The following is a 57,671-nucleotide window of genomic DNA, read 5'->3' on the forward strand; positions in this document are numbered from 1 at the left end:
CTTTGCGGGCAGCCCTTTCGGTATTCTGCTTTCATCGTGCCGACTCTCCTTCCTGTATGTACTCGAGACTTACGATTCGGCCCTTCCCGAAAAAAAAAAAACTTTCCGGTACTATGGCCTCTGCTGACTTCTCACCACAAGCTTTACTCCGTCTTTCGGTTTTTTTTCCTACTTGACGTCAGTGAGACCTCCCCGGGTAAGAGCGATAACCTTCCCCTCATCCATCTGCCACATTTACATGATGAGATTCGGGCAGTATTGGACTTTGCTTTGTTAGGCAAGCTCGTCCGTCTCACCATGCCTCTTATGTGATTTCTGTTCGTCAGACCGAGGGTTTGCCTCCGGCTTCCTTCAGATTCGGCCTCACGACCGACACCCTTGCCTTTGGCTAACAGTTCCTACTGCCAAGCCTGTAGCGGACTTTCACCGCCAAGTTATCGCCCATGCCGGGCGCACCCAAAGAAGAAGCCCTGCCACATATGCGGTAGGGCTTCTTTCTGCTTCTTACAGGCTTACAGCAGCTCGCGGCGGAGCTCTTCAGCCGATTTTGGGGAGAGGTAGCCCAGCGGAATATCATACACCGTCTTGGCCCCTTGCTGCCCTTCTCTGCTTAAACGTTGTGCAGCTCTCGCATAAGCCACGAGCACGCTGGATGTAAATTCAGGATTGCTGTCGAGCTTCAGACCAAACTCAATGATTTGGTTATTACCGGACCCGGTAACTCCGCTGCGGATAACGAAACCGCCATGAGGCATCCCGGCATGCTGAGTATCCAGCTCTTCTTGTGTAATAAAAGTCACGGTCGTGTCATAATCAGCAAAGTAATTAGGCATCGATACAATCGTTTGACGGATTTGCTCTTGATCCGCTCCTTCTTCGGCAACGATGAAGCAGTCTCTCCGATGCTTCTCACGTGTTGCCAGCTCTGGCGTTTCGCCTGAACGAATCCGGTCGATAACCTCTTCCACCGGAACGGTGTATTGAACTCCGGCTTGTACACCGGAAACACGGCGAATTGCATCTGAATGGCCCTGACTGACGCCTTTGCCCCAGAAGGTGTACGTTTGTCCTTCAGGCAGGATCGATTCGGCAAGCAAACGATTCATGGAGAACAAACCTGGATCCCAGCCTGTCGAGATGACACTGATATGGCCACCAGCTACTGCTGCCTTATTGACCTCTTCGAAAAACTCAGGGATTTTAGCATGTGTATCGAAGCTGTCTACCGTATTAAACATATTTGCAAGCTGCGGTGTTTGCTCAGGCAGATCCGTAGCTGAACCACCGCACAGAATCATAACGTCAATCTTGCCGATATACTGCTCTGCCGCGGATATATGCTCGAAGCGGGCGCCGGTATTCGCCGGCATCTGCTGCGGATCTCTGCGTGTGAAGATGGCTACCAGTTCCATGTCCGGATTTTGTCCGATCGCTTTCTGGACGCCTTTACCCAAGTTACCGTAACCTACGATTCCTACTTTAACTGATGTGTTCAATGTTATCCTCCCTTTACTAATCCATACTCTCGGCACAATATTAATGTACTGCTATAGAGTATAAGTATATCAAACTCATTCAATTGTAAACTTTTTTGATATGCACTGAAAATCCTTTTATCCGGATAGTGCAAACTTTCGATCGGATTATCCAATACACTACCAGATTACGGGAATGAAGAAATAACCAGCGAAGTGTATAATAGAGACATATCAACAAAGGAGCCTACATGTTTATGAAAAAAATAACGGCATTCACAGTAAGCTTAACCTTGTCATTCTCCCTAATATCCACGTCATTAGCCCCGGTTTCCGTCGAAGCAGCCCCCGTCAAGGAATGGATACAGATCTCCGAAAGCACGTCCTATTACGGTGAAGCAGCCAATGGTCAGCCCCATGGACGCGGTACGATCAAGTGGGGGAATGGCAAGCAATATTCCGGCGATTTCACTAACGGGAAGCGCACCGGAAACGGCAAATACATTAACGAATACCAAGTAGACGGGGAAACACATAAAGTGGTATACACCGGCCTTTGGAGCAATGACAAAATGGATGGCGAAGGCATCCTGACGCATAAGGTGACATTGCCCGACGGGTCCGTCCGATGGAATCAGATCCAGAAAGGGACATTCCAGGCAGGCATCTTCCAAAACGGGTACGATGTCATACATGCCATCGCGGATCCCGACTACAGCTTTACCTACAAAAATGGTAAGGAATCGCTCGTCATTATGGGTTCCAATCAAAACATGAAGAAAGCTTGGGCCACCGGAACGATGTTCAGCGTACATTACAAAAACGGAACCGTTAACAAGAAATATTCGATCTTCCCTGCCAACTCGGCGGCTGAACAGCGTCAAAATGACGCCGCAATCCAATATTTCAAGAGCATTCAAACTAAAGTGGCTCCTCACCTGCAGCAATTTGAGGCATTGTCCAAGCAGGTTCCATTAAAATAACCTGGCCCCCAATACAATCATCAAGGAACCCGGTAACATGCCTAAAGCAATGACCGGGTTCTTCTATTTAACGAGGGAGCCTATCAATCACATTTTGTCTATAAAGTAGGACCCTCGAGTACAAATTGTAGCGTATAGCGATCCAGCTTCCGCACTTCTACGTTGTATCCTAACAGTTCGGCCGTTTGCAGAAGTGGAATCATCGTCTTCCCTTCCAGGATATATGGAGCATGCCGCAGGGTGATTTCGGTTTCTGCGTGCTCCTTATTATGCTCCTGTTTGCCGCTCCAAATCCGCGCTTTCGCAGAATCTACAGTCAGTTCGGCTACCGCATTGTGACCGGACAACGTCATCGCTCCGGCATGATAATCTGCCGATATCCCAAGCGCTTTAACCGCTTCCTTTACGGGTACCATCAGTTCCTGTTCATCCTGCATTTTCCGAATTGTAAAGGGAACGGACTCCATGCTGCCAGCGATAACTACTTCTACACTCCGGACTTCCTTTCCCATAATCAGCACCGTATCAACCTGTTTCATCAAGCGTTCTACGAATGCAGCTGCATTACCTGCCGTCATTCTATATCGGGCATCCGCTTCGCCCACTGCTTGGGTGATCCGGGAGTTAATGTCCTGGGAATGATGCGAGAGATCCTTGAATTGGGTAAAGTCATAAGTCCATTCGGCCTCAGCTTGGAAATCGTACACTTGCGTATTGCCGTATTGGCTCAGCTGCCGAAACATCCATGTCTTCATCTCCAGCTGATTGCTGTATCGGGCCGGATTCGTATCCTGCCACAGCTTTTGCCGCAGAATGCTGTAAGGCGGGTAATATATCATGAACTCGACATCAGGATAGGCCTCCACAAGCGACAACACATACGTATTGAAATGGTGCTGAACCTGCTCGATGGGCTCTTCATTCATGCCAAAATAGTATTCCGTATTTCTGGCCCGTTCATAGGCTTTCATCACTTGATCATTTCCGTAGGTCGCCTCATAGTTCCAGTTGTACAGGTACTCTATATTTTGGGGTGAATCTCCCATGAGCATTTTCACGATCCCTTTCGCAAAATTTTCATAGGCCGAGTAATTGAACCAATATTTATAGTCATTCCACCAGATGTCGTCATATAAGTATTCCGGGAAATAAGCATCTGCACCTTCATCCGGATTCTTTAGCGAAAAGTAGTCGAGTCCCCACAACACCTTTTTGACCTTGCCTGTCTGAAGGGCCAGTGATGCAATTTTGTACTGTTCATCTGCTGTCGAACCGCGCATGGATAGTTTGAGGGCTTGTCCTCCCAGAGCCTCTCCTACCTCAGACGGCAGGAAATTCTCCGTCATGGACGTACCAAGAATGATCGTATCATACGAGTAATTGCGGGCCAGCCCCGGGTTCTGATACCGCTGCTCACTGGTAAAAACGGGTGGATACCATGTGGCTTTGCGGTAGAACTGAAGCGGATCCAGCACATAGGTCATACCACTAACCAGCAGAGCCACGATAATGGTGCAAAGCGCAAACTGTATCAGCATGCGTCTCCCTGCCCGCCTGCGAGGGCGAAAGGATACTGGAGAAACAGTTGCACTCGACTTGGGTGAGGCTGACTTGGTGGCTGTGGATGGCGTTGACATATTGTATAGCCGCCTTTCCTAGAAATTAAAATACAGAAATTCGCTGATGCGCGTAATATACATGAGAGAGATGACAAACAGGACCGCACAAGTGATGGCTTGTTTGAAATTCGGACGGAAGGACACGGACAGTTCTGAAGAATTACGGCCTAGCAGAACCATCGGTGTGATCACGACAATCAAGGCAAGCGGCTCTAATAAGGCTGAATTCAAGTAGAGATGCAAGCCTGCCAGCCCACTCATTCCTTTCAGTAATCGCATGGCCTCGGCCCAGGTTTCTGCACGGAAAAAGACCCAGGTAACCGTAATGAACACGAACGTGATCGCCCAAGCAAGAATACGCGGCATTGTGATGCCAAGCTTCCCCCATAACCGGTGAATCACTTGCCCGACGCCGTGCAGCAGGCCCCAGAACAGAAATGTCCAGCCCGCACCGTGCCATAACCCCCCGATGAGGAACGTAAGCACCAGGTTGCGCAGCATAATCGCTTCGCCGCGGCGGTTGCCCCCAAGCGGGATATAAATATAGTCACGTAAAAAACGGCTTAGCGTCATATGCCAGCGGCGCCAAAAATCCTGTATATTCAGCGCCTTATAAGGCGAATTGAAGTTTTGCGGCAGCCGGATGTTAAATAGAAGCGCTGCACCGATAGCCATGTCGGTATAGCCGCTGAAATCAAAATAGAGCTGGAACGTGTAAGTCAGGGCAGCGATCCAGGAGTCCACAAAGCCTGACGCCGTATCAAAACCTGCATTCGCATATACCGCCAGGGTATCGGCAATCACTACCTTCTTAAATAAACCGATACAGAATATATAAATGCCGTTCGCTGCATTGCCCCAGTCCCACAGCTTCCCCCGAACCCGATCAAACTGCGGCATCATCTCGCCGTGATGCAGAATCGGGCCCGCAATCAGATGCGGATAGAACGTAACGAATAATACATAATTGATGATATTGTACTCACTGGCTTTCCCCCTGTAAGCATCGACCAAATATGCAATTTGGGTGAACGTAAAAAAACTGATCCCCAGAGGCAGCACCAGGTTTAAAAGCGGTACTTCCCATCCGGTAGCTGCTCCTATGTTAACGAGAAAGAAATCGGCATATTTATAGTAAATCAAGAGCAGCACGTTGCCAGAGATGCCCAAAAACAATATGATTTTTGATACACGTCTCCTCTGAGTTGAAGAAGGATTTTGGGAGACCGTTTGCCGGGCTTGCAGCAGCCTTCCGATCGTATAGTTGAACGCAATGGATCCAAGAAGCAAAGGAAGATAGCTGATATTCCACCAGCTGTAAAAAAACAACGAAGAGAGTGCCAGCCAGCATTTGGCCGCCACTCCATATCGAAATCGGTTTAGCACAAAATAAACGATAACGGTAATCGGTAGGAATACAAATATAAAAGGATAGGAATTAAATAACATGCCCGAGAAGGCACCTCCAACATATCTGATTGTGGCAGCTGCTACGCTTTTTTTGTCGTTTCTAGGCATGTATCCCTAGACCTAGATAATATCATATATTTTACAGATGCGATATTATTTACCTTCTAATATTGCTATATCATTATATCGAATTTTGTTGTAATAAACATAAGCTTTATATAAAAAAAGAGACCGCTAGAATGCGGCCTCATGCTCTTCCTCTATGAAGTTATAGCATGGAAGATGCCGTTCATGAGTTTAGATTGCAAGGAAATCTATAATCTTGCATGACATGCAGCCTATTGCGCCGTCCAGCCGCCATCCACAAGCAATAAAGTACCTGTCACAAGATCGGATGCCGGGGAAGCTAAATAGATGACCGCTCCCGCCACATCACCAATGGTTCCGATCCGCCCCGCCGGAATCCGGGCGAGTACACCGTCCCGAAAATCCGGAGAATCCAGCCTCTCGGCAGTTCCCGGCGTATGGATAAAGGTAGGGCCGACCGCGTTAATATTCACGCCGCGACTGGACCACTCCAGCGCCAGCACCTTCGTGAGCTGGTTTACGCCGCCTTTTGAAGCGCAATATGCAGCACCTTCGGTAATGCCTACAACACTCACCTGTGAGCTGACATTAATGATTTTTCCATATCCCTGTTTCAGCATGATGCGGCCGGCAGCCTGACAGCAGAAGAATACACCCTTCAAGTTCACATCCAGCATCTCGTCCCAATACTCTTCCGTAATGTCTTCAGCCAGCATTCCTTCTCCCACGCCAGCGTTGTTGACCACAATATCAATTTGGCCAAAATCCTCAGCAACTTGATCAAATACGGAACGGATCTGCTCCACATTCCGTACATCCAGCTCATAAGCCCTAGCTTGGCCTCCTGATTGGGAAATCTCCTCCACCAACTGATCCAGCGCTGCAACACTTCGTGCCATAACGGCAACCTTGGCGCCTGCCGCCGCAAGCGCTTGGGCTAGGCCATAACCGATCCCCTTGCTTGCACCTGTCACGATCGCTATTTTATCCTGTATGCTGAAATTAGGCTGCATATGTAATACCTCCATCACCTTAGATTCTATGTAGTTTCATTAAAGCATGATGGCTCGTCAGTGGCAATCGTTTCCAATCTCCCCTCCCCAGTAAATCCATCCAATTAAGGCCTAAAGTACGTTAATTTGCAGCAGCAATAGAGGAATCTCTGCCTGTGGGCTAGAAATGATGAGAACTATAGCGATCGTTGTCTAGTATGGAGAGTATGGAGGAAATCCAAGTATGAGCGAACGATTATCTGAAGCGCAGCAACAAGCGATTCTTCATGTCGAATCAACAGCGGCGGGCCAACGAAAAGTCGCTTTGGAAATGACGGAACAAATCTTGCGGAAACATGAACAAGACTCCGTAACGATCGGCTCGCTGTTAACCCATATCGGAAAGTCTGCACGTGTTACGTTAAATTTCCATCCGGATCGGATAATGCCCACCGGACACGCTGTCATCGAATCCCTCTTGGCCGAAGGCATATATCATAACCAGTTCATCTCGAGCGTGACGAATGGAAGCCGAACCGCCTACCCGGGCGGTGACCGCGACCAATGGGAACGGCTCCTGTTTGGCGGTGCCTACCAGCAGCCTGATGTGCGTAACGACGAGCGGCCGAAATACGGAGCACTCAATCTCATGAATTATGCCGATGGCGCATCTCCCCGCTTCGGTTCCTGTTTATTGGTGCTTTCCCCTAACATATTGAACCGCTGCACCTTTACATTCGGAGACAGTCATGCAGGTCCTGAATTTGTGGGCACCATCCGTCAATGGGATTCGATTCTCGCTGCACTCTTGCATCAAGTTGAGACCACAGGCTCGGCCCTGGGTTTCCCGAATGTGGACATTCCGTCCATGCTGGAGCGCATTCTTAATCTGCCTTTATCGCATACCGGTTTCTCCGGACCTGTCGGTCGTTCCTTGGATGATTATATTGAAGCGCAGATCCATGGTGTCATCGACTTGTCCAGCGATGTGGAGGCCCTAGTGGCCGATCCATCCTATAAGGACTCCCCGATCGGGCATTTGCTCCATGCATTATGTGTACGGTATGACCTCACCTTGTCCTGGCATCCAGGCTTCTGCCTTGCTGTACAGGATGTTCCGGATGATTTCCGGGGACCCGTCATGCCACCGCTCGCCAAACGGATCGATCAACGCTTTGGAGGCTCGCTGGGCATGCTGGATGCAGCTATTATTGGCAAAGCCGCTGCTCAACTGCACCATGATCCAATCCAGTGGAGCGATTGGGGAACTTTTGATGAAACCTTCCAGCATCTCAAACAGCTGTGGCATGTGCTCGTAAAGTATGGACATTCATATCCGTATACACCAAACCGTTAAGCTGTATTTTTGCCTAAGTACGTGCATTGGCATGAGGGTCCGACTAAAGATAACCGGGCTAGCGATATCCGTGCAGCAACGGCTAGGTCTTTTGGGCGCAGCTTCTTATATATTGATCTTAGAAAGGATGATGACCGGATGGATTGGGTCCAGCGGATGAATGAGGCCATAGGCTATATAGAAGGACACATAACCCAAGAGATCGATTATGCTGAGGCTGCTCAGATCGCTTGCTGCTCCGTGTACCATTTTCAACGCATGTTTCCGTTCATTTCGGATGTTTCGCTGTCCGAATACATACGGAGACGCCGGCTGACACTGGCCGCCTACGAGCTGCAAAATAGCGAAATCAAAGTAATCGACCTTGCCCTTAAATATGGTTATGATTCCCCGGAGGCGTTCGCGCGCGCATTCCAGAACATGCATGGCACAACGCCGACGGCCGCACGCCAGGCCGGCACCAAACTGAAGGCCTATCCCCGCATCTCCTTTCAATTCTCAATGCAAGGGGCTGCCGAAATGAATTACAGAATCGAAGAGATGAAGGAGTTTTCCGTTGTCGGTTTCAAGGAGCAAGTCAACACGCAGCATGCCTATGAAGATGTTCCCCGCCTCTGGATGGAGGCTCAGGAGAAGGGCATTTTCGAGAAGCTATGGAACTATCGTGTGCAAGACCATCCAATCCGGGGAATACTGGGTGTTTGTGCAGACGGTGACTACGGGAAGAATGAGCATTTTGACTACACCATGTCCGTCGTATCCCAGGATACGCCTCAGGAACCGATGGTACAGCGGCATTTCCCCACCGCCACTTGGGCCGTATTCGAGCTGGAAGGTGATCCGAGCGGCATTGCGGAGATGTGGAAACGGCTTTATACGGAGTGGATACCGTCCCATGCTTATGATCTCGCGCCGCTCCCCGCCATCGAATGCTATCTTCCTCCGGACGAGTATAAGAACGAGTTATGGGTTCCTGTCGTTAGAAAGGCACAGTAGATTCCATCGCTGAAGACGTGCACTTTTTTGCTCACCGTTGCTAGACGTTCCTAAACATGAGCATATTATCGATGCGGTGAGCACCCCCATTATTTTTCTGCCAAAAAATCATAATAAAAGAAGCCGCAAATTCTGTGCAATACAGAGTTTGCGGCTCTTATATAGAAATTGTGCATCAAGGCTATAATCTTGACGTTACTTGTTCAGCATGCGTCGAAGCATAACCACGGCCTCTGCTCGGGTGGCCGGGGCATCCGGCTCGAACTTCCCGCCGCTGCGACCGCTAACCAGTCCTTCGGCGTATGCGGCGGCGATATAGCCTTTGGCCCAGGCTGGAAAACTCGCAAGGTCTGCAAACTTGGCATCCTGTCCTTGAAGCGGTTCTAAACCTAGCGCTTTGGCGAGCATGACGGTTAACTCCGCTCTTGTGATAACGCCTGCAGGCTGGAATCGCCCATCCTTATATCCCTGGATAATCCCTGCCTCTGCCGCAAGCCCTACCGCTTCCCTAGACCATCTTGGGATGTCTGATTCATCTTTAAACGTGTATTTGCTGTCACCCTGCAAAGCCAGTGCTCTAACCAGCATCACCGTAAATTCATCGCGTCTAATCAAGGAATCCGGCTTAAATATGCTGTTAGCGTAGCCTTTGACCAGCCCTTTGCTGGCCAGCTCGTCAATCGCTGCCTGAGCCCAGTGTCCTTTCGTGTCACGAAAAGCTTCCAGAGCCTGAGGAGGTTCAGGTTTGATCGGCGGCTCAAGATTTGGCACACTGCGAACAATGGTCAGGGTATACGTGTTCACCTTGCCACTCTCGGCGGTTACCTTAATCTCTATGACATTCTCCCCAGGTTTTAAGGAGATCCGGCCATCTTTATCCCAAGGTCCGGTGATTCTTGCCTTGCTATGAGCGGCCGTCAGATCGAATCGGATCTCTGACGCCTCGGTCTCGGCCCGATACGCGAACACGTTCGGCGAGAAGGCTGGACTCAGCTTCAAAGCATCCCCGGTTTCCCCAATTCCAATAGAGAATGTATGAAGCTGTGCACTATCCGAAGGAATCATCGGTGTAGTTGGGTTCGGATTCGCCGGTCCTGGATCAGGATCGCCTCCTGGACTTGGAGTTGGAGGCGTCGTAGAGAGCTGAAGTGTCCTCGCTGCTGCCTGGAGCGGTGCGCTTTCGTTCCCGGCATGGTCATACGCCTTTACTCGAAACGTATAGGATGTATTCGGCGTTAACCCACCAACTACGTAGGAATACGTGCTGCCAGTTACTGTTGCTACCGGAGTATCTGCGGTATCTTCGCGGTATACCCGATATCCTGTAACCTCTTCATCATCCGAGGCTTGCGGCCAGGATAACCTCATCGATGTAGTGCTAATGTCAGATATCATCAGTTGTCCGAAATCAGGCCATACCGGGGCTTCCTGATCCGGATCAGGGCCTGAATTCGGATCTTCCAGCGTCTGAACCGTCGTCTGGAGCGGAACGCTCGCATTGCCGGCCCGATCATAGGCACGGACGCTAAGCGTATACGATGTGTCGGCCGCCAAACCGTTCATCACGTAGGAATACGTGGCACCCGTCACGGTTGCTGCCGGCGTGGCATCATTCCCATTAAAAATGCGATATTCTGCAACCTCGTCATTGTCCGTGGCTTCAGGCCAAGACAGCTTGAGGGAGTCGGTGGATATGTCGGATGCAAGCAGCTCCGCAGCCGCAGGCCATAACGGCTCTTCCGTGTCTGGCTGCGGGTCATCCTCCGTTATCGTGATAACCGCCTGGATTGGGGTACCAACGACTGTACCTGGCACTGCAGCAATATTCAAATAAAACTCACGGTCACCTTCATGGATATCATCATTTAGAATTTCGATCTCAATCCATTTCTCAAGCTCTCCATCGGCAAATGCGAGCGTTCCCGAAGCTGACGTATAATGCTTGTTAGCCTTAGCGCTTCCGTCCGCAGTATGATAAGAGACAGCGACAGCACCGTGACTGCCTCCTTCACGCATCACTTTCACCCGCACCTCAGATCCGTCCTCCGAAACCGCGTAATCAGCCGCTTCCAGCCTCAGCGTTCCCGGTTCGGGCTGCACAACAATTGCCTTATAGATATACAGGGTTTGATTGGAAGATAGAATAAGGTCCGGCGTTCCGTCCTCGGCATAATCCCCGACAAGCGCCCGGTGTATTCCATTTCCCTGTGCCGCCAATTCGGTCTGCCACAGCAAATTCAACTGGGCTGACGCATACTCCTTGGAATACAATTCAACGCCTTTTCCCGTCGTAACGATTATTTCCGATTGGCCATCCCCGTTCACATCCTCAGCATAAACTTTTTGATTGCCCGGGACTAGAGAGTTCTGCTGAAGATTGTATGTATTGTCCCCATGATTCGTATAAAAGAAGACACCCAAGATATCATTCAGCGCCAGTATATCGATGTGCCCATCACCATTAATATCCGTTGAAACGAGATCCACGATATTTCCCGGTATTAGATGAAAGGTCTCGCTCCGCGTATAATCATTTCCCTTATACCGCTGCAGACCCAGCATCGGACTGGCCACAACCAAATCTACCGTGCCTATGGCTCCATTCGTAATGGTTGTCGCTCTATTGCCGCCTGGTGTCAATGTGAGGGGGATCATTGTAAAAGTTCTATCTGCGGCAACGTGAACCATGGTAACCTGATTGAAATTAATAATCATAATGTCTGTCTTACCATCCAAATCAAAGTCCGCAGCTACAATATCCTGAGAAGGCAGCAATGAAAGCAGCCTCATATCACGAAAGGAACCGTTACCTTCCCCGTACCATATGAACGTCCCCATTTGCGTTCCGATCAGCAAGTCCAAGTGACCGTCCTGATCGTAATCATCGATTTCTAGTGAATGCGGGACCCCCAGAACCTGCAGGCTTTGTGGTTGAGGACCAAATGTTCCATCCCCCTGGCCATAGAATACATGGACACTCCCATCATCCGTTATGGCCGCAAAATCCAAATGACCGTCATGGTTGAAATCACCCGACTTTAAATCTACCACCTTACCGCCAAGCTGGGCGATCTCGGATTTATTCTCATAGTCTGGCACGGCCGCAAAGGCACTCGGCTGCAGCAGCAAAAGGCTGCATAGCAGTACCATCATGAATTTATAACCTTTTCGAATATTCATACATCTCCTCCCGGTCATCATCTTCAACTTCTAACCTCCCGTTCATGAAATAGACCTGTCCTTTATTTGTGCGCTCCGAATTTATTGTAAGACAACGCGGAAAACAAAAAATCCCCCTGAGGGGGGATAGAGGAGGTGGAATATGGATACATTACATCAAGTTTGAAGTTTATTCGTTCTCTTGGGATCGCTTAGCTTCTCGGCCTGCGCAATCGCCTCACTCAGATTGGCTGCATTCAGTTTGCTATAGATCCGCTTCCGATGCGTCTTCACCGTTTCATAGGTAACATTCAGTTTCTCTGCGATTTCCCTTCCGCTCAGATGATCGAGCAGTCCTTGAAAAACATCCATCTCCCTGGACGTCAATAGAGCCTCCAGCGGTGAATCCACCGATTCGGCCATTCCATCCGCTGCGGCCAGAATCGATCTGACAAATGAAAGAGAGGCGGAATCTTTCCCACGGTGTTGTCCCCGCTGCTTCGCGCGGATCAATTCATGAAGCATTCCCATGACCGTAGCGCCCTCGTCGAGGAATATCCGGGTGAAGTCATTGGCCTCCGATACCTGGAGTGCCTCTTCAAGCTGAATCAGGGCTCTGCGCTGCTCCTCCCTGGACTGCAGCATCACTGCTGTAATACATAAGATTTCGGCCTCATCGATCGGCCTCATCTCACTCTCCGCAAGATACAGCAGCCGGTCCAGCAGCTCTTCGGCCTCCTCCCATCTACCTTGTAGAACGAGAACGCGGGCAAACAACTGATAGTCAAATAATTCAAAGACAGACACCCTGTCCCGGCTGGATAAATGGCACTGTTCCCCCCAAGCCAGTGCAGGCACCGGATCACCGTATTGCAATTGGAGACGTATGGCCTCCAGGTGTAAAATTTCCATTCCCCGGGGAATGTCCATCCACTTCATCCTCCGCTGTCCGCCTTCAAGCAGTTCCAGAGCTTCAAACATATGGCCCTCTGCCGCCTTGAGCTTCGCCTGGAGGATCCAGCTCGCTACAAGATCATGCTCCGGCCGGTTAGGATTTTGACTGATCCACGTCATCGCCCTGGAAACATAATCGGCAGCCGCCGATAGATCATTCCAATAGTAGAGTACTTCCGCATGATTAAGATATAACTTGCCTAGAAAAATCGGATTCACAGCCTGATACACCTCTGCCATCTGCATGGTGTAAGGCGCTGCAATCGACCTTGAGGCATGGCCGCGTCCAATTTTATAGGTTTTTACCGTGATTGGCTGCAGGGGCTTCTCCGGTTGGCCGAATATGATTTTGATGCCATTCGGAGCGTATCGCACGACCTGCTCATACTCCTGCTTGGCCAGCTTCAGATCTTTCCGCCCAAATACCATTAACGTGCCGCGTACATAATGTGACATCGCCAAATATTCATGGTGCTGCACCTCGCTCAATCCCTCATAGGCTTCGGCATACCAAGCGTCCGCTTGATGCAGCAGCGCTTCTCCCTCAGAGATTTCCCCAGATTCCTCGGCAATCAACGAATTGGCATAGGAGAAAAAGAGAACCGGGTGTTGAAGCAAAATATCGCTCGGAATCGCAGATAACCATTTTTGTAGATTCGACCATTCCCAATCCACGACGCGGGAAGTCATCTCGCTTAACACCAATACGGCCTGCTCGTAATATTGGCCTTGCAAGTAATACTCAACGGCTTCCTCCTCAAGGCGCTGTTCACAACACCAATCGCCGGCTGCCTTATATAACAATCTCTTATTAACCTGTTCATTCTGTTCAAGGCGTCTTAGCAAAAATTCCAAAAACAAATGATGAAACCGGAACCATTCTCCCTTATCATCCAGTGCCACGACAAACAGATGAGAACGTTCTATCGATTCGATTAGCTCGCGGCTATCCTCAAATCCGGACACAGCCATGCTTAAGGAAACATTCCAACGCTTCAGGATCGAGCATGTAAGCAAAAATTGCTTCATCCGATCGCCCTGAGCGGAGAATACCTCTTCGAACAGATACCGCTTCACTTCTCGGCTATCCCCTGCAAAATTATGGATAAACGACTCTTTATTCTCCTGCCGCCGCATCGCAATGGATGCAAGCTTAAGCCCGGTAATCCATCCCTCGGTTTTTCTGACGAGCACGGAGGAGAGCTCCGTGTTCAGCGGCAAGTCACTATGTTCAAAAAACTGCGCACCCTCCTTCTCGGTAAACCGCATGTCTTCGGCATTGAGTCTGCTGGCAAGCTGCCTGGCTTCCATGCGAGCTACAGAGAAAGCGGGTTCGATACGGCTGATGAGGCAAACATGGATGCACTTGGGTAAATAGTCCGTAAAATAAGCGAATGACGCCAGCAAAATTTCATTCTGAATCACATGAAAATCATCAAGAACCAGGATCAGCTCCTGATCCAGTTTATCCAGCATGTTCAGGCACACGATAAGCCCTTGATCATAACCTTCCGTATGCAGAAGCGGCAGCACGGGTTGGACTTCACCCCCATACGTCGGAAACGCTTTAGCAATGGCCGCCGTGATGTACCTCCAAAAGCGGGAGCCTTGATTATCGCTGACATCCAATGACACCCAAGCAGTCTGTTTCTCCTGCTGCAGCAGCCATTCACTGACAAGCGTCGTTTTTCCGTATCCCGCCGGCGCGCAGACCAGGGTCATATTTCCCGACATCGCATCCATCAGCCGGTCATCCAGACGCGGCCGGGGGATTAGAGTGGACACCGTTCTGGGAACGGTTAATTTCGACTGCAGTAGTGGCTCGCGTACACCGAGTTCAGTTCCATTTATCATCATACGCCTCCGTCTCACTTCGAATTTTAGGCTGGGACATAAGCTGACAACATAACACCCAGACGCGTTAATCCATCATTTCAGTACTATTCTACCATTCCGTGAACAGGGCAGTAAGCTCCAATTCACAATCCTTGCCCATTCGAAGACTCCTTCATATGCTCATATAAAAGAAAACCGCTCTTCATCAGAGCGGGTGGCATCTTTGTGTATTACGCTGTACACCAGGAAGAAAGTCCATCGTCATCGAATATGGTGTACCTACCTGATCCGTCTACTCGGTCTGCACGGGAATCATGATGATAAATTCGGGGTCATCCGCATAAGGATCCTGACTCATCGGATATTTTTCAAAATGGGTTAAATGATCCGGGTTATATTCCGAGTAACCTTGTTCTTTGATCCAAGCATAGATATTGTTATAGGACTGATCGATGCTCTGCTCTTTCCGATGAGCACAAGTGGCATAGGTTAAAGCAGGAACGGATATCGTAACCATCCCGTCCGGAACTTCGCCGATCCGTTCCACTTCCACGACCGCGTAATGAATAAATCCCTCACCGCCGGGAACTGCGTGATAAGATAGCCCCAGCAACGTGTCGGTATGTAAGGCATGGGGTATCTCCTCGAGCCGCTCTTGCAGCGTCCGATGCACCGCACGTATCCCGCCTGCACCCGCTTCGGCAAATGTGCCTTCCCACTTCAATCCTATCGCCTGAAAAGCTTCCTTGCTCGTAACCGCTGCTTCGTTTCGTTGATCGATAGTCATCCGTAAATGCTCCTTTATCCTATATTTGATTTCATTATATACTTGAACTATGCCAGAAACTGTCACAGTATAAAAAAATCATAGGAGCGAAATCATGCCCAAAACCGAACGGATCCTTAAGGTCATGCAGCGGGTGTATGAACGGCAAAACTTCACCGTCGGCGAGTTAGCCGAAGAATTCTCGGTTTCGTACCGTACGATGCTCCGCTATCTTCACGAGCTGTCTCGTCTAGGTGTTCCTTTATACGCTAATGAGGGGAAAAACGGCGGATATTCCATGCTGACATCGCGGCAAATGATAGAACGATCCGCGCAGACGAATGAATCCATTCAGCGGATCATCAAACCGCAGACCCTGATCGTCGGAATGGAGATGAAGCTTCCTTTCACGGCCTATTATATGTCTCAAGCCCTCAAGTCAAAGCTCTGGCAGGAACTCCAGGACCGCATGGAGGAAATTCCATATATCCGCAAGAAAACTCCAAGTCCCTTATATATTGCAGCTGTTTTGAACCGGCAGAAGATCTATCACTATGTTGCCGGAGTCGAGGTAACCACGATTCGCGATACGCCAGAGCGGATGGTGAGTTTAACCCTGCCGACACAGGAATATGCCATGTACACGCATGAAGGACATGCCGACCGGGAGGATACCGACCAGTCCTATAGCTATGTTATCCAGCAGTTGAAACAACGGTGCCTTAAGCCAAACCCGACGCTCTACAGCTTGGAGCTGAGAACTTCGATACATGCCTCTAAAGCCCAAATCTACATCCCTTTAATTGAATAAGAGACTTCCCGAATCGTCATCAATCCTTCGGTAAATCACACCTTACACAGGGGCAAAGGTCTTATTCCAGCTAAAAAAAGCGAGCCCCGGATCATGATCCGTGACTCGCTTTTACTCGTTAAATGGCTTTCGGATTATCGACCACAGGATTCACATCCGCATCGTAATCCACGCCGTCGGTTTCAAAGCCGAACAGCTGGAAGAACTCGCGGCGGTAACCGGCAAGGTCTGTCAGTTCTTCAATATTTTCGCTCGTAACCTTGCTCCACAATTCGGCCACTTCGGCTTGCACATCATCACGAAGTTCCCAATCGTCGATACGGATACGGCCCTTCTCATCCACCGGCGTCTCTTGCCCTTTATAGAGACGATCGGAGAATAGACGATAGATCTGCTCGATGCAGCCCTCGTGCAGCCCCTTCTCCTTCATGACTTTGTACAGCGCCGATACGTACAGCGGAACGACCGGGATCGCCGAGCTGGATTGGGTCACTAACGCTTTGCTAACCGTCACATAAGCGCGTCCGCCTCCGGCAGCGAGCTTCTCTTTCAATTTCAGCGCGGTGGCCTCCAGATGATCCTTGGCTTGTCCAATCGATCCATCACGGTAAATGGCTTTAGTAATCTCGGAGCCGATATAGGAGAACGCAATCGTGGTCACATTAGGAGCCAAAACGCCGCCTTCCGCCAACTCATTCATCCATAATTCCCAATCGTCGCCGCCCATCACCTCTACGGTGTTCTTCACTTCCTCTTCCGTGGCCGGCTCAATCGTTACCTCCGTCACTTCACCCGTATGGAAGTTTACCGTCTTGTTGGTATAGGCTGGTCCGATCGGCTTCAATACGGAGTTGACCGTCTCGCCCGTCTCAGGCAGCGTACGGCGCGCCGAGGCAACGCTGTATACGACAAGATCAACCTGGCCCAGCTCTTTACGGATCAGTTCAACCGTTTTGGCTTTGGTCTCTTGCGTGAAGGCATCCCCCGTCACACTAAACGATTTCAAGCCGGCTGCTTCTGCTGCCTTCTCAAAAGCAACTGAGTTATACCAGCCCGCCGAAGCTGTCCGTTTCTCCGTTGCCTGACTCGGACGATACACTCCCACCGTATTCGCACGTGCGCCAAATGCGGCAGCAATTCGGGCTGACAAGCCATATCCCGTAGAAGCACCGATGACCAGCACGTTGCGCGGCCCCTCGATACCAGGCTGCTTCAATACATAATCAATTTGTTCCCGTACTTGGGCTTCGCAGCCTACAGGATGGGAGGTGGTGCAAATAAATCCTCGTGTTCTAGGTTTAATAATCATATTTATATACCTCTCTTCTTGTGGTTCATCGCTTCATACTGTATGTATGCTTTTCCAAGTTCCCTTCTATTTTAACTGTTTTTTGTGAAGAGAGGAAATCGTTTGACGTAAAAAACAAGAAAACCTCTCTTTTCGAACGATGAGAGCTGAAGTCAGCATCAATTCAAAAGGAGAGGTTCTGTGAAAGTTACTCGTTTTTAGTAATCCTTTATATGACCGTTAAACTTATTTAAACGAAGCGTACCCTTGGTCAGCCATGACCACGCTGCCTGTAATCGCAGCGGCTTCATCCAGAGACACGAGATACACGGTATCTGCGACAACTTCAGGTTGTGTTAATTCTCCGCCCATGACTTTGGCTCTCATGGAATCCAGCATTCCGGAATCTTTATAGCCTTGGATAATCGGTGTATCAACTGCTCCAGGAGCAACGGCAACGACACGAATACCGTATGGTGCCAGTTCAAGCGCAGCGGATTTGCTCATCATGATGACGGCGCCTTTTGTAGCGTGATAAGCAAACGTTCCGGGCGAAGCCAGGAATCCGAATACGGATGCTGTATTAATGATTACGCCTTTAATGCCAAGCTCTTTCATCTTTCGGCCTGCCGCAATAATACCGTAGGCAACCCCGTGCTGATTCACGTTAATGGTGCGATGGTAGAGATCCATATTTTGCTCGAGAACCGGTCCAGCGCCGCCAATCCCCGCATTGTTATGCATGACATCGATCCGGCCGTAAAGCTCAACCGCTTTATCCACTAGTGCCTCAACGCTTTCTTGTTTGGATACATCGACTTGAACGAAAGTGGCTTCGCCGCCTTCTTTTTTGATCATGTCCACTGTCTCTTGACCAGCTGTCTCATTAAAATCGGCAACGACGACACGATCACCTTTTCTAGCAAATTTAAGGGAGACCTGACGACCAATCCCACTCGCTCCTCCGGTAATTACCGCTACACGTTGTTCTGACATTATCAATGACCTCCTTGGGCAAAATAGCTTTATTATTTGAACATTGTGTGTCCATGTCCTTGTGTTCATTGTAACGCTGCGTTATATTTAAGTAAATTTAAACCTAATTAATATTACTTAACTTTAATTTAAGTAAGGATGAGGTCATATGAATCTTGAACAACTGGAATATATTGTAGAGACGGCCAAGACAGGCTCATTAACCAAAGCCGCTCAGAATTGCAATGTCACCCTTTCCGCCGTCAGCCAAGCCGTGTCCAGCCTGGAAGCCGAGTTCGGTTTCTCCTTGTTCACCCGCTCGCGGCTTGGTGCCGTACCCACAGCGGAAGGCCAGCGAATTCTCCAGAAGGCCTATGCCATATTGGAACAATTTCAGGAGCTGAAATCAGAAGCCGAAGGATATTCCAACCTGCTGGGCGGATCTTTGCGGATTGCTACCGTTCCGGTACCCTTAACGCTGTCTATCGATGCCATTATCCAATTTAAGAAGGACTTCCCACATATCAAACTCGAAATCACGGAAAAACCGACGCTCGATATTATTGAGGATATCAAGCAAAACCATGCGGATATCGGCCTGATATTTGTTGATGATTCCATCATTCAACACCATCGCGGTCTCCATTTCGGCAAGCTGCTGGAGAGCAATTTCGTAGTGGGTGTGAGCCGTCAATCGCCACTGGCCATGCGGCAATCGATTACACCCGAAGAACTCCGTAAACATCCGTTGGTTCTCTACAAGGATGACAGTCTGTTAAAGCTGATGGATGCATTCGAAGAGCAATACGGAGAAATGGATATTCTCTTCTCAACCAACCAGACGAGGGTCATCCAGAAGATCGTTGAAGAGAATGTTGCACTTACAGTGGGGGTCGATTTGTCATTCTCCAGCTTTACTCCGGTACCATCAGGAAATATCGTCACACTGGAGCTGGAGATGCCCGCAGGCCACACTGCCTCCTCATTCGGTTGGGTCCAGCTCGGTACCCATCACCTGTCGAAGCCGGCATCAATTTTTTTGGACAGGCTGAAGCATCAGATTGGATGAACACCCTCATATTCGTAACCGAACACAAAAAACCAACCGACAGGCAGGGATGCGACTTTTCCGCTCTCCTGCTCTTTCGGTTGGCTTTTGTATAGAAACCCGTATTATCGTAAGGACTCGCTTAGCGTCAAGCTCACAGGGCAATGATCACTGCCCATAACATGACAGTCGATTTCGGCGTCCTTTAGCTTTTCGCTTAAACGGGCAGACGTCAGAAAATAATCGATGCGCCAGCCGATATTCCGCTCTCTTACCTTGGCCATATACGACCACCAGCTGTAGATGTCTCTGCGATCCGGGTAGAAATAACGGAAGGAATCGATAAAGCCAGCTGCCAGCAGGTCGGTCATTTTGCCCCGTTCTTCCAGGGTGAAACCCGAATTACCATGATTGGACTTGGCATTTTTTAGATCGATTTCCTGATGCGCCACATTCAAGTCACCACATACAATCACGGGCTTTGATTCGTCAAGCTGTAGCAAATAAGTACGGAAACGCTCCTCCCACTCCAGCCGATAATCCAGCCTGCTCAAATCACGCTTCGCATTCGGCGTATACACATTCACCAGATAGAAATCTTCAAACTCCAGCGTGATCACTCTGCCTTCAGGCTCGCTGTCTTCTTCCAAACCGTAGCGTACGGACAAAGGTGCGATTCTCGTAAATACTGCTGTACCCGAATATCCCTTCTTCTCTGCATAGTTCCAATATTGTTGATACTCCGGCCCCAATTCAAGCTCAATTTGCCCGGCTTGCAGCTTCGTCTCCTGCACGCAAAATATATCGGCATCCGCCTGTTGAAAATAATCCATAAAGCCCTTCGTTACACAGGCCCGCAATCCGTTGACGTTCCATGACACTAACTTCATTTACGCAACCTCCGTGATATCCATATCGTTTAAGCGTGTTGAATCTATGAATCTTCTAAATTCTATTATGGTATCACGTCACGGCCGGAACGAACAAGCAGCTTCGGGCGCTTTCACCATAACTTCATCAACAACTCATGACTGAAGGCGCAAATGTCCTTGCGCAAAGCATGAAGCGAAATTGTGGTTACGTGCATAATCCCGCGCCAAATCAGGAACAACATAAACGTTCGCGAAGTGCGATCATTCGTACGCCCGCAATCGATGAGAACCCCACATAAGGAGGAGTACAGCATGACAGGCAGAAACAGCAAACCAAAGAACGACGGTCCTTCCAGCAGTCCTGAACGTTTGGACCAATACGGTGACAAGCTTGCTTCCGAGAATGAGGAAGAGTTTACTTCGGCGGCCGAGGAGCACTGTCGAGATCAGGAATAGTGGATTGATAACACGATCGATGCACATTCGATAATCCACCGGAGCAGCAAAAACACCCATCCTTGCCGTGGCAATGAAATGGGTGTTTTCCTATTCGATATTTTTGACCAAGGCGGTGCCTATCGGATATAGCAATTCTGCTCCTCGCTGCGTTACTCTGTTACCCCAAAGCGGTTGCCGTCAGGATCCGTCAGGGAGAATCCTTTGAACTCATCAAAATCCTCAATCTCCCCCACATCGGCTCCCTTAGCAGCCAGTCGTTGATGGATTTCACTCACATTCGTGGTATGTAGATTGAAATATTGCCCCACGCCATACTCATTCTTGGGAAAATCCGGCTGCTTCACCTCATAGGACCTTACGAGGCAGAAAGTCACTTTCTCATCATTCATTCGCATGACAACCGCATTCGGTTCATCCATGTGAATCACTTCAAGCCCGAGCACTTCTGTATACCAGGCCGTCGAACGCTTCAGATCACTAACCGGTACGAAGATACCAACGCCGTATAGTGGGGGTCTGCTCATTCTTCATCCTCCTCTTTGAATTGCTTATATAGCTTCCAACACATAAGAAACGACATTTCGGGCTAAAACCAAACAGGGTGCAAAAAAAATTATTCCGTAAGTTTCCACACGTTTCCGTCCGGATCTTCTATATAAAATGCAAGAACTCCACGAACCCAGCCCAATTTGCTTATCCTTATCCGCTGCTTCGTCAATTGAAGGTACGAGGCGCATATGGCTTTGGGATCTCTTCTCCGAAAAGCGTCCACAAGTGCATCCATGTCCAGCCCTGCCTCCTCTGTATCTGTCCGGGTTCTCTCTTGCGGCCTAGGTTCAATGCCTGCTTGCTGTAAGCGATGCAGCTTTTTCAGCCTTATCCGCGCACGTCCGAGGGACACCTGTACAGTCCCTTCAGTCATGGAGAGAAAACCAGCCGTTTCCCTGGCCGTGAAATCAAATACATCCATGAGCAGCAAAATAACCATTGCCCGTGGAGACAACCGGTTCGCCAAGTCCTCCACAAGTTCCCTGGTGGATAAACCCTCATCTTCGGCCGCCCTATCCCCTAAAAAATCCTCGGAAACCCGCATCCCTGGCCTATCCTTCTTCATTCGGTCCTTCCATGCATTGCTTGCTATGCGATATAAATAAGCATTGGACAGCTGTCTTTCAGGATCGGTTTCAACCGCGCGCATCACTTTCATCATGACATCTTGCAGCAGATCCTCCGTTTCCCATGGATTCCCTGATATTCGCATACAGTACACGTGCAGCTTAGCTTGCAAATTTGATAAGTCCAGCATATACTCCGGCATCATGAATCACCTCGCTAACTAGTTCTGTGAGTACCCGCGTTTTCCTGCTGATTGTTTGCATGCCATTCCTGCCCATCTATGCATACAAAAAACCGCCTCCCCGATCAACATCGGGAAGACGGCTGCACGTTCAATCTGATAGCGTTTATTTCACCAAACTCTCCAGCACATCATCTATGATCTGGCTGTTGGCAATCGTGCCGGTATACAACCAGCTCGTATCTTTTCCATATTCATAGATGTTGCCGTTCTTAACCGCCGGAATATTCGCCCAGAGTGGATCCTGAAGCACTTCTGCCCCTTCGCCGTCACTATTAATAAAGAACAGATGATCCGCGTCGAGTTCCGCCAATTTCTCCAGGGAAATGGATGACCAGTTGCCCGTAGCCGATGCCGAGATTTCCTTCACCACATTCGGAACCGTGAGACCCAAGTCACCGTACATGACGGCACCGCTGGACAACGTCTCGCTAACGACGAACAATTTACCGCCGACAAGCCAAATCGCTGCAGCAGATTCACCACCGATCGATTGCTGGATTTTCTCCTTGGCATCCTTTGCCTTCTGCTCGTATTTATCGAGCGCCGCTTGCGCTTCCTCCTCCATGCCAAAGATTTCTCCCACTTTCTTCAGCTCTTCGCGCCAATCGTTATTGACCTCATTGCCGATGACGTAGGTTGGAGCAATCTTCTCGTATTGGCTGTACTTGTTGCCTTCTACCATGGAAGCCGAGTCCATGATCAATAGATCCGGCTGGAAGCTGGCTACCGCTTCAAAGGGAAGATCATGCTCAATCGTAGGCACATCCTTCAATGCGTCCTGCAGATAATCCTGGACGCTTCCGCCTTTGACCGACCACTGCGCGATCGGGGTAATGCCCAATGCCACCAGGTTATCCTCCAAGTAAGAAGCAATCACCCGTTTCGGCTCAGCCGGAATTTTCACCTCATGGCCCATGGCGTCTGTCAGTGTCCGTTCTGTCTTGGCTTCTGTACTTCCTTCGTCTGGCTTGGCTTCGTTGCCGCCATTCTGCTCGCTTGGTGCTTGCGCCTCCGTTGGCTCGTTCCCAGCTGCGTCCTTGCTATTTCCACAAGCTGCAAGCAGCGTGAAAGCTGCCAATAGTCCTGCGATTATCCATATTTTTTTCTTGAACCGACTCATTGTTATAGGTCCCCTTTATGTATATTTTTTCTGCACAGATCACTAGCAATCTTGTGGTGAAGTGCTATAATAATAACCATGATAATGAAATTCATTCTCAATTACAATACGTTATTTTAAATTTTTTATCAACATGAAGGTTAAGGTGACTATGCAAGCAAATCAACCCATGAACAAAACAACTTCAAAATCAATCTACCGCCCCAAGACAGCTGCGGTCGTCATTCTGGCAGGGCTTGGTCTCCTCGCGGCCGCTATGGCATCCTCGATTATCTATGGTGCGTCGAACTTCCAATTGTCCACCATATGGGAAGCACTTGTCCACTTCGATGCGGGCTCCACCGCTCACCAGATTATCCAGAGACTGCGTATGCCGAGGGCCTTGGCAGCTGCGTTAATCGGCAGTTCCCTGGCCGTATCGGGAGCCATCATGCAGGGCATGACCAGAAATGCGCTCGCCTCCCCTTCCATTATGGGAGTCACTGCCGGAGCTACCTTCATGATGTCGATCGGATTAGCCTTTATGGAATCTGCATCCAACACCACACTCATGCTGCTCTCATTCGCAGGTGCGGGTCTCGGTGCCGGACTGGTGCTGATGATCGGCTCGTTATCGAAGCGGGGACTGACACCTGTCAAGCTGGCGCTGGCCGGCTCTGCCGTTACCGCACTCCTGAGCTCGATTTCCTCAGCCATTGCCATCCACTTTAACGTTGCCAAAGATATCAGTTTCTGGTATGCCGGAGGCGTGTCGGGCGTGCAATGGGTGAACGTGCAGCTCCTGATCCCTGTCGTCATTATCGGATTATTGCTCGCGCTGGCGCTCAGCAGATCCATTACCGTGATGAGCCTGGGCGAAGAGGTGGCCACCGGACTTGGCCAAAAAACGGGGATTGTCAAGTTTCTGGGCACGCTCGTTGTCCTGCTGCTAACGGGTGCAGCGGTGGCTGTAGGCGGAACGATAGGATTTGTAGGCCTCGTCATCCCGCATATCGTTCGGTTCATCGTAGGCCCTGACTATCGGCTGATCATCCCCTGCTCTGCTGTCGTGGGAGCACTTCTGCTGGTGTTTGCCGATGTGGCGGCGCGAATGATCAACCCTCCGTTTGAGACGCCTGTCGGTGCCATTACGGCGATCATCGGTGTTCCCTTCTTCCTCTATCTTGCACGTCGGGAAGGGAGGGGGCTGTAATGATGAATACGACAAGAAAAGTCATGTCCGTCTCGATGATCCTATTGCTGGCTATTGCAGCCGTGTTCTTGGTTAGCTTGAATATGGGAACCATGAAAATCCCGCTCGCTGAGGTAATAAAAGCTTTCAACGGGACAGGATCCGAGCAGAACTACACCGTGCTCGTGCACTTTCGGTTACCCCGCATGGTTATCGCCATACTGATCGGTGCCGGCATCGCCGTATCAGGCGCCATTCTGCAAAGCGTTTCGCGAAACGCGCTTGCAGACCCAGGCATACTCGGCATTAACTCTGGAGCGGGACTAGCTGTCGTACTGTATATCTTTTATTTTCAAGGCAGCTCCTTCAGTTCAGGCGTGTTATCCGTCTATATGATGCCTTTCGCCGCGTTATTCGGTGCCTTTCTTGCCGCATTCCTGATTTATACGCTTGCCTGGAAGCAAGGCGTGACGCCTATCCGGCTGGTTCTCGTAGGGATCGGAATTAACGCCGCTTTTGCAGCGCTCATTATCGTATTTCAGCTCATGATGGACCCTAACAATTTTATGCAGGCTACCATTTGGCTGTCCGGAAGCATCTGGGGAGCAAGCTGGGAGTATGTCTATGCCATCCTCCCGTGGATTCTTCTGCTGATTCCTTGGGCGCTGTATAAATCCCAAAATTTAAACGTGCTCAATTTAGGGGACCACACGGCAACGGGACTTGGCGTTACGGTAGAGCGCGAGCGAAGAATACTGCTGTTCATCTCCGTTGCACTAGCAGGCGCCTGCGTAGCCGTTGGTGGAGGCATCGCGTTCCTGGGACTTGTTGCACCGCATCTGGCCCGAAAACTGGTGGGACCCCGTCATCAGGGAATGCTGCCTGTCTCTGCACTTCTCGGCTCTCTTGTACTTCTTGTGGCTGATATGATCGGCAAGAACCTGATGGCCCCTTCCGAGATCCCTGTAGGATTAGTCGTTTCATGTCTCGGAGCACCCTACTTTATTTATTTGTTGATCAAGGATTAATTGAATGAGTTTAAAAAAGACGGCGATCACCTCCCGAATCCATTCGGAGGTAATCGCCGTTGTTTTGTATAATGCGTCTGAGCTTGATTATTAAATTGCCTGTGTGACCTACTCCCAGCCAATTGCTGGTACAACCGCTATACGTGGCTATGATTCAGCTCGGACGCAACCTTTTTATTCGCGAGGCTGCTTGCATAAGGAATAAATACGGCAAGCGCCAGCGCAAGCATGATTCCCATAATAATGGCCACGAATGGAGCATTTATATGGATTGGTGGCGGGTCAATCAATCTGCAAGCATATAACAGAATAATCCCTAGCGTGACTCCTACAAACATTCCGATACATAGGTACAGCAGCACCTGCGTTAAAATGATCTGAACAAGACCCTTTTTGTCCACGGAAATGACTCGTAATACCGCAAATTCTTTACGCTTATTATAGATGTTGTTAATCAGGGAATTAAATACGCCGATGGTAACACTTAGCATAATGACAATGATAGCACTTAGGAAAAAGGACCATACCCGCGTGTACATATTGCTTGAATTCTCCAGAGCTTGGGCATAACTGCTGATATCCAACGTTGGGAACTGCCCCTTGATGCCTTCCAGCTGATTTAATGCCGCAATCTCGTTCACTGGTGTTATATAAGCTGTACCAAAAACCGTAGACTTCGTATGGAAGGCTGCATTCGACCAATCGATATACATGTCTATGAAGTGAATCGGCTCCGTAATGGCCGCTACCGTCAATGTTCCGGCATTCCTTAAGTTCTCTGAATGCTCGTCTTGATATACCGATAAACGAATCGGGTCGCCGATGCTTAGCGCATGTACCTCAGCATAACGTTTAGACACGATGACGGCATTCGTCACGTTCGAAATATCCGGGAGCAGCCGCTGCGCGGCCAGTTCATCCAAATCAGCCAAAACATAATCGACTCTTTCGCCATTCTCCTTTATGGCGGGACTTAACCGGCTGACCGTGCTTACTTCCTCGATCCCTTCCAATTGCGATATCCGCTGCTTTAATTGCTCAGGGTCAATCGATGACGATCTCTCCAGCCGGTCGACAACCCGAATATCCGCGGCATACTGCTCCTTGATATAATTCCGATCGTTATGGTATATCGTGTTCAGAAGAGATGAGCCGATGACGGCAATCATCATGGCAAGGCTGATCGTCAGAATAACGAAGGTGTTTTTCTTGACCTGCGGCACAAGATTTTTGACAGCAACATAAGAAACTCGCCCCCCTAGCAGCTTCAACACAGGCGACACCTTAGCCAACACACCGGGAAGGTAGACGGGAACCATCGTAAACACGGACCATACGAACAATAGAAATCCTATTAAAAAGCTTAACTCCGGGTTAGCTAACGGCGTACCCGAGAAGGCAATCCCAAAGAGGATGAAAAACAGGCAGGCCGCCATCAGCACTTTCCCTAATGTTTTTCGTCCCTTTCGTCCTTTAAAATCGTTATTCTGGTTCATCTCCAGCATCTTAAGCGGCAGTATCTTGGTGCTTCTGTAAGCAGGAATCAACATAAATAACTCCAGGATGATAAAGCTTGCCACCGCTACCATCGTCGCAACTCCAACATCAAAACGGATATCCGTCAGCGGAACCAGAAACAGCCCGGATACCCATGGGATAATGTAAGCATAACCTAGTAGGGATACCAGCAAACCGCTCAGAACACCGACCCCATTCGTAACCGTGCATTGGATGAACACCATCTTAAACAACTGTTCGGTTTGCGCGCCCATAGACCTGAGAACTGCGAATTGGAAGCGGTATTTATGCAGCATGCCTTCGAAATTGGACATGATCAACAGGGAGATGACCATAACAATCAGGACCGAAATGACCAGGATGTAATTGCCCAAGAGAGACAAAGAGGCTTTCAAGGTTGAACCCTGCGTAGCAATCTCGATCGTTAGCCCGGGCTCCAGCTCTTGTAATTGCTCACTCAGAACCAGCAGGTCGGTATCATCCGCTGCCTGCACCATCACATAACTTGACACCGCATCATGCTGGGCTCCTGCAGCCTTAATCTGCTGGACTTCCTCCCGGTTCATAAGCAGCAGATCCGATGTGGTGCCTGCAGCGGCAACCGGATCGCCAATGATCTCCGTGACTGTGTACGCTTTCCCTTCAACCTTCATCCGACTGCCCACCCGCAGCTGTAACTCCTCTGCAAGCGATTCGTTCACAATCAACTCCTCGCGATCCCGGATATGCTGTGAAATGATATCGGCTCATCGACAACGCATCATTCTCAATACCGGCAACGGCTACAGGCGCAGCGAGATCATTAGCGTACATCCGGGACAGCATGACCGAAGAGACCTGCTGCACCCCGCCCGTGGACTGTATCAAATCCATCAGGTACTGGTCTGATAGCTCATTGCCCAGCTCGTTATTATATCCCACCAACATATCCGCTTCTCCATACTGCAACTTCACTTCGTGATCTATGGAACGGTTGGCATTCGCCATGAATGAAAACATCGTGATCATCAGAAACACGGCCAAACTTATGCTAATCACGGAAAAGGACAGAATCGACTTGTTACGGGCCAGTATACGAAGGGCTATGCCTCGCAATGAATGAATCATGCGGATAACTCCATCATCTTCTTGAATATGTTCAATATCGGATCCATCTTTCGCTCTCCGCTGCTCTCATACTGATCCACGATTTGACCGTCATGGAAAAATAACACCCGATCGGCATAAACCGCTACATTCGGATCATGCGTTACTATAATCATACTTTGATTGAAGGCACCTCTCATCTCCACCAAAGCTTCAAGAATTTCCTTAGAGGTATTGTAATCCAGATTGCCGGTAGGCTCGTCTGCCAGCAGCAGCGGCGGATTCGTAATCAGCGCCCGGCCGATGGCTACCCGCTGCTGCTGTCCCCCTGACAGCTGAACAGGCCGTTTCTTCCTCCAGCTCGCAAGTCCAAGCAGAGTGAGCATGTCCTGGACTTTGTGCTGAATCTCCGCCTCCGATGCCCCTTGCAAGATCAAGGGAATCGCCATGTTTTCTTCTACGCTTAAATCATTCAATAAATGAAAAGATTGAAATACAAAACCGATATTTTCACGCCGGTAGTGGGTTGCATGAGGTTCCACAAAGATGTTGTCCATGACCTTTCCCTTTAACTCGATGGTACCTGAGCTTGGCGTATCCAGGGAACTGATAATGTTAAGCAGGGTGCTTTTTCCGGAGCCGCTGGTTCCCATGATGGCCACCAATTCACCTTCCGCAAGCCCAAAAGACACATCCTTTAACGCTTGAACTTTAAATCCGTCTCCATCATAGGTTTTGTGGATATTGCGAACAGACAACAAACTCTTCTGATTCATCCAATCCCTCCACTAGATTTATTTTTCTGGACCAGGCCAAAATACTCTATGAGTATATCAGATTTGGTTATATATGTAATCTCGTGGAATCCATGGAATGCACTGGGCTCATCTATCACCCTATTGGCAAAAAAACGCAAAACAAAAAGACCGCATTACGGGAGTGTTGACAAAGTGGTCGAAAGGGAATAAATCCCTCTAGACCACTTTGTTTTTTACATTTTCATTTTTAAAAGTACTTGTTGGGTGGGCAAACACGATGTGTTATATCGCTTTTATCATTCGTTTTATGTTTAAAGCCAATGCAGAAAGAAGGCAATGTTCGGTGGCGTTCCAAATGCCCTTCTTGTATGTATAAGTTAAGTTGTGACACCTCTTCATCGTTCCGAAACTGCCCTCGCACCAAACGCGTCTTGCTTTCTGAATAGCGCGATATTCGTCGGAACGTGAACGGGCAACATTTCGTTCCCTCGCTTCTTGAAATAACGGGCGTTGAACGGTCTTTCGATTTCCTGTTTTTCCGAAACAACGGGTACGTAACGCACATTGCTTACAATCCTTGCTTTCTGAAGCATACATCTTTGTGTAAGCTTGTTATCCGTATGAAAGTTAATGTGAGTAAATCGAAGGGTTTTTCCTTCCTTGCACCTATAGGTATCGTTTGTCTTGTCATAGGTAAGGCCTGTTTTTTGCAAGTGATTGTCGTCCGGATCTTTGGGTGCTATGTATCCCTCGATCTCAAGTTTTTCGAGCGCATGATGTACGGGGGAACGATCGTAGCCTTTGTCGGCTCCAACCTTTTGGATTTGTAAATGAAACCTTTCCTTTTGCTTCTTTAACCGTGCGGTAAAAATGGCTCGTGGTCATTTACGTTTGCAGGAGTAACATGGATGTCTGTGATGATTCCATGTTTCGTGTCAATCGTGGTATGCGCTAGGTAATGAAAACCTTTAGGCTTATTGGGCCTGCTTAATAGTCCTGCTTCCGGGTCAGATTTGCTTTGCGTTACTTCCTTTTCGGGCATTTTTCTTTCGGCTTTTTCCGCGTTTTTTCTTATTAGGGTCCGGATTTAGTTCGGATTCAATCCGATGAGCTTCTTGCTCTAAATCCCGGAAATATTCGGAGGGTTTCTTCTCAACTACGACTTTCTCCGAATTTCCAATCGAAGCGTTCGCCTTGATATGAGTGGAGTCCACCACTATAACTTCTCCCGTTACAATACCTTTGCTGATGCAATCTGAAACAATGTGATTGAAGATCTCCTGGAATACCTCGCTGTCCTTAAATCTTCTGCGACGGTTCTGACTTAATGTCGAGTGGTCAGGAACAGTTTCGCCTAGGTCTAAACCCAGAAACCATCGGTAAGCTAGATTTACAATGATGTCTTGTTCTACATCAGTTGATTTGGTTTGTTTCCATCTATACCCATCATAACATTTCCCTCCAATGAAAAGACCGTGTAGATACTAATTCTACACGGCCATTCAGAAAACCTATTCAATTCGATTTTGTCAACACTCCCTTACGCGGTCTCTCCTATGCTGCCTACTCAGTCGCAGCAGCAGTATTAATGAGCTTTTACCAGGATTTTCACCTGGTTCTTCTCTTTGAGGAGAGCCTCAAAGCCCCTGTCAATAACCTCATCCAGTTGAATCCGCTGGGTTACCAGCTTATCCGCCGGGAAGAACCCTTTTTCCATCAAGCTGATTACAGCCGGGAACACATCGCGGTATCCAATGATTCCGGTAATATTGCGTTCCTTCATTACGACATCATTCGGTACGATTGGAGCGGAAGTTTCGAATATGCTGACAATCATAATCTGCCCGCCGATCTTGGTGGAATTGATCGCTTGATTCAGCACAGGGGGAACGCCTGTCACTTCAAATGCCACATCTACCCCGCTGCCTGTACGACGGTGAAGTTCCTCCACGACATCAATAGCCTTCGGATCAATCACGATGGCCCCCAATTCTTCAGCCTTCTGTTTGCGTTCCGCAGACAACTCCACGGCGTAAATCTCAGAAGCACCAGCAGCCTTTAAGGCTTCAATAACGAGCAGACCGATCGGTCCGGCTCCGAATACGACTGCACGATCCCCAGCCTTCAGCTGGCTCTGACGCACAGCATATAAAGCGACTGCGGAAGGTTCTACCAGCGCTCCCTGCTCATAGGAGATACTATCCGGAATTTTATGAACCATATGCTCATCAGCAGCTACATATTCGGAGAATCCTCCACCACCACCGGCAAGCCCCAAGAAGCCCATTTCGTCGCAGAGGTTATATTTTCCTTGTCTGCATGCTTCACATTTTCCGCATGCAAAGACAGGCTCCACAACCACACGATCGCCTGCCTTGAATTTCGTAACGCCTTCGCCTACCTCGACAACCTGGCCAGAGAATTCATGGCCCATAACAACTGGAGCCTGTTCTCCAGTAAGGGTGTGAGGGGTATTCTCAGGTATAAATATAGGTCCTGCCACGTATTCATGGAGATCACTGCCACAAATTCCGCACCATTCCACCTTGATTTTCACTTTTCCGTTTGTTGCTTGCGGCTCCGCGATCGTCTCCAAACGCAAATCCTTTACTCCATGCCAGCGTAATGCTTGCATCGTCTTCATCTCCTTATATGTTAGAAAAAAATACAATGAAATAGGAAACGTTTCCGAAATCAAATATGTCACATTTCTGACAATCTGTCAAACTCTAATGAGCAGAATATTCGATATATCCTGCTTAGCTCCGAACTGGCATTTTTCAATTCTTTCTTAGTAACTATGCAATCTACCTGTTCTTTGCTAATCATATTTCGTTTTTCAACAATGTGTTCCCATGATTTAAGAATCCCCTTAATGTTATAATATAGATATTGTACGATTCCTTATCTACACCACAACAATAACAGGAAACGTTTCCGGATTAGAAAGGATTTTATATGGTGAACTCCAAAAAAGTGACGATTGAAGATGTCGCCAAGAAAGCGGGAGTTGGCATTGCAACCGTGTCTCGCGCCATCAACAATAGCAAAGGAATCAGTCAAGCAACGAAAGCACGAATCATGCAGGTGATCGAAGAAATCGGATTTAGTCCGGATACATCTGCTCAAAGTCTGAAGGTTCGTCAAACGAATCAAATCGCCTTGGCTGTTCCTGATATCCGTAATGCCATCATCCCGGAAATTGCCTGGTCAGTCGAACAGACTGCCAAACAGCACGGCTATCGGGTCGTTCAGATCAATACAGCAGGTAATGCGCGAAACGAGCTTGAGGTTGTAAGGGATATTAAGAAACTTCACGTCGATGGCTTAATTATCATGCCGCTTGCCTATCCCAAAACACTGGGCGACCTGATCAACAAATCGAGTCTCCCTGTATCTATCATCAATTACGGAAAACAATTGGGAGAAGAATATAGAGCCGATATTGTAGGGCTTGCACGCCAAGAGGGCAGGCTTGTCATGGAGCATCTGCTGAAAATAGGACGCAGCCGGATCGCATATGCCGGGGCACCAAAAGATAAAATCGAAGAGCGATACTGGGCATACGAGCAATCGCTTACGCAAGTTGATCCGTCGCTTGTTTATTTCGGAGAGGATTTCTCATTTGAAACAGGAGTCCGCGCGGCAGATTACTTCCATGGCTTGAAGCATATGCCTGACGCGATTTACGCAGTGAACGATATGGTTGCTATTGGTATCGTCAACCGTTTCAAAGAACTGAAAGTTCGGGTTCCCGACGATGTTGCGGTCGTCGGCATCGACAACAATGTATGGACCACCGTCACGACGCCTCAAATCAGCTCGGTGTCTATCATGGGGGATGAAGTAGCCCGGCTGGCCACGGAACTGCTGCTCAAGCGGCTCCGTGAGCGAATTGCGGGTCAGTATGAACGCGTGCAATTCGAACCGCGGCTGATCGTCCGGGAATCCAGCGTATCCATGATACGCAACGCAATAACCGATTAGCAGCTCACGGTTCATAATAAAAAGCGCTTGAAACACAGAGTTTCAGGCGCTTTTTGGCCGTTATTTTCGATCGAGTGTGGGCTGTATATCTTTTATGACCAAATGTCTAGAAGCAGGGATGCAAGCAATCCCACATAGAAGCAATGAACCTCACGATGGGCCCTGCTGAAATCAATACAATTTAGCAAGGCATGCTTCTTTAAAGAAACTCCCGCTTCACCAGATTGCCTACATATTCACTCACATAATTCGAATCACCCAGACGGGATTGGACCTCCTTCTCCCATGTCGCCGCATCCCGCAATGAAGCAAGAGAAACCTTGCTGCCATACCATGACTCCACCTCGTCTCGCCGGATCGTAAAGACTTGGTCTTCAAAGGTAAGGATCAGTTTCTGCAAATTATCAATCATCACAAAATTCGCAGTGGAATTATACACCAGCAGCTGCTTCAACTTCTCTTCTTGAAGATCACCCGCCCTGGCCTGGAATCGAAGCTCGGCCGTCAATTGTTCCGGATACAGCTGAAAAGTGCGCCCGATGTCACGCATGGGAAGCGAAGCGTTCAAATTTATGAGGTTTGAGGCATCTCCCATATACGTACTGGCGAATTCAAGCGATTTACGAATATCATGCGTCAGCGGATCATCCTGCTCTGCTTCGTATTGAATGGCCTGCTCCTGTGCCCGGGGCTTGATAAATCCCTCCACAGCAACGATACTTCCGATCCCTATTAGAAGCAGCACTATGATAAGCCAGTTCTTTCTGCTCATGATTCCTTCACCTCAAGTTGAGTAGTAAGCTTGGAAGCTCTATGGATAAGCTGCGGGATCATGATCGATGTCAACGGTAAGGCGTATGGAACAAAAGAAATATAAAACGAATAGGGTCCATGAATCCGCAACTCGCGGCCAAACCATACATCGCTGCCAAACTGAATAATAAACGTATATGCCCACATCACCACTATAAAAGCTCCCCACAGCCACCATGCCCATTTGCACCATTTGGCCAATTTACCTGCATTAATAATGGCTGTCTGTTTATCATATCTTTTCAAATGCCGTGACATTGACAAATATGCGGCCCCACTCAAGATGACAATGCATAAGAATAGCATGTTCGCCCATATACCATTTGCCACAAATCGGAAAGGAATCGTACATATCCAAGCTAGCAAAGAATAGATAAGCGTGCTCTGAACAAGCTCATAACGGAGTCGATAGCTGTAAACTTTTTGATTATCGTCAATAAGAGTCTCAATATTATCAATATTATGGATAGCCAGACTTATGGCCGATTGATATTCCATGCCATTCTCCAAATAATCAGAAACACGTGCTTCCAAATTACTGAGAACCTCATTCTTCAGCTCCACGACTTCCTTGGTTTTACGCTGGTTTGCAAAGAGGCGTTCGACGAAGATTTCCAAATCATTACTATTGTTATACATTGTCAAGACATCTCCTTCCCGGTCCCGATCAGAACATCGATAATTTCACGGACAGCTCTCCACTCTTCCTGATTTTGCTGTAAGCGTACATGGCCCTCTTGGCTGAGGTTATAATATTTGCGCCTTCCCCCTTGGGTTTCCTCTCCCCAATAGGAATGGATGAAGCCCTGTTTCTCTAGTCTTCTCAAACTGGCATACAGCGTTGGTTCTTTAAGTTCAAAGCGATTCCCGCTCCGCAATGAAATTTCCTTAATAATGTGATAACCGTAATTGTCTCCATCCGCCAGCACACGCAAAATAAAGGTATCGACATGTCCGCGGATCAAGTCACTGTTATATATGGGTTCAGTCAATACCTGTACCTCCTCATATAGAATGGTTAGGTATAATGTATCTTATATTACTATGCGTGTCAAAGTAATATTACAGATAGCTATATTTTCAGGCTGTATTCACTTATTAGATTGACGTGTTACAAGCTCCTACTATATAATTTTTGAAAGTTCTTCCTATTATAAATAGGATCCTTACTATATTTCGTATGACATCCGCTCGCTTCAATCAGCGTATAAGCACTTGCAGGAGGAGAAGGTTTTGCTTCATAAATATATACGACGACTGAAATACTATATTCTCCGAACCCTCCGCATGCACAATAGCGATCACCGAATTGCGCTCGGCTTTGCCGTTGGCTTTTTCCCTTGCTGGTATCCAACTTTCGGCATGGACCTGCTGCTCGCCCCGTTGTTCGCTCGCATGGTAAGGGGGAATGTCCCTTCTTCCTTTTTGGCAGCTTCAACCGGTTCTGTTCTGTGGCCAGTCCTGTTTTATTTAAACTATCGGATCGGGGTTTTTGTCCACCTGTTTACTACTTTTCCTGCATCTTTCAAAATCGAAGATGCGTTTACCGTTCCTGTCCCAGAGACGGATTATTTGGTTGAGACTAGTCATTTTGGCAGATTAGGTGATATGGGCGTTAACTTTCTCGTGGGGGCCCTCATAAACAGTGTTCTGTCTACCCTCATTCTCTATATTCTGATGCGTATCATACTCACCGTTTACCGCAGACCCTTACTTCAAAAAATTAAACAATCCATTCGAAAAAGAAAATCAAAATCGTAACAAATGAGAAAACGCCCGGAGCTTTCGCTCCGTGGCGTTTTTTTATGCAAATTCACACTGTATACTGCCGGCCTTCTTTGAAATTTATTGTTAGCTTTTGATCAATTTCTTTGAAAAACCCGGTATAACTTTCGAAGACCATGGCAACCTAACAAAGGATTAACCTCTACTACATACCCGCAAGGGAGGGAAGCCTTAATGAAACCGAAAATGCAATACGACCTCTTGGCCCTTGTTAAACAACGACTGGAAAAATGCGAGGATGTCGTCTATCAAGCGCTGCGCATCCACGGCTCAGCATGCACGATGATCTACATAGAGTCCATCGTCGACAACCGCATGCTGCAGGAAAACATCATCAGTCCGTTGATTAAAAAGTCAGCAGCAGTGGAGGAGCATTTTGACAGTTTCATTGATCGGTTGGATCGCGGAGATATGCTGTCGGTACCATTCGAGCTTTCTTCCTCTGCGGATTACGTTGCAAATATGATTGTGTCGGGGAATGCCGCCATGATTGTAGAGTCATTGTCGGAAAGTTATTTATTCGATATCGTCCAGTATCAAAAAAGGGCGGTTTCCGAATCTCAGAATGAGCAAGTCGTTAACGGCCCCCAAGAAGCCTTCATCGAAGACATCAATACAAACTTGTCCCTGCTCCGGCATAAAATTAAACACACTGATCTTAAGACCATTCGTTATCAGATCGGTGACTATTCCAAAACTACCGTATACATGGTATATATCGACGGTTTATGCAAACCCGGGATCGTTTCACAGCTGGACCAGAAATTGAGCAGCATATCAATTGACGGGGCTTTTGGAGTCAGCACCTTATCCGAACAGATGAAGGAAGCCGTCGTATCCCCTTTCCCGCAGTTCCAGTACACGGAACGACCAGATTCCGTTGCTGCATCTCTTCTGGAAGGAAGAGTTGGCATCATGCAGGATGGGACGCCTTCCACACTGCTCGTACCCGTTACCCTGTTCTCTCTGCTCCAGTCATCCGAGGATTACTATCACAGTTTCTTCTCTTCCAGCTGGATACGATTGATTCGTTTCCTTTTTGCCGTCATATCACTGCTCTTGCCTTCGCTGTATGTGGCAATAACGACATTTCAACCTTCCATCATCCCGACCGACCTGCTCATCACTATTACGGCATCACGTGAAAACATTCCATTCACGGCATTGATGGAAGCGCTGATTATGGAGCTTACCTTCGAGGGGCTTCGGGAAGCTGGAACCCGAATCCCCAAGCCCGTCGGCCAGACTATATCCATTATCGGAGCTATTGTCATTGGTCAGGCCGCAGTGGATGCCGGGATCGTATCCAACCCGATGGTGATAGTGGTGTCAATAACGGGCATTGCTTCTTACATCATTCCGCATTTCGAGCTTGGGTTAACGTTCCGCCTGCTGCGTTTTCCTATTCTTATTCTTGGAGGGACACTCGGCCTGATCGGAGTATTTGCCGCCGCCTTCCTTGTATATGGACATGTGGCTTCCCTTAAGTCATTCAATACGCCTTATTTGCAGCCGGTCGCACCTCTTGTGCTGTCCGAATGGAAAGACACCTTGATACGAGTACCTTCCATGCGTATGAAGAACCGCCCTAAATCGTATGCTTCCAACAACAATATAAGGAGAAGGGATCGATCATGAGGTCTCTATTTATTTGTCTCATGTTTATACTGACTTTTTCGCCGTTAATGGGCTGCTCCCAAAATCAAACCAAGGTTGAAATCAACCAACAGGCCTTTGTATTTGCATTATATGTGAACAAGGGAAAGCAAGAGGGCAGCACGGAAGTTACCATCAGCACTCCTCTGCCAAACAGGCTCACCTCAGGACAGCAGGCTGGCGGACACGGAAACGGAGCCCCCTATGCCATGGTTACCAGAGAAGCATCTACAGTTCAAGATGCACTGAAACTGATCCAACGAGATCTCACCCGGCGATTTGATTTCAGTCACACTCGAATTGTTGTCGTTGGCAGAAGCTACGCGGAAGCAGGTTTGGAGGATCTGATGGATTGGCTTCAGCGTGAACCGACCACGAACCTCAATACTTACCTCATGGTCGCACCGGGAGACGCGAAGAAAGTGGCAGAACTGACTCCAATCTATGAACAGATGCCTTCAGAGGTTCTTATCCGCATTGCAGAACAACACAATATGATCCCAACTAATCTGAGGGATTGCCTTTACGCCGAATCAGGTAATCAGGGTTATGCTTTAACCTATCTGACAGCCGGTTTGAAGCCAATGGTAGCCGAGCAAGAAAAGCTGGAGCCTTGGACGGGCGTTCAAGGAACGGCGTTTTTCCAGAATCATAAAATGCGGACCACCCTCCCATTGAAGGAATCGCTTACTATCAGTTGGGCTGTTAATGAAATTAAGACTCCGCTTTATACTGTTTCATGGAATGAAAATGGTAAGGCCAGCGTTTACTTAATTTCAACCAAGTCCAGCAGATCGGTACGTATGGTTTCGGGCCACCCAGTGTTCACAATTAAATTAAGCGGTTCGGGAGATGTAGTGTACAAACGAAACCATAATCAATACGATACACCAGAGGTGAAGGAGATTATCGAACGCGAGCTCAACAATCAAGTCGCTGAGGATTTGAGGAAGGCTCTGCATGCGTCACAGCGGGTAGGTGCAGACGTCGTGCAATTAGGTATGCTGGTGGATTGGAACTACCCGGATCACTGGGAAAAGGTTCGTGCTAACTGGCCTGAATATTATAAGAACGAAGTTGAGATCGAAGTGGTTACGGATATCAGAATCCGCAACTTTGGAACCATTTTGAGAACGAAGCCGGAATAAAGGAGAATGTCATGATCGCTCTTCTGTTTCTCGTATATTCTTTGGTGGAATGGTATATGGCGAAGAAAAAGACACGAGCACCACGCGAAAAATGGACGATGCTCATCCTGATCATTTTACTGTCAGCATGGAACTTCGTTGCAGTAGTGAACGATAGATGGATCACCCCCAACCAATTGATTCTCTTGTTGTTCGGTTGGATGGATCAATTCTAAACGGAAAGGATGTACGAACCGATCATGCGCAACACGCCCTGGCAGTTATTCCGTTTCGGATTTATTTACCTGAACGCCATACCTACCGGTTTTCTGGTAAGCCCTCTCCTGCACAACTCGGCTTATTTAGGTTGGCTTGCAATTCTGGGCGGTTATGCGATGAGTTTATTCTTTCTATGGTTTACAGTAAGATTGGGACTCTGGGATCCTCAGCGGCCTTGGGTCGATTTTGGCGATAAGCTCGTCACCAAGTGGATTCATTTCCCAATTGTCGCTCTGATTCTATTCTGGTCCATCAATTATGCAGCCATGGATATTGAAAGCTTCACTTTATTCTTTAGTACCAATTACATGCGAGAATCGCCGCAGTGGATGGTCATACTTGTTGTCGGCTTTGTAATTATCATTACAGCAAGATGGGGATTGGAAACAATGATCTATATTTCGGACGGGCTGTTTATCGTCATCGTCGTTACGATTGTAGCAATAAATGTATTTTTCTTCCAGGATGCTCATTCTGAAATGATGATCGCCTTCATCAGGCATCGTAATTACGACTCGGTAATCAAGGATAGCCTATTCTGTCTTACCTTCTTCGCTGAATGGATCGTCTTTCTCTTTCTCGCACCCTATCTCAAATTCGATCGGAGATCGTTTCGTAACCTCGCTGCAGCGGGCATACTGGTAGTATTAGCCTCATTATTCCAATGGGCGACGGCTATACTGAATTTCGGCCCCTATTTAGGACGGGAAATGCAATATCCACTTATTGAATTAATGCGCTCGGCCAGTGGAATTCTCGGCAATTCTGATCCGCTTGTCATCGGGCTATGGAGCAGTTCACTGTTTCTGCACAGCGCCTTCCTGATCCAAGTAGGAGTAAGATGCTTGGCGACACTTTTAAAGCTTAAAGACATGGATGGACCGTTGATTGTGATATTGGGTGGAACGGCTATCGTTCTTGCCTACCAATATGCACAAGACCCCATTCAATTCCTTGAAAGCTTCAATTCCTTCGGCATGGCCATGTTCTTCCTCCTGATGGAGTTTATCCCTATCTTCTATTGGATAGCCGCTATGTTCCGTAAACGCAAGCGCAGAAGAAAACCTCAACCCAATTCAAGTTAGAAGCCCGCGTGAATCCGGATCATCCTGACGCCTGGAACTTCCCCTCCCAATCGAAGACAGGAGAGCGGCGTCACCGCTCTCCCAGTTTGTTAATCAATATAACTAAGAATCTTAACAAATAATCAACATTTTATGTAAGCGCTTCCCAAAAAAGGTTCTTTTATTGTAAGCAATTGGCATATTATATAGTACAGTAGACCAGCTAGCAAGGGTGGCAGCAGGAGGTGATAGGCATGGGCGTAAATGAAGCTTTGGCTTTAATGATATCGTTCGCCACTCTGGTCGTTTCGATCCTTGCCTTCCATAATAAGAAATAGACCCGTCCCTCATACAGATGAATCTATTTCTTACGTCTGGTTGCAAGCAAATATCCGCCTTGCAGGCGATCATCTGCTGTGCGGGGAGTCGGCGGCAACCGACTCCTTTTTGTCATACACAAACATATCCTATTCCAGATTCGATTGTTTTATGACTCGGACATGCGCTTACGTAGTAAGGATCGTTTTGACTGTTGCCAAAATTTTCTCAATCTGTTTGGAGCTCTGCTCGTACATTTCTTTCGCCTTCTTGCTCTTCGTACTAAGGCTGAACAATTCCAAATCCGCCTGACATTTCTTTAAATTTGCATATAGCAGCTTCCGTTCCTCATTTTGAGGTGTCTGAATTTGATCATCATACAAATCGATGGTCAATTGTCCGTAGGTATCTACCTGCGCAAGATATACATCAGAGAGCTTGGCCCCCTGCTTGTCCAGTTCTTCCATCAGCCATCCTTGATTGAACCCCATCACGCGTAGTGGTTCATCCATCACCTGGCCATCCATGACGACGACTTGGGCTACTTTCTCAGATGCAACCTGAATGCCAAGATCCTTAGGAGTCAGAGGTAAACTCTCTCGGGTCTGCAAAATGTTGATCTCACCGCTGGACTCCATGATGGCAAATTCTACGTCAGCAACCTGAAACACATTCTTTTTCCTCAACTGCTCCATTAACTCATCGGAAGACAAGCGCTCTTTCTTCAAATTATCTTCCAATATCTTTCCATCCTTAATGAGCACAGTCGCCTTAAAATCAATAAAGTCTCTGGCTTTCTTGTTCTTGAGCTGTATATACTCGATAAGCAAAGAACAGGCTACCCATACCCCCAGCGCAATTAATCCTAAATACCAATTCGCTTCAAGATCCAGGGATATATAAGCAACCAAGCTACCGATCGTAATCCCTGTCAAGTATTCGAAAAAGGATAGCTGCGACACCTGGCGTTTTCCAAGCAATTTAGTCATGAAGAACAAAACAACGACCGCACACAAGGTTCTAAGAACAATTTCTAACCATTGCGGCACACACACTCCCCCTTAACTTATATTCATCTCAATACTCACACTATAGATTATGATCCAATATCCCTTTACAAATTACTCCATTATTACCCAGCATCTACTCCATGCATGGTTCCTAGGCATATTGCGTACATTATTACGCATGAAAGGAGTGATCAAACACAATGACCGTAGCTTCCGATGTCAAAACATGTCTTTCTTCCCTGAAAAGCGCTCAGGCGAGCCTTGAACAATTCGCATTGTCTACGCAAGACCAAAATGCCAAAGATCTATTCACTGCTGCTGCACAACAAACACAGCAAGTCGTAGACCAAGTAGCCCAGCGGGTGCAGCAGCTCGAACAAGAAGAGCCTCAGTATAAAGGATTCTAACTACTGTTAGGCGTGATCGAAAATATGCGTCTTCCTACCTCCTATCCTTCCCGATAGGAGGCTATTTATTTTATATGATTAATGATTGTGTTATCCTGCCTCTCAAGGTAAAGTGTTAGTAGTGGAAAATGGAATATAGGGGGTAGCTCACAATGATGATTGATACGCGTCCCATCGACGTCATTACGTTCGGGGAGTCCATGGGTTTATTATATCCCGAAGGAGCGAAGGGTATCGGCCAGGGCGGAAGCATGGCACAATCCTTCGGAGGTGCTGAAAGCAACCTCGCTATTGGCCTGGCCAGACTCGGCTGCAGCAGTGGATGGTTTGGTCAACTCGGCAATGATCCGATCGGAACCGGTATTTTGAAAGCGCTTCGAGGCGAGGGGGTTGACATTTCCCGCGCCAGACAAACGGATACAGGACCCACTGGCCTCATGCTAAGACAAAAGGTCCGCGGGCAATCCTCAGTTTATTACTACCGCAAAGACTCCGCCGCGAGTCAGTTTAAGCCGGAACATATCGATCCTGAATACATAGCCAGCGCACATATCCTTCACTTCACGGGGATCACTGCAGCCTTGAACAGCAGCTGTCTGGAAACGATTCGTCATGTCATTTCATTATGTAAAGCCAATAATGTACGGATCAGTTTTGATCCTAATGTCAGGCTTAAATTATGGAACATCGAGGAAGCACGTCCTGTGCTGCTGGAGCTTGCAGAATCCTGCGATTATTTTTTACCCGGTTATGATGAGTGCAAGCTGCTGTTCGAAACAGAAGATGAGCAGATCATCATTGATCGCCTCCGGCGGCTGCCCGCCATATCTGTTATCAAGAGCCTCAATGGCAGCAATGTCATTGTTCATCAGGACCATATTTACTCCCTGCCCTTTGAACAGGTTGAGCACGTTGTGGATACCGTGGGAGCAGGTGACGGCTTCTGTGCCGGGTTCCTGGCAGGCATTGCCAAAGGGTGGACGCCGGAAGAGGCTCTGGCCCTTGGCGGCTTAACCGGGGCTTTAGTTATTCAAGCACCTGGTGATTGGGAGGCGCTTCCTACATGGGAAGAGGTTGAGCAGCTTCGTGGTAATTCGATTCATATCGAGCGCTGACGATACTTTGTATACGGGGCATTTTATCTACTACATAGAGACGGAGTGTGTCGCATGAAAAAATTGAGACTGATCGAACAGATTCACCATGCAGGCGTTGTAGCCGTACTTCGTGGAGATTCTCCCGAACAAGTGGTCGAGATTGCGAAGCATGCGATTGAAGGCGGAATCAAAGTAATCGAAGTCACCATGACCGTACCGTTTGCGACCGAAGCCATGACAACCCTATCAAAAATGTACACATCTGAAGATCCGCTAGCGGACAACTATGCCATCATCGGCGCCGGTACGGTACTCGATGCCGAAACTGCCAGAATTGCCATTTTGGCCGGTGCCGAGTTTGTCGTCTCGCCCAGTTTCGATCGTGATACCATTATGCTCTGCAACCGCTACCGCATTCCCGTTATGCCAGGTGCTGTAACCGTGCATGATATTATAGCTTCCCTGGAACTTGGTGTCGATGTCATCAAGCTCTTCCCAGGTAATCTGTACGCTCCATCGGTCATCCCATCGCTTAAGGGTCCGCTTCCGCAGGCCAACATCATGCCTACAGGAGGCGTCAATTTGGACAACCTGCATGAATGGATAGAGGCTGGCGCATTTGCCGTGGGTATCGGATCCGATTTGACCAAAGACGCACTCCGCAGTGGCGACTTCAATCTGATTACAGAGAAGGCACGCGCTTATATTCATGCCTTTGAAAGAGCTAAAGCAAGCAAATAATTCCGCGAGAAACAGACCAACAAGCCTATCAAGTCTTCTCTTGATAGGCTTGTTGGTCTTTCTAATGGATCTTTTTTCGGGGGGATGAATACTTGTGGGTGCATATTCCTGTAGTCACCCCGCCTGCAAAGATGGTCAGAAGCGAATACATGAAGGTGCTGCCCGACAGCAAGATACCACCAACACCAATGATCATGGCATCCATAAACAAAATGATAAGCCCTACATTCAATGGCACATATTTCGCCAGAAAATGGGCTAACAAATCAGTCCCCCCCGTACTTGCATCGTTTCTGAGCATGAACCCAAGACCGATTCCTATGAGCGCACCTCCGATAGGAGCACTAAAGAGAATATTGGTGGCGAGGATTTGTGCAGCCTCCCTGCGTAGCGGTGAGAGCAAATCAATCATAAAGGAAGAAATGAGCATACCTGAGAGGCTGTTATAGAAGATCTCGCGATTAAGGACCCAGGCTGCTATAAACATAGGGATCCCGCATAAAACAATGACAAATCCGATATGTAGATCGAACACATAGTTTGCAATTAAAGCTATACCGATAACTCCGCCATCCAAAATCTTATGCGGGACAAGAAAGAAATTAGTCCCTATCGAGATCAGTAAGCTACCGATCACAATAATGACATGTTTTCGCAATGACAACATATCCCCATCTCCATTTATTAGAGCATGTCTAAATCATATGCTTGTCAATCCGAAAAATTGCAAACTCATTGCCCCGCATTCTAAAAAAACTGCGATGCGTATTCCTCTTTATTGAGCTTTTACATATATCAAGCGTTCCGTCCGCGCCATCACCTTGGTCTTCATGTATGGATAATTCTCATAACAATAATCCACAAAGTACCCTGGCTTCTCTCCATTCCAAGGGAAGATATCATAGTGCATTGGAATGGTGAGGTCGATGTTCGACGCTGCGGCGAGCTCGGCTGCCTCCCGGAAGCCCATATTGCCAACAATCCCGTCCCGCCGGCGGAATGCATCCCCCCCGTTGATCGGCAGCATCCCGATATCAATCGAATAGGCTTGCAATCTCTCAATCAAGCCCGGATATACAACAGTATCCCCCGCATGATAGAACAAAACGCCCCCAATATCCACCAGATATCCGACATATCGATGTCCTAACTCCTCATGCTCGTCCAAATTTTCATGGGCCGCAGGAATGACCATCAGCCGAAAACCGTCAAACTCCTGCCACTGATCACACCTAGCAGCCAACAAACGCTCTGCGGCCACGCCTGCTCCACGCATGGCTTCATGGCAGCATGCAGGGGCGATAAACATAGTCTCTGGACTCTGTTTGGCTATGACCGAAATCGTAGCAAGATCCATATGGTCATCATGCTCATGGGTAATCAACACCATGTTTGCATTCGTAATATGCTCAGGGGTAAGCGGTGCAGGAAAGGCCCGCTTGATTCCTGCTTTGCGCTCCAACTCATCCGACATATAAGGGTCGATATAAATGATGGCATCTCCCCCTTTAAGCACAACACTCTCCTGCCCTAGAAACCATACCGCCACCATGCCTTCAGAAATAGAAGTCCGATTGATTTCTTCAATCAACTCTTCTGAACCGCGTAACTTGTTATTCTGTTCCTTCATCTCTGTTATTTCTCCTCCTCTTCGCTCATGAACGGATTATAGCATGCTATCATGAGCGAGAAATGCTGTTAAAGGTCCTACGTCTTGTGCATACTATACCCATAATCATGCAAACCAGTGGCGAAACATCTTCATAACGTTGTAACCTACCACCTCTACACTATATACTGGTAATTAGGAAACTCTCACAGTTATAGAAGAGGTGACATGAATGGACCAAATGAAAGAAGCCTATGAGCGGCTAGGTCTTCCTGAGGATGCAACCAGGGAACAGCTTGATGACCGATATACACTGCTCATGCGCCAGACCCGCTCTCATCAAAGGCGGGAACCGGATCGGGCCGAGGAGATTGAAGCCGAATTTGCCGAAACCACCAAAGCCTACAAGTTCATCCTGGAAGAAGAGAATCGTAAATCTTTAGAAGAGATGAATCAGAAAAGGTACGGTAAATACAAGAAATTTGCCGGGACAGCGGAAAAAACCGATCATTTCTTCCGTTATTATAAATTTCATGTGCTCGGCGGCATCGCTCTGGTCGGCCTGCTTGTTTATATCGTAATCAGCATTTTCAATCACCAAGCGGAGAAAGAACGTCTGGCCAGTTTGCCTCCGGTAGATCTGGAAGTCATGTTCCTCGGCTCTTATATGAATCAGGATGCAGGACAAGACCTTAAACCGATCGAAGACGCGATTTTGGCACAATTTCCTGAATGGAAACGTGTCACGGTTACACTGAACTATGTGCCTCCTCTGGATTCCAGCAATCCACAGGATGCGGTCATGCTGCAAAAGGCACTGTTAGTGTTGACCACCGAACGCCCGGATCTGTATATCATGGATCAGAATGCCTTTAATTGGGTTGGTAATCAAGGCATGGTACGGCCGCTCGAACCAGAGGTGGAAGGCGAGCTGAAGGATATGCTGACGCCGGAGATGCTGTTAAAGGGCAAGAACGAGGAAGATGGTTCAGAGCATGTGTTTGCCATCGATATTATGAACAGTAAGCTAAGTGAAGAACTGCCTTTACTGAAAAAAGAAATGTTCGCGGGGATTCGGGGAGATACCAAACGGAATGCCAATGCTTTGCACTTCATCAAGCAATATCTGGAGACGACTCCCTAAACGTTTAGATGTACTTTCATACAACACATGAATAATAGCCTCTGCTGTTCCAGCCTTACGGGAATAGCAGAGGCTATTATAGTTTAGATAGCATTATAGACTAACAATTGAGCTCAGCGATGTAAAGGCATGCGGCGCAAATCCTTCGGATGGTTCGCGGTGAGGGCTATTCACGCGAAAAATATAACCTTGCCCATCAATTTCATCAACAATATAGATCTTGGTTAGACTTTCGCCTTCACCTATCATATACACGGATGCATCCTGCATGGCCTGACTCCTTTCACTGTCTTCAGCTGCACGGACTTTGCCAATCTCCTCAAGTTCCTTCTCTGCTTGTGTCTGAAGTTCATCGCTGTCATAGTCCGCAGGCAGCTTCGTAATTTCCACATAGTAATCTTTATCAACATTCATGGTCAGCTTGCCGGTTTCTGCGTCAAAGGAAAAGATATCAAAAATATACAGCGCATAGCCGTCCCCTTCCGCGAGTTTGGCTGTTTTGGTCTCTTTCATCCCTTCCAGCTCAAGCTCAAAATCCTTGGTTGCAGGGAGCTGAGCATGACGGTTATCTGATTCTCCTGCATCAGTACCTTGTCCCTGGTTCATCTTCCCCTTTGGCTCCTCCTCCGATATAGCAGGCTCTTTGAAACCATCCTCTATCGGATTGGGGTCAACAGGCGGCTGAGAAGTTTGCTTGCCACCGCATGCAGCGATCGCCAAGAACAGCATCGCTGTAGTTACTGCTACAATTGTTTTACTCAGATGCTTTAACTTTGCCATATAACCACCTCCATCATCCTAAACGGAAAACTTGTTGTTGAAGTTGCATATTTACACTTTTTCGAGCATTCGCCCCACATTCACATGCAAAACGATGATGATAGATTCCCTTTTCTGATCAAACAAGGTATTCTAGTATTACAGATTCAATTAGTAGATAAAGGGAGATGTTCATGCCTGGTACAATTAGAATTTTTGCTGACAGCACCTGCGACTTGCCGTCCTCGTGGATAGAAGAATATAATATCGGCATTGTTCCGCTTTATGTCGTATTTGGAGAACAATCCTTACGCGATGGAGTCGACATTACTCCCGAGCAGCTCTACGCCAAAGTAGATCAGACCGGCAGTCTGCCCAAAACAGCAGCTCCCTCACCGTCTGACTTCATTGCCGCCTTCACGCCCTCCATCGAGCAAGGTGAAGATATTTTGTTCCTAAGCATTTCCTCAGAGCTCTCTTCCACTTACCAAAATGCGCTGATAGCTGCGGGAGAACTTCCTGAAGGCCGGGTCACGGTCTTTGATTCGCGGAATCTTTCCTCGGGTATCGGACTGCTTGTCATGAAGGCTGTGCATGCGGCCCGTGAAGGCTCGTCGATACCGCAGATCGTGAAGTTATTAAGCAGTATCGTGAATGAAGTGGAATGCGAATTCGTTGTTGATACGCTGGATTATTTGTATAAAGGCGGGCGCTGCTCCGGCATGCAGAATATTATTGGCAGCCTGCTGAAAATCCGTCCGGTTATCAAAGTCATGGACGGCAGTATGACGCCTGCATACAAGGTTCGCGGCAAGAAGGAGAAGGCCCTCGACCAAATGATACAGAATGCGCTGGCGCAAGTTGATAACATGGACAATGATCTGATCGTTGTTGTACATACCATGGCAGAAGAGGAAGCCCGCTTCCTGCAGAAGCAGCTGCAAGAGAAAACCGGTGCTAAACAGGTTAGCATTTCGACAGCTGGTTGTGTCATTTGCAGTCACTGTGGTCCTCAAACCGTCGGTCTCATGTATACCAAGAAGCCATCTTAAAGTTTGTTCATCCGAAGACAGTCCTGCAATGTAAACACTTCAGCAGGATTGTCTTTTTTCGAATATGGTCTGCAAGTTCCTTATGCACTATATAAACGCATCACCCTCCCACTAAGCCAATCGGATGACCTTCCTAGACTAAAGTCTAGGTTAAACATTCCCCGATGGACTGAGGACACTCCGGCTCATGCATGGTATTCTTGGATTAATCCATTTACATAAGGAAAGGAACGACGTTTGATGATGAAACGTACCATATTGGCACCTCTGCTCATCCTGCTCGGCGCTTACTTACTCTTAAATCAAGGCGGAACGGTTGGACCCGGCACAATCTTTGCCACATTCTGGCCCACGATGTTTGTGATCCCACTCGGATTATTTTTCCACTGGATGTATTTCTCACTTGTTGGACGCAAGGGAATCGGACTGTTAATACCAGGCGGCGTCCTGCTCACTGCCGGTATTGTCAGCCAAATCGCCACCTTGTTCGACTCTTGGGGATCCATGTGGCCCGGCTTTATTCTGGCGGCCGCCGCAGGACTGTTTGAGTTCTACTGGTTCGGTTCGCGTAACAAGTGGCTGCTTATTCCAATTAACATTCTGACTGTGCTCTCCCTGCTGTTCTTCGTTGTATTCTCAATAGGACCGGTAATGAGCTACCTGTCATTCATACAGCCTGTCATTGCCGTCATGCTAGTACTTGGCGGAGCATGGCTGATTCTGGGACGAAGAAGACATAGTTAAGAGATGTCTCGTTAAACCGTTAAACAATGCATAAAGGCAATCCGAGGAATAGCTAACCTTCGGATTGCCTTTATGTTATGAATTACGCATTACAACGCTATGAATTGTGAAGACGCAGCGACAGCAAAAGATTCATTACTTTGAAACAGTTAATGAATGCAGGATCACCATGGTCATTCATTAATTAAGAGATTCCGCCCCTTTGCATTCTCCTTTCCCGCAGTATCCATAAATAATCTTCACGCCGTCACTTGGGATTGTATCCACCATCTCGTCACATCTGGAGCATATAATCAGGCCCCATTCCTCATTTGTCTTGTCTTTAGCTGCCTCCGGGCTTGTTAACGCTTTCATTATATTTCCTCCTTACGCTTATTCACCTTGCTGCAAGGCCATTTACACCTGCTCGTTAGCCAAATAACCCGCTCCACCATAATTGAGATTAATACTTACCCGCTGGCTCACGCCTCCCTTTATTTCCCACTGTAATCATAATATATTGGGTTACAAATGAAGTTATGAGTACATCATGTTTAATGCAAACAAAAAATTGAAAATTTGACGAAAGAATAATCTGGCCCCGGAAGAATGTATATCCTTAAATTGGAACTGCATGATAAAATATTCTTCGGAAATGATAGACATTTGACATTATTGATGGAGGGTTTAGGTTGAAGAACACATGGCAGCTCATTAAGAAAGGAAATACCTCTTCTGCCATTGCGGCACTTGGCAACACGGGATTAGCGGTTATCAAGGGAATTGCCGCATCGGTCAGCGGCAGCGGAACCATGTTCGCATCGGCCATGCATTCGGTGGCAGACGCCGTGAACCAGGGATTTGTATTTGTCGGCAGCGTGCTCGCCGAGCGAAAGCCGACCAAGAAGTTTCCCACCGGCTTCGGTAGGGTCATAAATCTGGTCTGTATGGTGGCGGTGATCGTCGTTACCATTATGGCCTATGAGACGATCCTTAAAGGCTTTAAGCTGTTAAAGCATCCGGAGGAAGCCACAAACTTCTGGCTCAATTTCATTGTGCTGGCTGTCGCCGTACTCATCGACGGCTCGATTCTGTTCAAAGCCATGAAAGAGATTATGAAAGAAACGCGCGTTCAGGCATCCGGGCTTGCCCTGCTGCCAGCGGCTTTCAAGCACGCAGGCCGTGCTGCCCCGCCAACAAGACTGGTGTTCTATGAAGATATCGTGGCAACACTGGGTGCCCTCTTCGCTCTCATTGCTATTGTGTTCGCCCATTTCTTCCATTTCCTCATCCTGGACGGAATTGCGACCATCCTGATCGGCTGTCTCATGGTAGGCGTGGCATTTAAGGTAGGCTACGATAACATGGTTGGCTTAATTGGAGTAGCCGCTCCAAATGAAGTGGAAGAGAAGATATCCCAGCTCATTCTAAGCGATCGGGACGTTCGTGATATCAATCGCCTGCGAATTCTGCAGGAAGGCCGAAATTATCATGTAGAGGCCTATATTGAACTGAAGAAGGGAATGACCCTGGCTGAGGCTGGCCATTCCAAGATGAGGATCAACGCCCTGCTAAATCAGGATCCCAATATTTCGGATGTGACCCTGGGTATCTTGGAGGATGATGGCATCAAGCTCTGGAATCCGAGCGAAGATATCGATAAATAGATAGTCAAAGAGGCATACCTTAAGGTTCGAATGAACCTCGGGTATGCCTCTCTTTTTATAGTGATTTGCGTCTTGCTTATTGATTACGTTTCAGGAATTCATCCATTCGAGCGTAGGCGATTTTTTCGTTGGCCTTCTTGGTAATTCCGTGACCTTCGTCCTCAAACACCAGGTATTCCACATCCCGGCCCTTGGCCCGCAGCGCTTCGACGATTTGGTCCGACTCTTCCTTGACGACACGCGGATCATTAGCTCCTTGAACAATGAGCATCGGGTTCACCATGTTATCCAGGTATGTAATCGGTGAATCTTTGATAAAGCGATCCTTATCACGCTCGGGATCACCGATCCAACGCTCCATGATCGGCTTCCAATGCTCGGGTACCGAGTTATAGAAGGTAAACAGATTGCTGACGCCGACGATGTCAATCGCTGCTTTGAAATACTCCGGATTTCGGCCAGCCAGCAGCAGGGTCATATAACCGCCGTAGCTTCCGCCCATAACGAAGAGCTTCTCACGGCTCGAAATCCCTTGCTCAAACAGCCAATCCATGCCTGCCAAGCAGTCCTTGCGCGGTCCCTCGCCCCAATCCTGCTCCACCAATTTTACGAAAGAACTGCCATAACCGGTGCTTCCCCGGAAGTTCGGACAGAAGATGTGATATCCTTTTGCAAGGATATATTGGAACATGGAGCGGAACTGCTTGCGCTCCGAGGCTTGCGGGCCCCCATGCGGCCAGAACACGGTATAACCGTTTGCCACGTTGTCTTTGGCGCGGAACAGAAGTGCCTCGATCTCCATCCCGTCAAAAGATGGATATGTCACGACATCCGGCGTCACCATGTCCTCATCGGTCAACCCTGTCAGCACATTCTTCGTGATCATACTCCATGAGCCGCCTGCGTAACGGTAAATGTTAAGCGGCTTCACCGCACCTCGGGCGAGCAGGTACAGATTACCGGACTTCGTGACATTCAGCTGTTCCACAATGTCCGACGGAAGAGGAATGGCGGTTAATTGACCACTGTCGAGCGAATAGGCATACAATCGATCCTCCACTCCTCTTTCCGTGACGATGTAGAGAGTCCGGGAATCCTTATGATAGCGCATGACCTGAACGCTCTCCCGATCGATGCGGCACAGAGGCTCAAACTTCTGCTGCGTGATGTCATAGCGTGCTACATAGGAAAATTCCGATTCATAATCCGTAGCGAAAATGACCTGATCGTTGCCGGTAAACAGCACATTTCCCGAAATATGCACCTGTTCAGGCGAAGGCGTCAAGCACACCGCTTCCTCGCCTTCACGCTTCACATAGCTTACATAATAGGTGTTTGCGTACATTTTGGTATACGCGATCGTCTTCTCATCCGGGCTTACGGCACATAATTCAGTCGACGTCTCCTTGCCTTCAAGGAGCAGTTGATCCTCTTGTGTATCCAGATGATATACATGCGAATTCAAGAAGGACGGATTGTCTTTGGATGTGACATAGTACATACGTTTACCGTCCTCCGACAGGTGAACGAAGTAATGCTTATCATTCGGATCAGCTCCGTTAAACAGTGGCATAGGCTCTCCGCCGTTCCAGCGCAGCGCATGAAATTGATAATTCTCGTTTCCATCACGGTCGAACGCCGTTAAGATATGCCGCCCTTCCGGGTCCAGCTTAATGAAGCTCGCGATCTGATCGTTGTATGTAAGGGGATAAGGATAGGGGCTCTCTCCTTCTAGATCCATGGCCCATAAATTAAACTTACCGTTCAGGCTGCTGCTGAATACGAGGCGTGATTCATCGGCGCTGATGCCAAATGTACGAATGGCATACGTTTGAAAAAATTGCTCTACATCCGGTTTAGGAAAATCAATCATTGTTCTGCCTCCCTGGTATTTATCGAATAATCCAACGGTTAATAAATGCATTTAATTAGGAAACTCGCCGGATTCCAATCCCATTATAACCCAAAATCCACCTGCTCGGCATCGTTATCCGGACGTAGAAGACACTACGTCTCCCGACCGAGAAGATCAAGATAATGTTCATTATTACATCATTTCTCCGATTCCCTTATGCAGCCCGCATATCTGCAGCAGGATTCCATATAAATGATAAGAACCAAGTTTTTCATGACGAAGGGGGAATCCTCGTGCACCAAGACGAGATCGCGGAACTGGAACGTTCCATTGCGGAGATTACCGAAATCGCTACAGGCTTTGGTCTTGATTTTTACCCTATGCGATACGAAATCTGCCCGGCAGACATCATATATACCTTCGGCGCTTATGGAATGCCTACCCGCTTCAGCCATTGGAGCTTTGGAAAAACCTTCAATAAAATGAAAATGCAATATGACTTTGGACTTAGTAAAATATACGAGCTCGTGATTAACTCCAATCCCTGCTACGCGTTTCTCCTGGACGGCAATTCACTGATCCAGAATAAACTCATCGTGGCTCATGTCCTTGCTCATTGTGATTTCTTTAAGAACAACGCCCGCTTCTCCGTATCCAACCGCAATATGGTAGAGAGCATGTCGGCCACTGCCGAGCGGATCTCCCGCTATGAAATTGAGCATGGTACAGAAGCGGTTGAGCAGTTCATCGATGCTGTACTGGCGATTCAAGAGCATGTGGATCCACAGATTGTAAGGCCCGATAAACTAGATAAAGAACGGTACACCGCACGTCGGATGCAAGAGCGTGAAGTGGAAGCGAAGCGGCAGCAGCCACCTGGCCGATACGATGATTTATGGGGAATGGACGAAGAGGATGAGGGGAAATCGGACAAATACGCAGCCTCAGCCAAGCGCTTCCCGCCTGAGCCCGAGAAAGACATCATGTGGTTCATTCAGGAGTACTCCGACATTCTGGAGGATTGGCAGCGGGATATTATGAGCATGCTCCGTGAAGAAATGCTATACTTCTGGCCACAGATGGAGACGAAAATCATGAACGAAGGCTGGGCTTCATATTGGCATCAGCGCATCCTGCGGGAAATGGATCTGACCAGCGATGAAACAGTGGAATTCGCCAAGCTTAACGCCTCGGTTGTTCAGCCGTCACGCCACAGTCTGAATCCGTACTACCTGGGTCTTAAAATCTTTGAGGATATCGAGCGCCGCTGGGATCGAGAGAAGATATTCGATGTACGTGAGTATGATTCTGACATCTCCTTTCTGCGCAATTATCTTACCAAAGAATTGGTGAGAGATCTGGATCTCTATGTGTTTGAGAAAAAAGGAGCAGAGTGGAAAATCACCGATAAGGCTTGGGAGAATATTCGAGACCAGCTGGTCGTCTCCCGTGTCAACGGCGGATCGCCTTACCTCGTAGTGACAGATGGCGACCACCTCCGTTCCGGTGAGCTGATGATCAAGCATCTGTACGAAGGCATCGAGCTTGACCTGAAATATATGGAGCGCACCGTTCCCCATGTTTACCGGCTCTGGGGCAAACCGGTGCATCTGCATACGATGATAGAGAACAAGCCGATTCTATTCTCCTATGATGGAAAAAAGCTTCATCGGCGGTTTATTTAACAAGTCGGCGAATGATAATAACACTATATAACGCAGCAGCACCAGCGATTGGAGTAATACCTCCATTTGCTGGTGCTGTCGTGTTTTATTGATATAAATATAAGTCATCTGGTTCTGCTGTCATTTATCGAGAGCTATAAATGGTCTCCAATTCGATATCGTGCTTTTGAATATCATATTCATGCTGCAGCGATTCCAGATCATCCGCCAGCTTCTCCATCATTTTGACAAAGGCAGCCAATTCCTGCGAGCTTGCCGCTTGGTTACGTGCGCTCACGGATGTCTTCTCCGATTCCCGTTCCACCAGACCCAGCTTGCGGATAATACCACTCACTTTGGTTTGGATTTCATCCATTGCCTTCTTGGAGTTGGTAGCCAGCTTGCGGACTTCGCCAGCAACCACTTCGAACCCTCTGCCCAGCTCTCCCGCATGAGCCGCCTCAATCGCTGCATTCAGGCCAAGCAAATGACTCTGATCGGAGATCTCTCTGATCAGACTTCCCATCCGCTCGATATGCAGAATCTCATCACCCAGTTCGCTGGTCAGCGTATGAGCATTTTGCTGTGCTTCCGCTGTCTTCATGGCATTGTCCGCCATCAGCGCTGCGCTCTGATCCAGCTCCACGATCATGGCAGTCAATTCTTGAACAGCACCCGTGATCGCTTCCAGCATTTTCTGCTGATCTGTAGCCAAGTTGCTAATCTTTTCTTTCTCTTTCATCTCGTAAGCTTCCAGTACGAGCTGGGAATCCAAATTAAACATCTTGCTTAATGCATGCACGACCTGAACCCAATGATCCGGTACGATTTGTTTCAGTAAATCGGCGGCGATATCCAAATAAACCATATAACTTCCAAGATAATAATCTGTTGTTAGTCCAATTCTTGAATGAACTTGTCCGATCTTAATCCGTTCGGCAATATAGACATCATCCACTTTTCCCTTTGCAAGCGATAACCAGTATACCCGCTGGGTTTCCTTAAGCCGCTCCACATTCGAAGTGCGCTCAATAATCTGCATAAGCTGCGGTTGCGTACCAATCTGTGCATAAAATCGGTCAACGACCTCATCCACCACTTTCGAAAATACATCACGATGACTGGCCAAAAGCTCCAATCCGTGGTCATCTAAACCGATATACTCCAACTGTTGACGTCTTTTCGGGGAAACATCAATCATTTCGAAAAATTCACTCCTAAATAGTGTGATGAATCTCACAAGTTCAAGTAACTTAAGGTCCATTATAGACTATATTTACCACCTAAACATAAACCTAAAGTCCTAATTATGTGTGTATTCACGCACTATTCAGGTCGATTTATCCTTATTATGAAAAACCACCCAATTATGAACTGCGTCTTAATAGGACATAGTTCACGTTCTGGGTGGTTTTCATATGAAATCCTGGCGGATTCAAAATGCCCTTTATGCGGCTCTATCGATTCAACAGACTGCCAACATATCTTAACAGCTCATTGGCACATACCGGGCAGTACCCATGTTCTTCTATTAATCTGGAGCTCACCTCGTTGATCCGTTTCAGCTGGACGGCATCCGGCGTTTTTGTCGAGGTTGTGATTTTGACGATATCCTTCAGGTCGGTGAACAGCTTCTTCTCAATCGCCTCACGAAGCCGCTCATGGTTGTGATACTCAAACTTCTTGCCCTTCCGTGAATAGGCCGAAATCCGGATCATGATCTCTTCCCGAAAAGCCTTCTTCGCATTTTCCGACACACCGATCTGCTCCTCGATAGAGCGCATCAATCTTTCATCGGGATCCATTTCCTCATCGGTTAACGGATCGCGGATTTTGGTCCAATTGCAGAACGCCTCAATGTTATCCAAATAATTCTCGAACAGTGTCTTGGCGGACTCCTCAAAAGAATAGACAAAAGCCTTCTGTACTTCCTTCTTGGCCAGATCGTCATATTCCTTGCGTGCGGCAGATATAAAGTTCAGATAACGTTCCCGCTCTTCCTTGGCAATAGATGCATGCTGATCCAATCCGTCCTTGATCGCCCGCAGCATATCCAGCGCATTAATGCACTGAAGGTCCTGCTTAATCAAAGCACTGGATATCCGGTTAATCACATAGCGCGGATCGATACCGGACATGCCTTCTTCCAAATATTCATTCTGCATTTCTTTCAAATCCGCTTCTTTATAACCCTCGACCTCTACCCCGTCGTACATCCGCATCTTTTTGATCAAATCCATCCCCTGCTTCTTCGTCTCTTTCAAACGAGTCAGGACAGAGAATATCGCTGCTGAACGGAGCGCATGCGGGGCAATATGAATATGCTTCATATCACTTTGGCCGATCAGCTTTGAGTAGATCTTCTCCTCGTCACTGACTCGCAAATTATACGGGATCGGCATGACAATCATCCGGGATTGCAAAGCCTCATTCTTCTTATTGGAAATGAAGGCCTTATACTCGGATTCGTTGGTATGGGCCACAATCAGCTCATCCGCACTTATTAACGCGAATCGGCCCGCTTTAAAGTTCCCTTCCTGGGTCAGGGAGAGCAAGTTCCATAGAAATTTTTCGTCGCATTTCAGCATCTCCTGGAATTCCATTAAGCCCCGGTTTGCTTTGTTCAGCTCACCATCAAACCGATAAGCACGCGGATCCGATTCGGAGCCATATTCCGTGATCGTGGAAAAATCGATGCTGCCGGTTAAATCGGCAATATCCTGCGACTTGGGATCAGAAGGACTGAAGGTTCCGATGCCGACCCTGTTTTCCTCCGAGATCAACACGCGTTCCACTTCAACAAGCTCTATATCACCGCCGTAATCAGTTTTTAGACGCAGCTGGCAGGCGGGGCACAGATTCCCCTCGATTCGGACGCCAAGCTCCTTCTCGATCTCCGGTCTAAGCTCCAGCGGAATCAGATGCAGCGGTTCTTCCTGCATCGGGCAGCCCGATATTGCATATACGGCTCCCCGGTCTGTACGTGAGTGTTTTTCCAGCCCACGCTTTAACAGCGTAACCAGGGTCGATTTGCCGCCGCTGACGGGTCCCATAAGCAGCAATATGCGTTTACGTACATCAAGCCTGCGGGCCGCAGAATGGAAATATTCCTCAACGAGTTTCTCAACAGCCCGATCAAGACCGAATATTTCTTGCTCAAAAAATTTATATTTTTTCTGGCCCCCGCTCTCTTCGAAACCGTAGGATTCGATCATGTCATACACACGGGCATGTGCCGTCATGGCTGGAGAGGGATCCTTCTTAAGTATTTCGATGTATTCCCTGAATGTGCCGCTCCACGCCAAACGGTCGCCTTCTGCCCGATACGATGCTATGCGTTCGAAAATATCCATATCGCTACCTCCTATGAGTCTGTTTATGGGGATTGGCTTCCATTCCACAGCGTCATTAGAAAACATGCCATTATCGAAAAAGTGTATTACATACCTATGCTGCTTGCTTGGAATAGTTGACCTTATTTTCGAAGTCAAGCAGACGCTTTTTAACTAACCATCGGTCATTCGACGAACGGATGAGCCATCACAGCGTTCACATGCTATACTAAAATGAAATCACGCGTCACGATATTTCAGCATCTTACGGATAAAAAAGGAGAGTCATCATGGCGATAAAGCATGAAGCCGAGCTGTACGCTCCCCTGAAGGCCTTTTTTGAAATAAACGGATATGAAGTTAAAGGCGAGGTGCGCAATTGCGATCTGGTCGGAATGAAGGACGGCACCGATGAGCCGCTCATTGTAGAGCTAAAGAAAACATTCAATCTGGC

Annotated in this window: 54 protein-coding genes and 1 pseudogene (1 of these 55 cut by a window edge); 24 read left to right on the forward strand and 31 right to left on the reverse strand. The window is 48.0% G+C overall.

Annotated features, from left to right (window positions below; translation table 11 throughout):
* Window positions 1-512: 512 nt before the first annotated feature.
* Window positions 513-1,496 (reverse strand): diaminopimelate dehydrogenase, encoded by a 984-nt coding sequence (locus AM231_RS17960; protein ID WP_054403886.1) that lies wholly within the window; start codon window positions 1,494-1,496, stop codon window positions 513-515.
* 236 nt (window positions 1,497-1,732) lie between these two features.
* Between AM231_RS17960 and AM231_RS17965 the strand changes: the two genes are divergently transcribed.
* Complete coding sequence (locus AM231_RS17965) at window positions 1,733-2,458, forward strand: MORN repeat-containing protein (protein WP_054403887.1); 726 nt, start codon at window positions 1,733-1,735, stop codon at window positions 2,456-2,458.
* 98 nt (window positions 2,459-2,556) lie between these two features.
* Here the strand turns inward: AM231_RS17965 and AM231_RS17970 are convergent, their stop codons facing one another.
* The 3 genes from AM231_RS17970 to AM231_RS17980 form a co-directional block, all read right to left on the reverse strand.
* On the reverse strand, window positions 2,557-3,996 hold the full coding sequence (locus tag AM231_RS17970) for a copper amine oxidase N-terminal domain-containing protein (protein ID WP_054403888.1): 1,440 nt from the start codon (window positions 3,994-3,996) through the stop codon (window positions 2,557-2,559).
* Window positions 3,997-4,113: 117 nt separating this feature from the next.
* The gene (locus AM231_RS17975) at window positions 4,114-5,526 is read right to left on the reverse strand and encodes an MBOAT family O-acyltransferase (RefSeq protein ID WP_054403889.1); all 1,413 of its coding nucleotides are present in this window, start codon (window positions 5,524-5,526) and stop codon (window positions 4,114-4,116) included.
* Window positions 5,527-5,825: 299 nt separating this feature from the next.
* Window positions 5,826-6,587, reverse strand: coding sequence for an SDR family NAD(P)-dependent oxidoreductase (locus tag AM231_RS17980; protein WP_054403890.1), 762 nt, complete (start codon window positions 6,585-6,587; stop codon window positions 5,826-5,828).
* A gap of 223 nt (window positions 6,588-6,810) precedes the next feature.
* On the opposite strand from AM231_RS17980, the gene AM231_RS17985 reads away from it, so the two are divergent.
* Window positions 6,811-7,923: a DUF3626 domain-containing protein gene (locus AM231_RS17985; protein WP_054403891.1), complete on the forward strand. Its 1,113-nt coding sequence runs from the start codon at window positions 6,811-6,813 to the stop codon at window positions 7,921-7,923.
* Between the two features lie 138 nt (window positions 7,924-8,061).
* Window positions 8,062-8,919, forward strand: coding sequence for an AraC family transcriptional regulator (locus AM231_RS17990; RefSeq protein ID WP_054403892.1), 858 nt, complete (start codon window positions 8,062-8,064; stop codon window positions 8,917-8,919).
* A 195-nt stretch (window positions 8,920-9,114) separates the two neighbouring features.
* Here AM231_RS17990 and AM231_RS17995 read toward each other — a convergent pair whose 3' ends face one another.
* The 3 genes from AM231_RS17995 to AM231_RS18005 form a co-directional block, all read right to left on the reverse strand.
* Complete coding sequence (locus AM231_RS17995; protein WP_054403893.1) at window positions 9,115-12,099, reverse strand: S-layer homology domain-containing protein; 2,985 nt, start codon at window positions 12,097-12,099, stop codon at window positions 9,115-9,117.
* Window positions 12,100-12,255: 156 nt separating this feature from the next.
* Entirely contained in the window at window positions 12,256-14,889 is a 2,634-nt protein-coding gene (locus AM231_RS18000) for a winged helix-turn-helix domain-containing protein (protein ID WP_082341742.1), read from the reverse strand.
* 271 nt (window positions 14,890-15,160) lie between these two features.
* Window positions 15,161-15,655: a GyrI-like domain-containing protein gene (locus AM231_RS18005; protein WP_054403895.1), complete on the reverse strand. Its 495-nt coding sequence runs from the start codon at window positions 15,653-15,655 to the stop codon at window positions 15,161-15,163.
* A 94-nt stretch (window positions 15,656-15,749) separates the two neighbouring features.
* Between AM231_RS18005 and AM231_RS18010 the strand changes: the two genes are divergently transcribed.
* A complete protein-coding gene (locus tag AM231_RS18010; protein WP_054403896.1) occupies window positions 15,750-16,445 on the forward strand; it encodes a GyrI-like domain-containing protein in 696 nt (231 codons plus the stop codon).
* Window positions 16,446-16,563: 118 nt separating this feature from the next.
* Here the strand turns inward: AM231_RS18010 and fabV are convergent, their stop codons facing one another.
* Window positions 16,564-17,754 carry an enoyl-ACP reductase FabV gene (gene fabV, locus AM231_RS18015; RefSeq protein ID WP_054403897.1) on the reverse strand — a complete coding sequence of 397 codons (1,191 nt, stop codon included), beginning with the start codon at window positions 17,752-17,754 and terminating at the stop codon, window positions 16,564-16,566.
* A 225-nt stretch (window positions 17,755-17,979) separates the two neighbouring features.
* Complete coding sequence (locus AM231_RS18020; RefSeq protein WP_054403898.1) at window positions 17,980-18,729, reverse strand: SDR family NAD(P)-dependent oxidoreductase; 750 nt, start codon at window positions 18,727-18,729, stop codon at window positions 17,980-17,982.
* A 148-nt stretch (window positions 18,730-18,877) separates the two neighbouring features.
* Here AM231_RS18020 and AM231_RS18025 point away from each other — a divergent pair, with 148 nt between their 5' ends.
* Window positions 18,878-19,777 (forward strand): LysR family transcriptional regulator, encoded by a 900-nt coding sequence (locus AM231_RS18025; protein ID WP_054403899.1) that lies wholly within the window; start codon window positions 18,878-18,880, stop codon window positions 19,775-19,777.
* A gap of 104 nt (window positions 19,778-19,881) precedes the next feature.
* On the opposite strand, the gene AM231_RS18030 is transcribed toward AM231_RS18025, so the two are convergent.
* The gene (locus tag AM231_RS18030; RefSeq protein ID WP_054403900.1) at window positions 19,882-20,646 is read right to left on the reverse strand and encodes an exodeoxyribonuclease III; all 765 of its coding nucleotides are present in this window, start codon (window positions 20,644-20,646) and stop codon (window positions 19,882-19,884) included.
* 294 nt (window positions 20,647-20,940) lie between these two features.
* On the opposite strand from AM231_RS18030, the gene AM231_RS29165 reads away from it, so the two are divergent.
* Window positions 20,941-21,084, forward strand: a complete 144-nt coding sequence (locus tag AM231_RS29165) for a hypothetical protein (protein ID WP_009595787.1) — start codon at window positions 20,941-20,943, stop codon at window positions 21,082-21,084.
* 152 nt (window positions 21,085-21,236) lie between these two features.
* Here AM231_RS29165 and AM231_RS18035 read toward each other — a convergent pair whose 3' ends face one another.
* From AM231_RS18035 to AM231_RS18045, 3 genes are all read right to left on the reverse strand, one after another.
* Window positions 21,237-21,611 (reverse strand): VOC family protein, encoded by a 375-nt coding sequence (locus AM231_RS18035; RefSeq protein ID WP_054403901.1) that lies wholly within the window; start codon window positions 21,609-21,611, stop codon window positions 21,237-21,239.
* A gap of 89 nt (window positions 21,612-21,700) precedes the next feature.
* Window positions 21,701-22,408, reverse strand: coding sequence for an RNA polymerase sigma factor (locus AM231_RS18040; RefSeq protein WP_054403902.1), 708 nt, complete (start codon window positions 22,406-22,408; stop codon window positions 21,701-21,703).
* A gap of 142 nt (window positions 22,409-22,550) precedes the next feature.
* The gene (locus AM231_RS18045) at window positions 22,551-23,567 is read right to left on the reverse strand and encodes an iron-hydroxamate ABC transporter substrate-binding protein (protein ID WP_054403903.1); all 1,017 of its coding nucleotides are present in this window, start codon (window positions 23,565-23,567) and stop codon (window positions 22,551-22,553) included.
* Between the two features lie 151 nt (window positions 23,568-23,718).
* Here AM231_RS18045 and AM231_RS18050 point away from each other — a divergent pair, with 151 nt between their 5' ends.
* Both AM231_RS18050 and AM231_RS18055 read left to right on the forward strand, forming a co-directional pair.
* The gene (locus tag AM231_RS18050) at window positions 23,719-24,759 is read left to right on the forward strand and encodes a FecCD family ABC transporter permease (protein ID WP_054403904.1); all 1,041 of its coding nucleotides are present in this window, start codon (window positions 23,719-23,721) and stop codon (window positions 24,757-24,759) included.
* Window positions 24,759-25,766, forward strand: a complete 1,008-nt coding sequence (locus AM231_RS18055; protein WP_053491926.1) for a FecCD family ABC transporter permease — start codon at window positions 24,759-24,761, stop codon at window positions 25,764-25,766. Before AM231_RS18050 ends, AM231_RS18055 begins: the two co-directional genes overlap by 1 nt.
* Window positions 25,767-25,903: 137 nt before the next feature.
* On the opposite strand, the gene AM231_RS18060 is transcribed toward AM231_RS18055, so the two are convergent.
* From AM231_RS18060 to AM231_RS18085, 7 genes and pseudogenes are all read right to left on the reverse strand, one after another.
* Window positions 25,904-27,985, reverse strand: a complete 2,082-nt coding sequence (locus tag AM231_RS18060) for an FtsX-like permease family protein (protein ID WP_242615231.1) — start codon at window positions 27,983-27,985, stop codon at window positions 25,904-25,906.
* Window positions 27,927-28,391: an ABC transporter permease gene (locus AM231_RS30045; RefSeq protein WP_054403906.1), complete on the reverse strand. Its 465-nt coding sequence runs from the start codon at window positions 28,389-28,391 to the stop codon at window positions 27,927-27,929. Before AM231_RS30045 ends, AM231_RS18060 begins: the two co-directional genes overlap by 59 nt.
* Complete coding sequence (locus tag AM231_RS18070) at window positions 28,388-29,146, reverse strand: ABC transporter ATP-binding protein (protein ID WP_054403907.1); 759 nt, start codon at window positions 29,144-29,146, stop codon at window positions 28,388-28,390. Before AM231_RS18070 ends, AM231_RS30045 begins: the two co-directional genes overlap by 4 nt.
* A 264-nt stretch (window positions 29,147-29,410) precedes the next feature.
* Window positions 29,411-29,725: a transposase gene (locus AM231_RS30545; protein WP_082341743.1), complete on the reverse strand. Its 315-nt coding sequence runs from the start codon at window positions 29,723-29,725 to the stop codon at window positions 29,411-29,413.
* Between the two features lie 410 nt (window positions 29,726-30,135).
* Entirely contained in the window at window positions 30,136-30,342 is a 207-nt protein-coding gene (locus AM231_RS30050; protein WP_242615232.1) for a hypothetical protein, read from the reverse strand.
* Window positions 30,343-30,447: 105 nt separating this feature from the next.
* A pseudogene (locus tag AM231_RS30550) lies at window positions 30,448-30,594 on the reverse strand (transposase); the annotation flags it as partial.
* Between the two features lie 119 nt (window positions 30,595-30,713).
* Window positions 30,714-31,763, reverse strand: coding sequence for a 2,3-butanediol dehydrogenase (locus AM231_RS18085; RefSeq protein ID WP_054403910.1), 1,050 nt, complete (start codon window positions 31,761-31,763; stop codon window positions 30,714-30,716).
* 323 nt (window positions 31,764-32,086) lie between these two features.
* On the opposite strand from AM231_RS18085, the gene AM231_RS18090 reads away from it, so the two are divergent.
* The gene (locus tag AM231_RS18090) at window positions 32,087-33,115 is read left to right on the forward strand and encodes a LacI family DNA-binding transcriptional regulator (protein ID WP_054403911.1); all 1,029 of its coding nucleotides are present in this window, start codon (window positions 32,087-32,089) and stop codon (window positions 33,113-33,115) included.
* A 199-nt stretch (window positions 33,116-33,314) separates the two neighbouring features.
* On the opposite strand, the gene AM231_RS18095 is transcribed toward AM231_RS18090, so the two are convergent.
* From AM231_RS18095 to AM231_RS18105, 3 genes are read right to left on the reverse strand one after another with little or no spacing between them, the layout of a single operon-like run.
* Window positions 33,315-33,887, reverse strand: a complete 573-nt coding sequence (locus AM231_RS18095) for a DUF4825 domain-containing protein (RefSeq protein ID WP_054403912.1) — start codon at window positions 33,885-33,887, stop codon at window positions 33,315-33,317.
* Window positions 33,884-34,567: a permease prefix domain 1-containing protein gene (locus AM231_RS18100; protein WP_054403913.1), complete on the reverse strand. Its 684-nt coding sequence runs from the start codon at window positions 34,565-34,567 to the stop codon at window positions 33,884-33,886. Before AM231_RS18100 ends, AM231_RS18095 begins: the two co-directional genes overlap by 4 nt.
* 2 nt (window positions 34,568-34,569) lie before the next feature.
* Window positions 34,570-34,920, reverse strand: a complete 351-nt coding sequence (locus AM231_RS18105) for a PadR family transcriptional regulator (protein ID WP_053491919.1) — start codon at window positions 34,918-34,920, stop codon at window positions 34,570-34,572.
* A gap of 241 nt (window positions 34,921-35,161) precedes the next feature.
* Between AM231_RS18105 and AM231_RS18110 the strand changes: the two genes are divergently transcribed.
* From AM231_RS18110 to AM231_RS30555, 6 genes are all read left to right on the forward strand, one after another.
* Window positions 35,162-35,689, forward strand: a complete 528-nt coding sequence (locus AM231_RS18110) for a DUF2062 domain-containing protein (RefSeq protein ID WP_054403914.1) — start codon at window positions 35,162-35,164, stop codon at window positions 35,687-35,689.
* A gap of 198 nt (window positions 35,690-35,887) precedes the next feature.
* Window positions 35,888-37,351, forward strand: coding sequence for a spore germination protein (locus tag AM231_RS18115; RefSeq protein WP_054403915.1), 1,464 nt, complete (start codon window positions 35,888-35,890; stop codon window positions 37,349-37,351).
* Window positions 37,352-37,371: 20 nt separating this feature from the next.
* Window positions 37,372-38,517 carry a Ger(x)C family spore germination protein gene (locus AM231_RS18120; RefSeq protein ID WP_242615233.1) on the forward strand — a complete coding sequence of 382 codons (1,146 nt, stop codon included), beginning with the start codon at window positions 37,372-37,374 and terminating at the stop codon, window positions 38,515-38,517.
* 11 nt (window positions 38,518-38,528) lie between these two features.
* Window positions 38,529-38,732 (forward strand): hypothetical protein, encoded by a 204-nt coding sequence (locus tag AM231_RS18125; RefSeq protein ID WP_054403917.1) that lies wholly within the window; start codon window positions 38,529-38,531, stop codon window positions 38,730-38,732.
* Window positions 38,733-38,756: 24 nt separating this feature from the next.
* On the forward strand, window positions 38,757-39,860 hold the full coding sequence (locus AM231_RS18130) for a GerAB/ArcD/ProY family transporter (RefSeq protein ID WP_054403918.1): 1,104 nt from the start codon (window positions 38,757-38,759) through the stop codon (window positions 39,858-39,860).
* Window positions 39,861-40,093: 233 nt separating this feature from the next.
* Window positions 40,094-40,177 carry a putative holin-like toxin gene (locus tag AM231_RS30555; RefSeq protein ID WP_223260591.1) on the forward strand — a complete coding sequence of 28 codons (84 nt, stop codon included), beginning with the start codon at window positions 40,094-40,096 and terminating at the stop codon, window positions 40,175-40,177.
* 168 nt (window positions 40,178-40,345) lie between these two features.
* Here AM231_RS30555 and AM231_RS18135 read toward each other — a convergent pair whose 3' ends face one another.
* Window positions 40,346-41,206 (reverse strand): DUF421 domain-containing protein, encoded by an 861-nt coding sequence (locus AM231_RS18135; protein WP_054403919.1) that lies wholly within the window; start codon window positions 41,204-41,206, stop codon window positions 40,346-40,348.
* A gap of 161 nt (window positions 41,207-41,367) precedes the next feature.
* Between AM231_RS18135 and AM231_RS18140 the strand changes: the two genes are divergently transcribed.
* From AM231_RS18140 to AM231_RS18150, 3 genes are all read left to right on the forward strand, one after another.
* A complete protein-coding gene (locus AM231_RS18140) occupies window positions 41,368-41,574 on the forward strand; it encodes a DUF1657 domain-containing protein (RefSeq protein ID WP_053491912.1) in 207 nt (68 codons plus the stop codon).
* Window positions 41,575-41,726: 152 nt separating this feature from the next.
* The gene (locus AM231_RS18145; RefSeq protein WP_054403920.1) at window positions 41,727-42,689 is read left to right on the forward strand and encodes a sugar kinase; all 963 of its coding nucleotides are present in this window, start codon (window positions 41,727-41,729) and stop codon (window positions 42,687-42,689) included.
* Window positions 42,690-42,743: 54 nt separating this feature from the next.
* Entirely contained in the window at window positions 42,744-43,412 is a 669-nt protein-coding gene (locus tag AM231_RS18150) for a bifunctional 2-keto-4-hydroxyglutarate aldolase/2-keto-3-deoxy-6-phosphogluconate aldolase (protein WP_054403921.1), read from the forward strand.
* A gap of 61 nt (window positions 43,413-43,473) precedes the next feature.
* On the opposite strand, the gene AM231_RS18155 is transcribed toward AM231_RS18150, so the two are convergent.
* Complete coding sequence (locus AM231_RS18155; protein WP_054403922.1) at window positions 43,474-44,079, reverse strand: YitT family protein; 606 nt, start codon at window positions 44,077-44,079, stop codon at window positions 43,474-43,476.
* Between the two features lie 108 nt (window positions 44,080-44,187).
* Entirely contained in the window at window positions 44,188-45,042 is an 855-nt protein-coding gene (locus tag AM231_RS18160; protein WP_054403923.1) for an MBL fold metallo-hydrolase, read from the reverse strand.
* Between the two features lie 211 nt (window positions 45,043-45,253).
* On the opposite strand from AM231_RS18160, the gene AM231_RS18165 reads away from it, so the two are divergent.
* The gene (locus tag AM231_RS18165) at window positions 45,254-46,165 is read left to right on the forward strand and encodes a hypothetical protein (protein ID WP_054403924.1); all 912 of its coding nucleotides are present in this window, start codon (window positions 45,254-45,256) and stop codon (window positions 46,163-46,165) included.
* A 93-nt stretch (window positions 46,166-46,258) separates the two neighbouring features.
* Here the strand turns inward: AM231_RS18165 and AM231_RS18170 are convergent, their stop codons facing one another.
* Complete coding sequence (locus AM231_RS18170) at window positions 46,259-46,945, reverse strand: hypothetical protein (protein WP_054403925.1); 687 nt, start codon at window positions 46,943-46,945, stop codon at window positions 46,259-46,261.
* Between the two features lie 173 nt (window positions 46,946-47,118).
* On the opposite strand from AM231_RS18170, the gene AM231_RS18175 reads away from it, so the two are divergent.
* Window positions 47,119-47,976 (forward strand): DegV family protein, encoded by an 858-nt coding sequence (locus AM231_RS18175; RefSeq protein WP_054403926.1) that lies wholly within the window; start codon window positions 47,119-47,121, stop codon window positions 47,974-47,976.
* 240 nt (window positions 47,977-48,216) lie between these two features.
* Complete coding sequence (locus AM231_RS18180) at window positions 48,217-48,720, forward strand: hypothetical protein (protein ID WP_053491904.1); 504 nt, start codon at window positions 48,217-48,219, stop codon at window positions 48,718-48,720.
* 180 nt (window positions 48,721-48,900) lie between these two features.
* Here the strand turns inward: AM231_RS18180 and AM231_RS28360 are convergent, their stop codons facing one another.
* Window positions 48,901-49,074 (reverse strand): GapA-binding peptide SR1P, encoded by a 174-nt coding sequence (locus tag AM231_RS28360; RefSeq protein WP_082341745.1) that lies wholly within the window; start codon window positions 49,072-49,074, stop codon window positions 48,901-48,903.
* Window positions 49,075-49,391: 317 nt separating this feature from the next.
* Between AM231_RS28360 and AM231_RS18185 the strand changes: the two genes are divergently transcribed.
* Window positions 49,392-50,366 (forward strand): cation diffusion facilitator family transporter, encoded by a 975-nt coding sequence (locus AM231_RS18185; protein WP_053491903.1) that lies wholly within the window; start codon window positions 49,392-49,394, stop codon window positions 50,364-50,366.
* Window positions 50,367-50,442: 76 nt separating this feature from the next.
* On the opposite strand, the gene AM231_RS18190 is transcribed toward AM231_RS18185, so the two are convergent.
* The gene (locus AM231_RS18190; RefSeq protein WP_054403927.1) at window positions 50,443-52,239 is read right to left on the reverse strand and encodes a S9 family peptidase; all 1,797 of its coding nucleotides are present in this window, start codon (window positions 52,237-52,239) and stop codon (window positions 50,443-50,445) included.
* A 275-nt stretch (window positions 52,240-52,514) separates the two neighbouring features.
* Here AM231_RS18190 and AM231_RS18195 point away from each other — a divergent pair, with 275 nt between their 5' ends.
* Complete coding sequence (locus AM231_RS18195) at window positions 52,515-53,906, forward strand: SpoVR family protein (protein WP_054404265.1); 1,392 nt, start codon at window positions 52,515-52,517, stop codon at window positions 53,904-53,906.
* 124 nt (window positions 53,907-54,030) lie between these two features.
* Here the strand turns inward: AM231_RS18195 and AM231_RS18200 are convergent, their stop codons facing one another.
* Window positions 54,031-55,086 carry a globin-coupled sensor protein gene (locus AM231_RS18200; protein ID WP_054403928.1) on the reverse strand — a complete coding sequence of 352 codons (1,056 nt, stop codon included), beginning with the start codon at window positions 55,084-55,086 and terminating at the stop codon, window positions 54,031-54,033.
* Window positions 55,087-55,342: 256 nt separating this feature from the next.
* Window positions 55,343-57,238, reverse strand: a complete 1,896-nt coding sequence (locus AM231_RS18205) for a PrkA family serine protein kinase (protein ID WP_054403929.1) — start codon at window positions 57,236-57,238, stop codon at window positions 55,343-55,345.
* 269 nt (window positions 57,239-57,507) lie between these two features.
* On the opposite strand from AM231_RS18205, the gene AM231_RS18210 reads away from it, so the two are divergent.
* Window positions 57,508-57,671, forward strand: partial view of a DUF2161 family putative PD-(D/E)XK-type phosphodiesterase gene (locus AM231_RS18210; RefSeq protein ID WP_054403930.1) — the 5' end (the start) only. It continues 613 nt past the right edge of the window; 164 of the gene's 777 nt are visible here — the first part of the coding sequence; the start codon lies at window positions 57,508-57,510; its stop codon lies beyond the right edge, outside the window.

This window comes from Paenibacillus solani (assembly GCF_001277345.1).
Taxonomy (GTDB): Bacteria; Bacillota; Bacilli; order Paenibacillales; family Paenibacillaceae; genus Paenibacillus_AQ; species Paenibacillus_AQ solani.

Coding starts and splice junctions, on each gene's coding strand:
- AM231_RS30045 (WP_054403906.1), bottom strand. CDS start 28,391: ATGATTCATTCATTGCGAGGCATAGCCCTTCGTATACTGGCCCGTAAC.
- AM231_RS18070 (WP_054403907.1), bottom strand. CDS start 29,146: ATGAATCAGAAGAGTTTGTTGTCTGTTCGCAATATCCACAAAACCTAT.
- AM231_RS18040 (WP_054403902.1), bottom strand. CDS start 22,408: ATGATGCCGGAGTATATGCTGGACTTATCAAATTTGCAAGCTAAGCTG.
- AM231_RS18145 (WP_054403920.1), top strand. CDS start 41,727: ATGATGATTGATACGCGTCCCATCGACGTCATTACGTTCGGGGAGTCC.
- AM231_RS18035 (WP_054403901.1), bottom strand. CDS start 21,611: ATGAGCAGACCCCCACTATACGGCGTTGGTATCTTCGTACCGGTTAGT.
- AM231_RS18200 (WP_054403928.1), bottom strand. CDS start 55,086: ATGATTGATGTTTCCCCGAAAAGACGTCAACAGTTGGAGTATATCGGT.
- AM231_RS28360 (WP_082341745.1), bottom strand. CDS start 49,074: ATGAAAGCGTTAACAAGCCCGGAGGCAGCTAAAGACAAGACAAATGAG.
- AM231_RS18090 (WP_054403911.1), top strand. CDS start 32,087: ATGGTGAACTCCAAAAAAGTGACGATTGAAGATGTCGCCAAGAAAGCG.
- AM231_RS30545 (WP_082341743.1), bottom strand. CDS start 29,725: ATGTATGCTTCAGAAAGCAAGGATTGTAAGCAATGTGCGTTACGTACC.
- AM231_RS18190 (WP_054403927.1), bottom strand. CDS start 52,239: ATGATTGATTTTCCTAAACCGGATGTAGAGCAATTTTTTCAAACGTAT.
- AM231_RS18170 (WP_054403925.1), bottom strand. CDS start 46,945: ATGGCAAAGTTAAAGCATCTGAGTAAAACAATTGTAGCAGTAACTACA.
- AM231_RS17975 (WP_054403889.1), bottom strand. CDS start 5,526: ATGTTATTTAATTCCTATCCTTTTATATTTGTATTCCTACCGATTACC.
- AM231_RS18045 (WP_054403903.1), bottom strand. CDS start 23,567: ATGAGTCGGTTCAAGAAAAAAATATGGATAATCGCAGGACTATTGGCA.
- AM231_RS18010 (WP_054403896.1), top strand. CDS start 15,750: ATGCCCAAAACCGAACGGATCCTTAAGGTCATGCAGCGGGTGTATGAA.
- AM231_RS17980 (WP_054403890.1), bottom strand. CDS start 6,587: ATGCAGCCTAATTTCAGCATACAGGATAAAATAGCGATCGTGACAGGT.
- AM231_RS29165 (WP_009595787.1), top strand. CDS start 20,941: ATGACAGGCAGAAACAGCAAACCAAAGAACGACGGTCCTTCCAGCAGT.
- AM231_RS18150 (WP_054403921.1), top strand. CDS start 42,744: ATGAAAAAATTGAGACTGATCGAACAGATTCACCATGCAGGCGTTGTA.
- AM231_RS30555 (WP_223260591.1), top strand. CDS start 40,094: ATGGGCGTAAATGAAGCTTTGGCTTTAATGATATCGTTCGCCACTCTG.
- AM231_RS18000 (WP_082341742.1), bottom strand. CDS start 14,889: ATGATGATAAATGGAACTGAACTCGGTGTACGCGAGCCACTACTGCAG.
- AM231_RS17965 (WP_054403887.1), top strand. CDS start 1,733: ATGAAAAAAATAACGGCATTCACAGTAAGCTTAACCTTGTCATTCTCC.
- AM231_RS18100 (WP_054403913.1), bottom strand. CDS start 34,567: ATGTATAACAATAGTAATGATTTGGAAATCTTCGTCGAACGCCTCTTT.
- AM231_RS18175 (WP_054403926.1), top strand. CDS start 47,119: ATGCCTGGTACAATTAGAATTTTTGCTGACAGCACCTGCGACTTGCCG.
- AM231_RS18095 (WP_054403912.1), bottom strand. CDS start 33,887: ATGAGCAGAAAGAACTGGCTTATCATAGTGCTGCTTCTAATAGGGATC.
- AM231_RS18130 (WP_054403918.1), top strand. CDS start 38,757: ATGCGCAACACGCCCTGGCAGTTATTCCGTTTCGGATTTATTTACCTG.
- AM231_RS18205 (WP_054403929.1), bottom strand. CDS start 57,238: ATGGATATTTTCGAACGCATAGCATCGTATCGGGCAGAAGGCGACCGT.
- AM231_RS18140 (WP_053491912.1), top strand. CDS start 41,368: ATGACCGTAGCTTCCGATGTCAAAACATGTCTTTCTTCCCTGAAAAGC.
- AM231_RS18160 (WP_054403923.1), bottom strand. CDS start 45,042: ATGAAGGAACAGAATAACAAGTTACGCGGTTCAGAAGAGTTGATTGAA.
- AM231_RS18120 (WP_242615233.1), top strand. CDS start 37,372: ATGTTTATACTGACTTTTTCGCCGTTAATGGGCTGCTCCCAAAATCAA.
- AM231_RS18005 (WP_054403895.1), bottom strand. CDS start 15,655: ATGACTATCGATCAACGAAACGAAGCAGCGGTTACGAGCAAGGAAGCT.
- AM231_RS18180 (WP_053491904.1), top strand. CDS start 48,217: ATGATGAAACGTACCATATTGGCACCTCTGCTCATCCTGCTCGGCGCT.
- AM231_RS18125 (WP_054403917.1), top strand. CDS start 38,529: ATGATCGCTCTTCTGTTTCTCGTATATTCTTTGGTGGAATGGTATATG.
- AM231_RS18050 (WP_054403904.1), top strand. CDS start 23,719: ATGCAAGCAAATCAACCCATGAACAAAACAACTTCAAAATCAATCTAC.
- AM231_RS18055 (WP_053491926.1), top strand. CDS start 24,759: ATGATGAATACGACAAGAAAAGTCATGTCCGTCTCGATGATCCTATTG.
- AM231_RS18155 (WP_054403922.1), bottom strand. CDS start 44,079: ATGTTGTCATTGCGAAAACATGTCATTATTGTGATCGGTAGCTTACTG.
- AM231_RS18020 (WP_054403898.1), bottom strand. CDS start 18,729: ATGTCAGAACAACGTGTAGCGGTAATTACCGGAGGAGCGAGTGGGATT.
- fabV (WP_054403897.1), bottom strand. CDS start 17,754: ATGATTATTAAACCTAGAACACGAGGATTTATTTGCACCACCTCCCAT.
- AM231_RS18165 (WP_054403924.1), top strand. CDS start 45,254: ATGGACCAAATGAAAGAAGCCTATGAGCGGCTAGGTCTTCCTGAGGAT.
- AM231_RS17990 (WP_054403892.1), top strand. CDS start 8,062: ATGGATTGGGTCCAGCGGATGAATGAGGCCATAGGCTATATAGAAGGA.
- AM231_RS17995 (WP_054403893.1), bottom strand. CDS start 12,099: ATGAATATTCGAAAAGGTTATAAATTCATGATGGTACTGCTATGCAGC.
- AM231_RS18025 (WP_054403899.1), top strand. CDS start 18,878: ATGAATCTTGAACAACTGGAATATATTGTAGAGACGGCCAAGACAGGC.
- AM231_RS18115 (WP_054403915.1), top strand. CDS start 35,888: ATGAAACCGAAAATGCAATACGACCTCTTGGCCCTTGTTAAACAACGA.
- AM231_RS17970 (WP_054403888.1), bottom strand. CDS start 3,996: ATGCTGATACAGTTTGCGCTTTGCACCATTATCGTGGCTCTGCTGGTT.
- AM231_RS17985 (WP_054403891.1), top strand. CDS start 6,811: ATGAGCGAACGATTATCTGAAGCGCAGCAACAAGCGATTCTTCATGTC.
- AM231_RS18030 (WP_054403900.1), bottom strand. CDS start 20,646: ATGAAGTTAGTGTCATGGAACGTCAACGGATTGCGGGCCTGTGTAACG.
- AM231_RS18085 (WP_054403910.1), bottom strand. CDS start 31,763: ATGCAAGCATTACGCTGGCATGGAGTAAAGGATTTGCGTTTGGAGACG.